Origin of the sequence: Streptomyces sp. NPDC050315, from assembly GCF_040655775.1 — a bacterium.
In the GTDB taxonomy this organism is placed as follows: Bacteria; Actinomycetota; Actinomycetes; order Streptomycetales; family Streptomycetaceae; genus Streptomyces.
In genome coordinates, this window is record NZ_JBFAKN010000004.1 from 115344 (window position 1) to 172139 (window position 56796).

The following is a 56796-nucleotide window of genomic DNA, read 5'->3' on the forward strand; positions in this document are numbered from 1 at the left end:
GCTGCTCTTCCTGCCCACCGACATTCTCGGCATCCTCTCGCCGAAGAAGTGGCTGGCGCCGATCCTCGGGGCCGCCTGGGGCACGGTCGTCGTCTTCGGGCTGAACGGTGCCAACAGCCTGGCGCACGACCTGCCGGTCGACTTCCTCACCGCGATGCAGCAGATGTCGACGCCGATCCTCTTCCTCTTCACGCTCTTTCCGGTACTGGCGATCAGCAAGCAGTTCGGCAAGCTGCGCGGCGGTATCGCGGGCGTGATCGAACTGGCGTTGGTCGTCGCCACGATGAAGCTCTGGCCGGGCGTCTTCCCCGGAGCCGTCGCCATGGCGGTGGGCGTGCTGATGCTGATCGCGTTCGCCGTGGCCAAGGATCTGCGGCAGCGCAGGACGGAGCGGGCCGAGCAGGCCGGAAGAGCCGACGGCCCGGCGGAGGACGCGTCGGGCGACGACGACCCCATGGCCTCGTTGTTCAGTGCGAGCGCGACCCGGCTGCGCAAGCATCTGCCGCTGTTCATGGTGCTGGGTGCGGGGGTCTGCCTGCTGGCCCAGATGCACATCTTCGGCGGTGGCGAGGCGACCAGCTTCCTGATCGCCAAGGGTGACTACAGCGGCGCGGCCCAAGTGGACTTCTATCGCGTCTTCGGCTTCATCCCGCTGATCGCCACCACGGCACTGGCCTCGGGCGCCTACGCCATCGCCGGCTTCACGCTGGTCTACCCGATCGGCTATCTCCTGCCGAACCCCTGGCTGGCACTGATATGCGGAGCCCTGGTCTTCGCCGTCGAGGTGCTGGCGCTCTCGTGGATCGGCCAGATACTCGGGCGGCTGCCGTCCGTACGGGACTCCTCCGAGCACCTGCGCGGTGCGATCAGCGATTCGCTGCGACTGGCCATCCTCTTCGGCTCCCTGATGGCGGCCAACGCCATGGGCGGCGGCCTCGGCATCCTCATCGTCGGCGGGCTCTACCTGGTGAACGAGGCGATGGGCCGGGTCGTGGTCCGCATGGCCGCGGCGCCCGCCGCCGTGATCGTCGGCGGCATCATCCTCAACTTCCTCTACTGGCTGGACCTGTTCACCCCCGTCAAGGGCTGACGCGGTCCGTACGCAGGCCCGACCGGCGGCGTACGGGAACGGGGCGAGCCACCTACCTCATTCAAGGACCGGCCCTCCGGCAGGAAGAAAGCAAGGCAGCACCATGCAGGACATCCGGACCGTCAACGGTCCCCTCGCCCCCGCCGCCGTACGGGGCCCCGCGCTCGCGCACGAGCACCTGGCACTCGATCTGCGCCGGGGCACCGACCGGGCAGCGGTGCTCGACAACCGGCACGCCGACGCGGTCGCCGGCGAACTCGCCGCGCTGCGCGAGGAGTCCGGGCTGTCGCTGCTCATCGAGCTGAGCTGCCGGGGCATGGGCCGCGATGTGGCGGCACTGACCCGGATCTCGAAGGACTCCGGCGTCCCGGTCGTCGCGGCCACCGGCTGGTACTACGAGCCGTTCCACCCCGCCGAGGTCGGCGACGCCTGCGTCGAGGAGCTGACCGGCATGCTGCTGCGGGAGATCACCGAAGGCATCGGCCCGGAGGGCATACTCCCCGGCGTCATCGGAGAGGTCGGCAGCCACGGTGACCGCCCCAGCGAGCCGGAGGTCCGTGCGCTGAAGGCGGCCGCGCGGGCCGCTGTGGCCACCGGCCTCTCCGTGGCCACCCATGCCCAGCTCGGCCGGGGTGGCCCCGCGCAACTGGCGCTGCTCACCGCGGAGGGGCTGCCGCCGCACCGGATCTGCATCGGCCATCAGGACCTGCTGGACGACTCGGGTGTGCACCGGGAGCTGGCGGGCCGCGGGGCGTACGTCGCCTTCGACACGGTCGGCAAGGAGCATTACCAGAGCGACGCGGCCCGGCTGCGGTTGCTGCTGGAGCTGGTGGCAGCCGGGCATGCGGACCGGGTGCTGTTGAGTGGCGACATCTCCCGGCACGGCTATCTGCGGGACGAGGGCGGACAGGGGTACGGCCATCTGTTCCGGTCCTTCCTGCCGCGGCTGCGGGCGGCGGGGGTGGACGACGGCCTGATCGACCTCATGACCCGCCGCAATCCGATCCGTTTCCTCACCGGAGCGCACCCAGAGGAGGCGGTCTGAGATGTCCGCACAGGAACGGATCGCCGGGCAGCGGCCGGGGGCCGGGCTCGACTCTCCAGTGGCCTCGTTGCCGCAGACCTTTCCCTTGCCGACCGTGCCGCTGGCGGACGCCGTCGCGCGGCAGCACCGGCTGCTGGATTGCGTTGCGCGGCGCTTCGAAGGAGAGCAGCTCTTCGAGGCGGACGCCGGAGTCGTCCCCGGGCTCGGCCGGCCGCGTACGACCGCCCGAGTGGAGACCGTACTCGCCGATTTCTTCGGGGCCGAGGATGCCGCCCTGGTCCAGGGAGCGGGTACCGGCGCGATCCGCGCCGCGCTCTCCGCGGTGCTCGGCGCGGGTGATCCGCTCCTCACCCACCGCGCACCGGTCTACCGCACCACCGCTGTCACCTTGCGCGGCCTGGGCGTGGCGGTGACGGAGGTGGACTTCAACGACCGTTCGGCGCTGGCGGAGGCGCTGGACAGCGGGCGGTTCTCCTGGGCGTACGTACAGCACACCCGGCAGCGGCTTGCCGACTCCTACGAGCCGGGTGAGGTGCTGGCGGCGTGCCGTGCGGCCGGGGTGCGCACGGTCGTCGACGACAACTACGCGGTCATGCGGGTCCCGGAGAGCGGGGTCGAACTGGGCGCCGACGCCTCCTGTTTCTCGCTCTTCAAGCTGCACGGTCCGGAAGGCGTCGGGGCCGTGGTGGGCTCGGCCGACCTGGTGTCGCGCGTGCACGCGGACAACTACTCGGGAGGCGGCCAGGTTCAGGGGCATCAGGCGCTGGACGCGTTGCGCGCTCTCACGCACGTACCGGTGATGTGGTCGCTGCAGTCAGCGGTGGGCACGGAGGTGGCCGAACGGCTGGCGGCGGGTGAGGTGCCGGGCGTCGCCGAGGTCCGTATCGCCAATGCCCAGGACCGCTGTCTGCTGGTGCGGCTGGACCGGCCGGTGGCCCGCGAACTGCCCACCGTGGCCGCGCGGTACGGCGCCGCGCCCTACCCCGTCGGCTCCAATTCCCGTTACGAGATCGCCCCGTTGTTCTACCGCATGTCGAGCTCGTTCCTGGAAGACGCGCCTGAGCTCGCCGAATGGACCGTGCGGATCAATCCCATGCGGGCCGGCGCGGACCTCGTGCTCGACATCCTGCGCCGATCGCTGCGCGACCTGCGTGAGACACGCGACCTTCGCGAGACAGGGGGGTGACCGTGTTCCTCGACGCCGTCCTCCACCGCAATCCGGAACTGGTCGCGTGCGCAGCCGAGTTGCATGACTCCGGGGCCATTCCGCCGGACACGTACGTCATGGACCTGGATGCCATCGAGTCCAATGCCGAACTGCTGGCCCGGGAGGCGGACCGGCTCGGTCTGTCGCTCTGGTTCGTGGTCAAGCAGATCGGCCGCAATCCGGAGCTGATCGAGGCCATCGCGCGGCACATCCCGCAGTTCGCGGCCATCGATCCGCCCGAGGCCCGCATCCTGAACGCCGCGGGCGCGCAGCCCGGCAACCTCGGCCACCTCGTCCAGATCCCGGCCCGAGTACTGCCCGAGATGCTCGCCTGGCGTCCGGAGACCGTCACCGTCTACGACCTGGCGAACGCCCGAGCCGTCTCGGACGCCGCCACCCGGCTCGGATTCGTCCAGGACGTACTGATCCGGCTGGAGGGGGCGGCCGGTGCGGTGTATCCGGGACAGGAGGGCGGAGTACGGCTCGGTGGGGCTGACGACGGCCCGGAATGTGCGGCCGGCCTGGACGGTCTGGACGGCCCGGACGGTCTGGACGCCTTCGTCGCGGAGGCCGAGCGGCTGCCGGGGATTCGAGTGGCCGGCGTCACGGCGTTTCCGTGTGTGCTGTGTGATCCGGAGACGGGAGAGCCGCGGCCCACGGCCAACTTCGCGCTGGCCCGTACCGCCGTGGAGCGGCTCACCGCCCGTGGTTACACGGACCTCAAGCTGAGCGCGCCGAGCGCCACATCGATGGCCACCCTGCCGCTGCTGGCGCGGCTGGGCGCGACACACGGGGAGCCCGGCCACGCCCTCACCGGCACCACCCCGCTGCACGCGGTGGACCACACACAGCCGGAGCAGCCCGCGTACGTGTACGTGAGCGAGGTCGCCCATACGCTCGCCGACGGCAGGCCCGCGTTGCACGGGGGCGGGTTCTACGCCCGGGGCGACGCCAGGGAGGCGCTGATCCCGCGTACCGGGGCGCGGTTGCGGGTCGAGGAGGCGCCCGCCGCGAACATCGATTACTACCGGCTGCTCGCTCCCGGGGACGCGCGGGTGGGTGATACCGCCGTGCTGGCCTTCCGTACCCAGATCTTCGTCACCCGCAGCAGCGTGGCCGTCGTCTCCGGGCTGTCCTCGGGCACGCCGAAGCTCAGCGGCCTCTACGACCCGCTCGGGAGGCCCTACTGACCGGACTGACCAGCCACCGCCGCCCGGCAGGCGGCCCCGCTCCCCCGTCGTCCCCCGTAACCCATGCCTACTTCGACCACCCGACTCGGACGCCAGGAACCGCCATGAGCAAGATCGTCATCCTCGTCGTCGACGGCTTCGGCATCGGCGCGATGCCCGATGCCGGTGCGCTGCGCCCCGGCGACGTGCGGGCCGACACCCTCGGCCATCTCCTCGACCACCACCGCGCGACGACCGACCGCCCCCTGGAGCTGCCCGCGCTCGGCGCGCTCGGGTTGGGCTCCGTGCATCCGCATCCGGATCTCGCGACGCGCCCCTCGCTGCCGGTCGCCGCCGGCCGGGCGGCGCTGGGCTATCCGGGCGCGGACACGTACGCGGGGCACCAGACGATGATGGGCGCCGACTTCAGCCGGGTGACGGTGGCCCGGCTCGCCGAGCACCTCCAGAAGGTGACCGCGGCGCTGCGGGCGGCCGGGCACCGTACGGAACTGCTCGACGGCAAGCCGCTGCTGACGGTCGACGGGCGGGTGCTGGTGCACGACAGTCTGGAGGCCGATCCGGGTATCAACTGGAACGCCTCGGCGCGGCTGGGTGAGGCACCGTTCGCACAGGTGCTGGCCGTGGCGCGGGTGGTCAGATCGGTCGCTCCGGTGGCCCGGGTGATCGCAGTGGGCGGCCACGCCGACGGGCCGCTTCCCGGGTTCGTACGGCACGGGGAGGCCGGCACGGTCGGGCTGGACACCCCAGCCAGTGGCTTCTACCGCAACGGCGGGCTGGAGGTGCGGCATCTGGGGGCGCCGCTGGACCACACGCGGCAGTTGCCCGAGGCCGCCGCCCGGGCGGGCGTGCCCGTCACGCTCGTCGGCAAGGCGGCCGACATCCTGGCCTGCGATGCGGCGGTGCGCCGGCCGGCGGTGGACACCGGGGAGGTGCTGGAGCACACGCTGGACGCGGTACGGGCATTCGGGCAGGGCGAGGGCGCGGGGCCGGAAGGGTCGGTGCTGGTGGTCAGCAATGTGCAGGAGACCGATCTGGCCGGGCATGAGCAGGATCCGGAGCGGTACGCGGCCGTGCTGCGGCGGGTGGACGCGGGGATCGCGGCGCTGCTGCCGCTGCTCACCGGGCCCGGGGACCGCCTGATCGTCACCGGCGATCACGGCAACGACCCGACGATCGGGCACGCCTTCCACACCAGGGAGTTCGTGCCAGTACTGATCCACCGTCCCGGCGCTGCGGCCGCCGAGCGGCTGCCGGACGCGGCGTCGCTGTCGGATGTGGGCGCCACCGCGGCCGTCGCACTGGGCCTGAGCCCGGCCGACCTCGCCAGCGGAACTCCGCTGCCGACCGACCTCTGCAGCGGCACTCCACTCGCGGCCGGCCTCGCCCGCGGCACTACGCTCCCCCTGGAGTGCCCTATACGCGGCGCAGAGCCCGCACACCCCTCGCACCTGGCCTGTGCCACGGAGGCCGCGGACCCCGAAGGCTGCACGCACTGACGGAGACGAGGGCCGAGCATGTACACGTCTCCCCGCGTGCCCACGAGGGCGGCGGCCGGACGGCGTACGCGTACGGCCCCGGCCGGAAGGGTCCGGGCGGGGCCGTAGGGGCGGGATGCGACTGGCGGTCGCGCGTCAGCCCATGAACTTCTTGAACTCCTCGGGGAGTTCGAAGTTCTGCGGGTCGTTCTGGCCGCCCTGCGGGAGGCCGAGCGGGTTGCCGTTCTGGGCCGCCTCGCGGCGGGCCGCGGCGGCCTCTTCCTCGGCCTTGCGCTTCATGGGGTTGCCGCTGCGCTGCTTGCCCTTGGCCTTCTTCTGCTGCTTCTTCTTCTTGGCGCCGCCGCCCATGCCCGGCATCCCCGGCATGCCCGGCATCCCCGGCATGCCGCCGCCCTGGGCCATCTTCGACATCATCTTGCGGGCGTCGAAGAAGCGCTCGACCAGGCTCTTCACGGCACTGACGTCGACACCCGAACCGCGCGCGATACGGGCGCGGCGCGAGCCGTTGATGATCGTCGGGTCCTGGCGCTCGCCCGGGGTCATCGACTTGATGATCGCGGCGGTGCGGTCCACGTCCCGCTCGTCGAGATTGTTGATCTGGTCCTTCATCTGCGCCATGCCGGGCAGCATGCCGAGCAGCTTGGAGATGGAGCCCATCTTGCGGACCTGCTCCATCTGGGCCAGGAAGTCGTCGAGCGTGAACTCCTTCGGGCCCTTCTGCAGCTTGGCCGCCATCTTCTCGGCCTCGGCCTGGCTGAAGGTCTGCTCGGCCTTCTCGATGAGCGACAGCATGTCGCCCATGCCCAGGATGCGGGACGCCATGCGATCCGGGTGGAACGCGTCGAAGTCGTCCAGCTTCTCGCCGTTGGAGGCGAACATGATCTGCTTGCCGGTGACGTGCGCGATGGAGAGCGCGGCACCACCGCGGGCGTCGCCGTCGAGTTTGGAGAGCACCACGCCGTCGAAGCCGACGCCGTCGCGGAACGCCTCGGCGGTGTTGACCGCGTCCTGGCCGATCATGGCGTCGACGACGAAGAGGACCTCGTCCGGCTTGACCGCGTCACGGATGTCCGCGGCCTGCTGCATCAGCTCCTGGTCGATGCCCAGGCGGCCGGCGGTGTCGACGATCACGACGTCGTGCTGCTTGTCGCGGGCGTACTCGATGGAGTCCTGGGCGACCTTGACCGGGTCGCCGACGCCGTTGCCCGGCTCGGGGGCGAAGATCGCCACGTCGGCGCGCTCGGCGACGACGGAGAGCTGGTTCACGGCGTTCGGGCGCTGGAGGTCGCAGGCGACCAGCATCGGGGTGTGGCCCTGCGCCTTGAGCCAGCGGCCCAGCTTGCCGGCCAGGGTGGTCTTACCGGCGCCCTGGAGGCCGGCGAGCATGATGACCGTCGGCGGCTGCTTGGCGAAGCGGAGGCGACGGGTCTCGCCGCCGAGGATGCCGATGAGCTCCTCGTTGACGATCTTGATGACCTGCTGGGCGGGGTTCAGCGCCTGGGAGACCTCGGAGCCGAGCGCGCGCTCCTTGACCTGCTTGATGAAGGCCCGGACGACGGGCAGCGCGACGTCCGCTTCGAGCAGGGCGATCCGGATCTCGCGCGCGGTGGCGTCGATGTCCGCCTCGGAGAGGCGCCCCTTGCCCCGGAGATTTTTGAAAGTACTCGCCAGGCGGTCGGAAAGCGTATCGAACACGGCGGTCGTCGATCCTCGGGGTCGGGGGTGGAGTCAATCGGCTTCTAGAGTATCCGCCCCACGGTACAGAACGTCCGGGCCTACCCGAAGAGACGGAGAGGGACGGGCTCACCTCGTGCGCCGGGCGCAGAACGGTGCTCCTCCGGGCCGCCCGCAAGCGCCGGGAGCACGGACCACGCCGGGGGCACCGGTGCTCGGAGCCCCCCGAGTACCGCGAGCGTCTGATGGTCCTGCGTGGTGGCGGCGGTGCTGGGGATCACTTCGGGGCTGTGGGTCACTTCAGCGCTCGCTCCACGGCCTGGGCCACTTCCGTCGCGGTGCCGGACGGAAGGGGGGAGCCGTCGGGGTCCGTGACGTAGAAGGCGTCCACCGCGTTGGCGCCGAGAGTGCTGATGTGGGCGCTGCGGACCGTGACGCCCGCGTCCTCCAGGGCGCGGCCGATCCGGTACAGCAGGCCCTGGGCGTCCTGGGCCCGTACCTCGATGACGGTGGCGGAGCGGGAGCCGCCTGGCGCCACCGTCACCCGGGGCGGCGGCGCCTGGAGCCGACGCGAGCGCCGTGCGTAGGCGCGTTCGCGCTCGGCGAGGCGGGCCGGGATGTCGAGCGTGCCGTCCAGGGCCCGTACGAGGTCGGCACGGAGCCGGACCGCCTGCGGCAGCGATCCGTACTCGGCCGCCACCCGCCAGCTGAGGAGCAGCAGCGGGCTGCGGGCGGCATCGGAGCCCGTGCCCGTCGCGGACCGGGTCTCGGTTTCGGAGCGCGGGTCCGCCTCGCCGTCCTTCCCCTCGGCCGTTCCGGACAGCTCCTCCGGCAGGGGCATGACGCGGAGGTCGGCGGCGCGGACGGTGAGGCGGTGCACGGCGAGTACGCCGGCGGTGGCGGGGAGGATGCCCGGCCGGTCCGGTACGGCGATGAGAAGTTCGACGCCGACCGGTTCCTGGGGGCCGGCGGACTCGTGCGCCCCAGCGGATCCCTGGAGCCCAGTGGACTCGCTGGTCGGCCTGGGTGCTGTGCCGTTCGACGGGGGCTCCGGCGCCATCATGGGCGGCTCGGCCCGGGTGTGGAGGGCGAGTACCGGTTCGCCCGTGCGCCACGCCTCGATGGCGAGGCGTTCCTGTTCCGCTGTGGGCTCCCACGGGGTGGGCGTGGTGGCGTCCGGTTCGCCCGCCAGCAGTCCGCCGACCCGCCGGACCAGGTCGGCGACCAGTCCCTCGCGCCAGCGGCTCCAGGCCGCGGGCCCGGTGGCCAGCGCGTCGGCCTCCGTGAGGGCGTGCAGCAGCTCCAGCGTGCCGGCCGAGCGGACCACCTGGGCGACCGCGCCGACCGTGGCCGGGTCGTCCAGGTCACGGCGGGTGGCGGTCTCGATGAGGAGGAGGTGATGGCGTACGAGGGTGGCGATGACGTCCGTGTCCTTGGCATCGAAGCCGAGCCGGGTGGCCACGTCGCGGGCGATGGTCTCGCCGGACACCGAGTGATCGCCGGGCCAGCCCTTGCCGATGTCGTGCAGGAGGGCCGCCATGAGAAGCAGGTCGGGGCGGTGGACGCGGCGGGTCAGGGCGGAGGCCCGTACGGCCGTCTCGACGAGGTGCCGGTCGACGGTCCAGCGGTGCACGGCGTTGCGCTGCGGGCGGCAGCGCACGCGCTCCCAGTCCGGCAGCAGCCGCGTGATGATCCCCTCGGCCTCCAGCGCCTCCCATACGGGCACGGTGTGCGCGCCCGCGCCCAGCAGGGTCAGCAGCTCCTCGCGGGCCTCGGCGGGCCACGGCACCGGCAGCGGGCGGGCCGCCACGGCCAGCCGGCGCACGGCGTGCGGGGACAGCGACAGGCCCGCCTGGGCGGCGGCGGCCGCGGCGCGCAGCGGCAGCACGGCGTCGCGTTCGGGGCGGGCCGTGCGGGCCAGTACGACCTCGCCGTCGTGCTCGACGACGCCCTCGGCCAGCGGCGACCGCTCGCCCTTGGCCGCCGTCCGCCCGCCCCTGCCGCTGATCAGTCCGCGCAGCGAGGGCCGTACGGAGCGGGAGCGCAGGACCCGGCCGACCTCGCGCCAGGTGACGTCGCCGGCGTACGAGATCGTGCGCGCCGACTCGTACACCTGGCGGAGCAGGGTGTCCGCGTCGAGCAGGCCGAGGGCCGCCGCGACCTGGTCCTGCTCCTGGAGCGCGAGCCGGTCGGTGGCCCGGCCGGTGACCAGGTGGAGGGCGTCGCGTACGTCCAGCAGGCGGCCGCGGGCGGCCTCCAGGCCGGCCCGGGGAGCGTCGGCGAGCCAGGAGGCGGCCACCGCGCGCAGGGCGGTGACGTCGCGCAGGCCGCCTCTGGCCTCCTTCAGGTCGGGTTCGAGGAGGTACTGGAGTTCGCCCTGGCGGTCGGCCCGGTCGAGGCAGAGGGCGTGGAGCTCCGGGAGGCGCTTGGGGGCGGCCTCGCGCCAGTCGGCGAAGCTCGCGGTGCGCAGGGCGGTGGTGAGGTCGGGGGTGCCGGCGAGGTGGCGGGCGTCGAGCAGGCCGAGCTGGGCCTTGAGGTCGTCGCGTGCGGTGCGGCGGGCTTCGGCGAGCGTGCGGACGGAGTGGTCCAGGTCCAGGCCGAGGTCCCAGAGCGGATACCAGAGGTGGTCGGCGAGGGCCGCGACCTCTTGGGGCGATGCCTTGCCGTCGTGGAGGAGGAGCAGGTCGAGGTCGCTGCGGGGGGAGAGCTCGCCGCGGCCGTAGCCGCCCACGGCGACGAGGGCCGCGCCGGTCACGCCGCTTTGGGCGGCGGCGCGCTCGAAGAGTCCGGCCAGCCAGTGGTCGGTGAGGCGGGCGAGGGCGGCGCGGCGGTCGGGGCCGGTCGTGGTCTCGTCCTGAAGGAGCTGCAGGCGGGCGGCGGGGTATTCGGGGGCGGGGGTGTGGTGGTCAGCGGTGCGCTGGTCAGCGGTGGGGTGGTCCGTGCCGCCGGGGCCGGCCGCGGCGGGGCGGCCCGTGCCGCCCGGGCCGGCCGAGGCGGGATGGTCCGCGGCGGGGCTGTTCGGGGTCCCGGCTGCGGGCGTGTTCGTGCCGGGGCCGATGCCGGCCGTCCGGTCGACGCCTGCTGTCTCCTCGACGCTGTCGGTCACCTCGCGCGCTCCTTGTTCGTTCTGGTGTGGCATCGGCTGCCGGGGGTTGCGGCGTGCGATGCGTTGTCCGGCCAGTGCCGTTGGCGGCCGGTGGCCGTGGGGTGGTGTGCCCCGGACCCACCCCTTCCCGAAACCGGGGCAGCAGCCCCGGCCCCCGCAAAGGTGTCCTCAAACGCCGGACGGGCTGGGAGTACGGCGGCAGACCGGCGCCGCGGCAGTGCCGGGGCGGGACCGCCGCAACGGGCTGGGAGTACCGCCTGGTGGGGCGGCACCCCGGCGCTGCGGCAGTACCGGGGCGGGCTGGGGATACCGCGGCAGAGCGGCCCGGCACCCCGGCGCCGCGGCAGCACCGGAGCGGGCCCGACTGGGCGCCCCCACAAGACCGCACCGGAGCCGACCCGCCGGGGGACGCCCCCACACGATCGCGCCCGCCACACCGAATGCGTCCCCCCGCCGGGCGCCTCCCCTCGCCAACAAGCTGAAGAGGCACCCTCTCCCACGAAGCGCACCGGCCGGTCGCAACCAAGCGACCGGCCGGCACGCGCCCCGCGCTCAGAGCGCGTCCGGGCCCCGTTCGCCCGTGCGGACGCGGACCGCCTCGTCGACCGGGACGCTCCAGACCTTGCCGTCGCCGATCTTGCCGGTGCGGGCGGCCTTGACGACGACCTCGACCAGTTGCTCGGCGTCGGCGTCCTCGACCAGGACCTCGATGCGGATCTTGGGGACGAGGTCCACGGTGTACTCGGCGCCGCGGTACACCTCCGTGTGGCCGCGCTGCCGGCCGTATCCGCTGGCCTCGGTGACGGTCAGGCCGTGCACGCCGAACGACTGCAGGGCCTCCTTCACCTCGTCCAGCCGGTGCGGCTTGATTACTGCCGTGATGAGCTTCACACGTCCACCTTCTTCGCCTTGCCCGGAGTCCCGCCCTGGGCCTGAGCCGATGATCCTGCCTGCGAGGCCGGAGCCGTGCCGTCCTCGGCTCCCTGGGCCGGAGTGTCACCGGAGCCCGGAGCCGAACCGGCAGCCGAACCCGGAGCCGACGCCGCCGTGCGGGGCAGGGCCGTGCCGCCGCCGGTGCCGCCGTAGTCGTACGCCGTCTCCGCGTGGGCGACCTGGTCCACGCCCGCCAGCTCCTCGTCCTCGCTGACCCGGAAGCCCATCACCAGGTCGACGACCTTGGCAAGGACAAAGCTGATCACGAGGGAGTAGAGCAGGACGCAGACCACGCCGACGGACTGCTTGCCGAGCTGGGCCAGGCCGCCGCCGTAGAAGAGGCCCTTGGCGTCGCTCTGCACGCCACCGGTGGCGAAGAAGCCGATGAGGAGGGAGCCGACGACACCGCCGACGAGGTGGACGCCGACGACGTCGAGGGAGTCGTCGTAGCCGAACCGGTACTTCAGGCCGACGGCCATGGCGCAGAGGACACCGGCGATGATGCCGATCGCGATGGAGCCGAGGGGGCTGACCGAACCGCAGGCCGGGGTGATCGCGACCAGGCCGGCCACCGCGCCGGACGCGGCGCCGAGCGTCGTGAACGAGCCGTGCCGCAGCTTCTCGTACGCGAGCCAGCCGAGCATCGCCGCGCCCGTGGCGACCTGGGTGTTCAGGAAGGCGACCGCGCCCACGCCGTCGTCGTTGCCGAGCCAGGAGCCGGCGTTGAAGCCGAACCAGCCGAACCACAGCAGGCCCGCGCCGAGCATGACCAGCGGCAGGCTGTGCGGCCGCATCGGGTCCTTCTTGAAGCCGATCCGCTTGCCGACGACGAAGATGACGCCCAGCGCCGCGGCGCCGGCGTTGATGTGGACGGCCGTACCGCCCGCGAAGTCGATCACGCCGAGCTCGAAGAGCCAGCCGCCGGCACCCCACACCCAGTGGGCAACCGGGAAGTACACGATCGTCACCCACAGGACGATGAAGAGGGCCCAGGCGGAGAACTTCACGCGGTCCGCGAGGGCACCGCTGATCAGCGCGGGGGTGAGGATCGCAAACATCAGCTGGAAGGCCGCGAAGACGTAGACCGGGATGCTGTAGCCGTCCCAGAGCTCGGTGAGGCCGATGCCGCTGAGGCCGACGTAGTCACCGGACCAGCCGATGACCGAGCCGTGATCGGTGCCGAAGGCGAGGCTGAAGCCGTACAGCACCCATAGGACGGTCACCAGGCCGAGGCTGATGAAACTCATCATCAGCATGTTCAGGACGCTCTTCACGCGGACCATGCCGCCGTAGAAGAACGCGAGCGCGGGGGTCATCACCATCACCAGGGCGGTGGCGATCAGCATGAATCCGGTGTTGGCCGGGCTCAGCTCGACCTTGTCTGCGGCGAGCGTGACATGGTCCGCCGCGAGCGTCGTCAGGATGCCTGGGGGCATCGGCGTCTCCTCGTCGTCGATGCGGCCCGTGCGGGTGTGGGGATGGGCCGACTTACGCCACGAGCGTGACGCAGCGCCGTTTCCGGTGAAGCGCCCCGGTGTTTCACGGCAGTGACGAAGGCGACATCGGTGTTACGCCCGGATGAACGCTTGCGGGGGCCACCGATGTCGCCGTGGCCGTGTTTTCCACCGAACGCATCAGCCCTGAATTGAGGAACCACGACGGCGAGCAACCAGCTCCGCGAGAGCGGCGGCGGCTCAGCCGCAAAAGCAGACCGGCCGCGATCACGGCCCTGGACCTGGCGATGGGGGAGCCGAGTCGGGCTGTACGGGGTGTGATCGCGGCCGGGGTTTTCGGGGGGCTGCCCGCTAGACCGCCTCCGCGGCGGACTCCGGCAGGTGGTGCTGCAGTTCTTCGGTCAGCTGGATCACCTCGGCGACGTCGGAGAAGTCCCGCGCCGCGGTGTCCACGGTCTTGCGCAGCCGGGTGTTCACCCGCTCCGAGCGCACCTGCTTGGCGAACGGTATGGCCTGGTGGGCGAGGTCCGCGCACTGCTCGGGCTCGCGCTGCAGCAGGTGGACCGTGGCCATGCCGATGAGGTTGAGCGCGTACGAGCGCTGGTGCTCGGGGTCCTTGCCGAACAGCTCGACGGCGCGCTCCATGACCGGGTGCGCCAGCGAGGCGTACGTGGGGCTCCGGCCCGCTACGTAGGCGAGGTCGCGGTACGAGTGGGCGTTCTCGGCGTTCAGCTCGGCCTCGGAGAAGAAGCGGATCCAGTCCGGTTCCAGCCGCGCGCCGGGCTCCACGTCGGCGAAGGTGTCCTCCGCCATCCGGACGGCCCGCTTGACCTTGCTGGGCTGGCCCATACCGGCGTACGCACGGGCCTCCATCGCATACAGCATGGCCTGCGTGCGCGGCGTGGCCATTTCCCGGCTGCCGTACTGGGCGAGATGGACCAGCTCCAGGGCGTCCTCGGGGCGCCCCAGGTGGATCATCTGGCGGCTCATGCTGGAGAGGATGTACGAGCCGAGCGGCTTGTCGCCGGCCTCCTTGGACGCGTGCAGGGCGAGGACGAAGTACTTCTGGGCCGTGGGCTGCAGACCGATGTCGTAGCTCATCCAGCCCGCCAGCTCGGCGAGCTCGGCGGCGACCTTGAACAGCCGCTTGGAGACCGCCTCGGGGTGCGACTCCTGGAGCAGGTCGGTGACCTCGTGGAGCTGCCCGACGACGGCCTTGCGGCGCAGTCCGCCGCCGCACTGGGCGTCCCACTGCCGGAACATCATGGTCGTGGACTCCAGCAGCTCCAGCTCGGGCTGCGAGAGCCGGCCGCCGCGGCGGCGCCCGGCCTCGGGCGCCTCGTCGGCCGCCCCGGCGGGCGTGGGCACCAGCCAGCGCTGCATCGGCTCGATGAGGGCGGGCCCGGCGGACAGCGCCAGCGAGGTCCCGAGGAAGCCGCGCCGCGCCAGCATGAGGTCGCTGCGCGAGAACTCGCTGATGAGGGAGACCGTCTGGGGCCCGGCCCAGGGGAGGTCCACGCCGGAGACCGACGGGGACTGGTGTGCCGTGCGCAGGCCGAGGTCCTCGATGGACACGACGCAGCCGAAGCGCTCGGAGAACAGCTCCGAGAGGATGCGCGGGATCGGCTCCCGGGGCTGCTCGCCGTCCAGCCAGCGGCGGACCCGCGAGGTGTCGGTACTGATGTGGTGTGCGCCCAGCTGCCGGGCGCGGCGGTTGACCTGGCGGGCGAGCTCGCCCTTGGACCAGCCGCTGCGCACGAACCACGAACCCAACTGCTCGTTCGGGCGCTTGTCAGCGCACGTGCCGCCGTTGCCGCCCAACTCGAACGCCCCCATCCGGATCTGTCGTCCCGTCACGAACCTCCGACAGGATGCCGCTCCTTCGCGACGCCTGTCCTGGAGTGACCCCAGCCGACCACGGATTCCGGCCGCCGGAAAGCCACCAAGCGGTCACTCTGCTTGCCTTTGGCATACCCATGTGGCGGATACCCCTCCCGGTTCGTGCACCGAAAGTAATCCTACGATCACGTCTCCCGCGAGGCCGATCCATGAAACGCCACCATTCGCCACCCCTTCGAATGAACTCCTCCGCGGCTCCGCGCGATTGACTTGACACAGGTCGAGAAGGGTTGGGCGGAGAGGAGCACTCAAGGGCGCGCGTGTCACGCCGCACAACCCACAGCACTACGTCACACCGTCGATGACCACGACTGGCGACGGAGCGTCACGGCAACACTCCGGCACGTAACCACTGACCTGCGGGACCCGTTGGAGGGGGCATGGGCTTCACGATCGGCGGCATCCGGGAGTTTCGCGACATTCGCCACGGCGCCAGGCGGCGGGTCCGCTCCGCCGAGACCACGGCGGTGGCGGAGTACACCGAGCTGTGGGGATGGGACGTCGTGCCCGGTGCCCGCGCGGTGCGGGGCGGCGACGGCCGGACCGCCTGCTCGTGCGGAGCGGCGCGCTGCGCCCGCCCCGGGGCCCACCCCCTGCCCTTCGCCGACGTGCTGCCCGCCGGCGCGACGCTGGAGAAGGCGGCGGCGGTCTGGGCGGAGACGCCGGGCGCCTCGGTACTGCTGCCGGTCGGCCGCAGCTTCGACATTCTGGACGTACCGGCCGCCGCGGGGCGCACGGCGCTGGTGCGCCTCGAACGGATGGGGCTTCCCCTGGGGCCGGTGGCCGTCACCCCGACCGGACGGGCGCTGTTCTTCGTGGCGCCGGGCGCCGCCGCCGGGATGCCGACGCTGCTGTACCGCATGGGCTGGGACGACGCCTCGCTGGACCTGCGGCCGCTGGGCCCGGGCGACCACATCGTCGCGCCGCCGTGCGACCTCGCGGGGCTGGGCCCGATGCGGTGGCTGCGGCCGCCGACGCTGGACGGGGTGGGGCATCCCCCCGAAGCAAAACTGCTGCTCGGAACATTGGCCTATGTATGTCACCGGGTGAGCGCCTGACCCGCGGCGTCCACAGGCACATACACGTACACGCAGAACAGGCACGTACGCATACGAGTACGGACCGCGCGCCCGCGTGCTCCCCGCCCGACCCGCCTCCGCTCCGATCCAGCCGCCCACCGCCCCCGCCCCCGTCGCACACCCGCCCGAAAACCATCGCCCCGCGTCCGGCCGTCGGGCGCGTCATCCCCGCGCCGTACCGCCGGGCGCAAGCACCGAGCCCCGCCGCACTCCGTGTGCGGCGGGGCTCGATGTATCCGTAGCGGTTCCCGATGCGGGCCTAACCCGTCCACGCGCCGATCAGTCGCCGATCAGCGCGTCGACGAACGCCTCGGGCTCGAACGGCGCGAGGTCGTCCGCGCCCTCGCCCAGGCCGACCAGCTTCACCGGCACGCCCAGCTCGCGCTGGACGGCGACGATGATGCCGCCCTTGGCCGTGCCGTCCAGCTTGGTCAGCACGACGCCGGTGATGTCCACGACCTCGGCGAAGACCCGGGCCTGGACCAGGCCGTTCTGCCCGGTGGTGGCGTCCAGGACGAGCAGTACCTCGCCTACCGGGCCGTGCTTCTCCACGACCCGCTTGACCTTGCCCAGCTCGTCCATCAGGCCGGTCTTGGTGTGCAGCCGGCCCGCGGTGTCGATCAGTACGACGTCCGCGCCCTCGGAGATACCTTCCTTCACCGAGTCGAAGGCGACCGAGGCGGGGTCGCCCTCCTCGGGGCCGCGCACGGTGCGGGCGCCGACCCGGTCGCCCCAGGTCTGCAGCTGGTCGACCGCGGCGGCACGGAACGTGTCGGCCGCGCCCAGCACGACGGACTTGCCGTCGGCGACCAGGACGCGGGCGAGCTTGCCGGTCGTGGTGGTCTTGCCGGTGCCATTGACGCCGACGACCATGACGATGCCGGGGATCTCCTGGCCGGTGGGGCCCAGGCCGTTCGCGGTGTTCACGGAGCGGTCGGCCTCGGTGCCGATGAGGGCGAGCAGCTCCTCGCGGAGCAGGCCGCGGAGCTCGTCGGGGGTACGCGTACCGAGCACCTTCACGCGCTCGCGCAGCCGCTCGACCAGCTCCTGAGTGGGCTGCACACCGACGTCCGCGGTGAGCAGCGTGTCCTCGATCTCCTCCCAGGTGTCCTCGTCGAGGTGCTCGCGGGAGAGCAGCGTGAGCAGGCCCTTGCCCAGGGTGTTCTGCGAGCGGGAGAGCCGGGCGCGCAGCCGGACGAGCCGGCCGGCGGTCGGCTCCGGCACCTCGACCGGGGGCGCGGCGGGCGCCTCCGGCTCGGCGACCGGCGCTTCCTCGACGAGCGTGGCGCCGGAGTCCGGCAGGCCCACTTCTTCGATGGTGCGACGTTCCTCGTCGCGGGGGGTCTCGGCGTCCTCACCGACCTGCGGTTCCGCAGGGGGCGCGGTGACGGACGGGGTGGTCGGCGGGGGCGGCGGCAGCTTCTTCTTCTTGCGGCTGCTGACGACGAGCCCGCTGATCGCGCCGAGCGCGACCACAGCGATGACTACAGCAAGGATGACGATTTCCATAACTCCCTCAGTATCGGGCACGCACCGCCGCCGGGGCCGCACGCCACAGATTCGGGACGCGCACGGTCCGGTAACCGAATCCGGATGCGCACTGTCCAGGATCGAATCTGGATGTGTAGTATCCGGATTCATCCCCGCGGAACGAGCCGCGGGGCACTGGAAGGAGAATCTGGATGCCGGACATCCTGATTGTGGGCGGCGGCTTCGCCGGGATGTGGGCCGCCGCGGGCGCCGCCCGCCTGCTGCGCAGCCACGACGCCTCCCCCACGGTCGCGCTGCTCACCCCGGACCCCGACCTCACGATCCGCCCCCGCCTGTACGAGGCGGACCCGGCCGCGTACCGCGTCCCGCTCGACCGGATCCTGGGCCCCATCGGCGTGCAGCGCATCGCCGCGACCGCGACCGGCATCGACACCGCCCGCCGGGTGGTCACCGCCGACGGCCCCGAGGGGCCCGCGGAGGTCCCGTACCGGCGACTGGTACTGGCCACGGGCAGCGCGCTGGTCCGCCCGGACTTCCCCGGCGCCGGACTGCTGCACGACATCGACACGATGGACGCGGCCGTCGCCCTGGAGAAGCATCTTCAGGCGCTGCCGGACGCGCCCGCGAGCCCCGGGCGGTTCACGGTGGTGGTGGCCGGAGCCGGGTTCACGGGCGTGGAGGCCGCGACCGAGCTGGTCGGACGACTGCGGGCGATCGCGGCGCCGCACGGCCTCGCGGACGAGGTCGAGGTCGTTCTGGTGGAGCGGGACACGGTCGTCGGGCGCGGGCTCGGCGAGCCGGCCCGGCCGGTGATCGAGCGGGCGCTGGACGAGCTGGGCGTGGTGCGCCGGCTCGGCGTCGCGATCGAGCGCGTCGACGAGCGGGCCGTCCACCTCTCCGACGGCAGCACCATCCCGTCCCGTACGACCGTATGGACGGCGGGGGTGCGGGCGAGCGGCCTCACCGCACAGCTGCCCGCCGAGCGCGACGGGCTGGGGCGGCTGGCGGTGGACGAGTCGCTGCGGGTGCGCGGAGTACCGGGGGTGTACGCCGCCGGGGACACCGCGGCCGCGCCCGCCGAGGACGGTCACACCGTGACGCAGAGCTGCCAGCACGCGACGCCGCAGGGGAAATTCGCGGGGCACAATGCGGCGGCCGACCTACTGGGTCTGGACATAGCGCCGTTTACCACCGATCCTTATACAACTTGCCTCGATCTGGGCGAAGCGGGCGCGGTGCTCACCACCGGCTGGGACCGGGCGCTGCGCGAGGTTCCCGTCGCGTACGCGAAGGCACGCAAACGCGCCATCAACGAGAGCTGGATCCTTCCGCCGGTCGACGACGCCGAGGAGATCCTCCGCCGGGCCGACTTCCGCGTGGGCCAGCGCGGACCGGTGCCGGAGCCCACCGGCTGACCAGGGCCTCCGGCCCGGCGCTGGACCCTCCGACGAAGAGTGTGACGCGAGTGACTCGTCGGAGGGTCCAACGACTCTTACGGGAGGAAGTTGGTGCAAAGTACGATGGGAAAGGCCGCGCAACGCGCGTAGAGTCCTCGACGGCCACCGCGCCCCGCAGCCAGGCATCACCGCCGCTGCCGACTGCCCCCTGTGGGGGTGCCCTGCCCCAGCGCAAGAGAGACACCTGCACCATGGACACCACGGCCTCCCCCGAGACCCAAGGAACCGTAGAGACCCGCGGAATCGAACCCGTACCGGACAACGAACGCCACGGACGGGTCCGCGAACTCTTCTCGACCTACGTCGCCGCCAACATCAGCGTGCTGCTGCTGACCATGGGCGCCTCCCTCGTGGTCTTCAACCACCTCAACTTCTGGCAGGTGCTGGTCGTCGCGGTGATCGCCGCGGCGGTCTCCTTCGGCCTCACCGGCCTGCTGTCGGTCTCCGGCAAGTGGGGCGGCGCGCCCGGCCTGATGCTCTCGCGCGCCACCTTCGGCGTCCGCGGCAACTACTTCCCCGGCATGATCCTGTGGGTCGCCCGCTTCGGCTGGGAGACGATCAACGCCGTGACCGGCGCGTTCGCCCTGCTGACGATCCTGAAGCTGCTCTTCGGCATCCAGGCCAACAACTTCCTCACCGTCCTCACGCTGCTCGTCTTCGTCGCGGTCACGTTCCTGGTGAGCGGCATGGGCCGCAAGGTCCTCAACGTCTGCAACAAGTGGTCGACGTACCTCTTCGGTATCTTCAGCGTGCTGGTGCTGGTCTACCTGATCGCGAAGATGGACTGGCACGAGGTCTTCGCGCAGAAGGCCGGTACGACGGCGATGGTGATCGCGGGCGTCGGCACCATCGCGGCCGGCGGCCTCAGCTGGGTCCCCTCGGGCCCGGACTTCACCCGCTACCTCCCCGGCTCGGCCTCGGGCAAGAAGATCGTCGGCGCCACCGTCTCCGGTGCGGGCCTGGTCATGGTGCCGATGGTCCTCATGGGCGCGGTCATGACGTCCAAGACCCCGGACCTGGCCAAGGCCAGCGACCCGGTCGCCTTCCTCGGTGACATCCTGCCGCCCTGGCTGGCCGTCCCGTACCTGCTCACCGCCGTGGTCGGCATGCTGCTGATCAACAGCCTGTCGATGTACTCGGCCGGCTTCACCGCGCAGACCATGGGCGTCAAGCTGCCCCGGCCGCTCGCGGTCAGCGTCAACGCGATCATCAGCCTGGTCGGCGGCGGCTTCATGATGCTGGTCGCGACCAGCTTCATCAGCCAGTTCATCGCCTTCCTGACCCTGCTCGGCGTCTCCTTCTCGGCCTGGATCGGCGTGTACGCGATCGACATGGTGCGCCGCGCCAAGCGCACGGTGAAGTACGACGCCGAGGCGCTGATGGACACCTCCCGTACCAGCCGGTACTGGTACAAGGCGGGCTTCTGCTGGCAGGCGATGACCGCGTGGACGGTCGCGCTGACGCTCGGCCTGTGCCTGACCAAGGTCGACTGGTTCACCGGTCCGCTGGCCGGCACCTGGCTCGGCACGCACGGCCTGGGCTGGGCCGTCACCATCGCCGTCGCGGCCGTGATCTTCGCGGTGCTCCCCGCGCCGCGCGAGAGCGTCCCCGCGGAGGGCGACACGAAGCCGGAGCCGGTACCGGCCGGGCGGTAGCCGCGTCCGCCCCCTCCACATCTGACACAGCATCAGCTAACGTCCCCTTCGCCACCTCAGCGGCGAAGGGGACGTTGTCATGCCCGTCACGGTCCTGCGCTTCAATCTGGTCGACCCGGCCCCCACGCCGGAGGGCCTCGCGGCGCGCTATCAGGCGGCCGTCGCGATGGCGAAGTACGCCGACGACCTGGGCATCACGACGGTGCAGACCGAGGAGCACCACGCCACCGACAACGGTTGGATGCCCTCGCCGCTCACCTTCGCCGGCGCGGTGCTCGGCGCCACCCGCCGGGTCGCCGTCACGGTCTCCGCGCTGATCACCCCGCTGCACGACCCGCTGCGGCTGGCCGAGGACCTGGCCGTACTGGATCTCCTCGGCGGCGGCCGGCTGGTGACCGTCGCGGGCCTGGGCTACCGGCCCGAGGAGTACGCGGCGCACGGCGTGGACTGGCGGCGGCGCGGCGCGCTCCAGGACGAGGTACTGGAGACGCTGCTCAGCGCTTGGACGGGCGAGCCGTTCACGTACCGGGGGCGCACGGTCCGCGTCACGCCGCGCCCGGCCACGCAGCCGCACCCGCTCCTTCTGGTGGGCGGCGGCTCGCGCCCCGCGGCACGGCGCGCGGCCCGCCTCGGGCTGCCGTTCTTCCCCAGCGCGCACCTGCCGGAGCTCACCGCGTACTACCACCAGCAGTGCGCCGAGCACGGCCACGAGGGCTGGGTCATGGAGCCACCGGCGACCACGGCGCTGCTGCACGTCGCGGAGGACCCGGACCGGGCCTGGGCGCGCTACGGGGAGCACTTCCTGTACGAGGCACGGACGTACGCGGGCTGGCAGGGCGTCGGCATCCGCTCGGCCGTACGGTCGGCGGCCACGGACGTGGCGGCGCTGCGCGAGGAAGGCGTGTACCGGGTGCTGACGCCCGAGGAGTGCGTGACGTACGCGGACAAGGCGGAGGCGTCGGACCCACTGATCCTGCATCCGCTGTGCGGCGGAATGCCGATCGACGAGGGCTGGCGGTCGCTGCACCTCTTTGCGGAGCGGGTGCTGCCGCGGGTGACGGGTTGAGGACGCGCCCCTCAAGCCCTGAGGACGCGCCTCTCAAGCCCTGAGGGCGCGCGTCGGGCCCGGCGGGATTGTCAGTGGCCCCCAGTACGGTGTTGAGCAGGGGGTTCGCGTCCCCTCATGGGGGAAGGACGGGGCGAAACGGTACGCCCGGGGGAAGGGCCGAGCGGGCCCGGACATGCGGCTGCCCCGGCTCCATCCGGGAGCCGGGGCAGATCCGTGGTGAGGAGAAAGGCTGGCGGGGGGGTTAGCCCATCTCCTCCAACGCCTTGCCCTTCGTCTCCTTCACGAACTTGAGCACGAAGGGGATCGAGAGCAGGGCGAAGATCATGTAGATCACGTACGTACCGGAGAGGTTCCACTCCGACAGGCTCGGGAAGGTCGCCGTGATCGCCCAGTTGGCGATCCACTGGGCCGAGGCGGCGACGCCCAGGGCCGCGGCACGGATCTTGTTCGGGAACATCTCGCCGAGGAAGACCCAGACCACCACGCCCCAGGACAGGGCGAAGAAGAGCACGAAGAAGTGGGCCGCGATCAGGGCCACGATGCCTTCGGTGGCGGGCAGCGCACCGCTCGCGGTCTTCGCGGAGAAGGCCCACGCCTCCAGCGCGAGGGCGACCGCCATACCGGCGGAGCCGACCAGCGCCAGCGGACGGCGGCCGATCCGGTCGACGAAGAGCATCGCGATCACGGTGCCGAGGATGTTGATGATCGACGTGGTGAAGCTGTAGAAGAACGAGCTGCTCGGGTCGATGCCGACGGACTGCCACAGCGTCGAGGAGTAGTAGAACGCGACGTTGATGCCGACCAGCTGCTGGAAGACCGAGAGGCCGATGCCGATCCAGACGATCGGCAGGAAGCCGCCCTTGCCGCCGAGCAGGTCCTTGAACGTCGACTTGTGCTCGCTGCGCATCGCCAGCTCGATCTCCTCGACCCGCAGGTCCAGGTCCACCGCGCTGCCCTCGACCTCGGAGAGCACCTCCTTGGCCTTGTCGTGCCGGCCGACGCTGATCAGGAAGCGGGGCGACTCGGGGATCGCGAAGGAGAGCAGGCCGTAGACCACGGCCGGGACGACCATGACGCCGAGCATCCACTGCCAGGCCTCCAGGCCGGCGATCTGGCCGCGCTGGTTGCCGTCGGCGAGGTTCAGGACGCCCCAGTTGACCAGCTGGGAGACGGCGATGCCGATGACGATCGCGGCCTGCTGGAAGGAGGCGAGCCGGCCGCGGTACGCGGGCGGCGCGACCTCGGCGATGTAGGCGGGGCCGATCACCGAGGCCATACCGATGCCGAAGCCGCCGACGACCCGCCAGAGGGCCAGGTCCCAGATCGCGAACGGCAGCGCCGAACCGACGGCGCTGACCGTGAACAGCAGTGCGGCGATCTGCATGACGCGGATGCGGCCGATGCGGTCGGCGATGCGGCCCGCGGTGGCGGCACCGACGGCGCAGCCGATCAGCGCGATCGCGATGACCTGGGCGAGCCCGGCGGAGCCGACGTGGTAACGGTCCCGGATGGCCTCGACGGCACCGTTGATCACGGAGCTGTCGTAACCGAACAGGAAGCCGCCCATCGCGGCAGCCGCGGTGATGAAGATGACATGGCCGAGGTGGTCGGGCTTGGCCTTGCGGCCTTCCGCCATCGTCGGCTGCGCGGTGCTGGTCAACGTGTACTCCAGTGGCCCGGCTGCGCTGCCGGGCATCGGGGGCTGGCCCTCCAGTGGCGGCTGCGAACACGGGCACGCACCACTTGAAGGTAAAAGCAACGTTGCAGAGACTATGCCTTCAAGTTTCGAAGTCAATAGGGGGTACAGAATTCATTGACCTCGTTACTGTCGGCAAGCAACGCCACCTTGAGTTCATGTTGTGAACACTGCCGCGAACGCTGCAGGTCGGCGGCCCGCACCCGCGTTCCCAGCCGGGGTCTCGCCCATGCGCGGCACCTCAGTGCAGTCGCTGGCTGATGACCTTCGATACACCGTCGCCCTGCATGGACACGCCATAGAGCGCGTCCGCGACCTCCATGGTCCGCTTCTGGTGCGTGATCACGATCAGCTGGGAGCTCTCCTGCAGCTCCTCCATGATCCTGATCAGCCGCTGCAGATTGGTGTCGTCCAGCGCCGCCTCGACCTCGTCCATCACGTAGAACGGGCTCGGCCGCGCCTTGAAGATCGACACCAGCAGCGCCACCGCGGTCAGCGACCGCTCGCCGCCCGAGAGCAGCGAGAGCCGCTTGACCTTCTTGCCCGGCGGCCGCGCCTCCACGTCCACGCCGGTCGTCAGCATGTTGTCCGGGTCGGTCAGTACGAGCCGGCCCTCGCCGCCCGGGAAGAGCCGCGCGAAGACGCCCTCGAACTCGCGCGCCGTGTCCCAGAACGCCTCCGTGAACACCTGCTCCACGCGCTCGTCGACCTCCTTGACGACCTGCAGCAGGTCGGCACGGGTCTTCTTGAGGTCCTCCAGCTGCTCGCTGAGGAACTGGTGGCGCTCCTCCAGCGCCGCGAACTCCTCCAGCGCCAGCGGGTTGACCTTCCCGAGCTGCTGGTACGCGCGCTCGGCGGCCTTCAGCCGCTTCTCCTGCTCGGCCCGCACGAACGGCACCGGCTGGTTCCGCGGGTGCTCCGGGTCGGCCGGCAGCTCCTCGCCCTCGGCGGCCGGTGACGGCGGTACGAGCTGGTCGGGGCCGTACTCGGCGACCAGCCCGGCCGGTTCGACGCCCAGCTCCTCCAGCGCCTTGGTCTCCAGCTGCTCGATCTTCATGCGCTTCTCGGCGCCCAGCACCTCGCCCCGGTGCACCGAGTCGGTCAGCTTGTCCAGCGCATCCTTCAGCTCGCGGCCCTGGTTGCGCTCGGCGACCAGCGCCTGCTCCCGCTCGGCCTTCGCCCGCTCGGCGGCGGCCCGCTCCTCCTCGGCCCGCACGAGCGAGACCTCGACATGCGCGAGCAGCTGCCGCGCGCCGTCGGCGACCGCCGAGGCGACCCGCGCCTCGTGGCGCAGCCGGGCGCGCCGCTGCTCGGCCCGCGCCCGCGCGTCGCGTTCGGCGCGCGCCGCCCGGTCCAGCCCGTCCGCCCGGCCCGCGAGTCCCTTCACACGCTCCTCGTGCGTACGGACCTGGAGGCGCGCCTCCATCTCGGTCTGCCGGGCGTTGGCCCCGTCGGCGGCGAGCCGGTCCCGTACGGCGGTGTCCGGCTCCTCCTCCCCCGGGTCCTCCTCGGCGACGGCGAGACGTTCCGCCAGCTCCTCGGCCTCCTCGGTGGCCCGGGCCAGCGCCTCCTCGGCCTTGGCGACCGCGGCCGCCGACCGCTCGGCCTCGCCCGCGGCGCCCCTGGCCTGTCCGCCGAGCCGCCCGAGCGACTGGGCGACCTGCGACTTCTCGCGGTCGGCCACCCGGCGCCGCTCCGCCAGTTCCTCGACCAGCGCGGCCCGTTCGGCCCGCCGCTCGGTGGCCAGCCGCTGCTCCTCCGCGAGCTCCTCGCAGCGCGCGGCCAGCTCGGCCAGCTCCGCCACCGCCTCGTCGACGGAGGCCTGCACCTCCAGCAGGCTCGGCGCCCCGGCCGACCCGCCCTGCGCGAAGTGCGCCCCGAGCAGGTCGCCTTCGGCGGTCACGGCGGTCACGCCGGGCCGCGCGGCGACCAGGTCCTCGGCGTCCTCCAGCGTGCTCACGACGACGACATCGCGCAGCAGCCGCCGCACGGCGGGCAGCAACTCGGCGGGCCCGTCCACCAGTTCGGCGGCAGCGGGCGGCCCGTCGGGCGTCCGGGCGGCCGGCACGGAGGCGAATTCCGCGCCGCCGTCGGGAACTTCGGCGGCATCCTGGCCGGTGCGCGCACCGGGAATCGCGGGGTTCTCGGTGTCGGTGGGCGCCTGGTCGTACGGGGTGCCCTCGGGCGCTCCGGTGGTCCGCTCGCCGCCCGACGAGCCGTCAGCTCCATCCGGTACGGCTTCCCCTGTCGCCCCGTCATGCAGAGACGTATCACCCGGCGCCCCCACCAGGGACCGCTCCCCCGCCGCCCCGGTCAGCGGCCGGTCCGCCGCCGTCGCCGGGAGCAGGACCGCGCGTCCCGCGTCCTGCTTGCGCAGCAGCCGGATGGCCTCCGCGGCGGTCGCCGGGTCCGCGACGGCGATCGCGTCGGCCGCCGCGCCGAGCGCCGCCGCGACCGGGATCTCGTACCCCGGCCGTACGGTCAGCAGCTCGGCCGCCGGGCCGAGCAGCCCGCCCAGCCGGTCGGCGGCGGCCAGCAGCGCGCCCGTACCGTCCTTGCGGCGCAGCCCCAGCGCCAGCGCGTCGTGCCGCGCCGCCGTCGCGGCGCGCTTGCGCTCCACCGTGGTCAGCGCCTCGCGGGCCGCGGTCAGCGCGCGCTCCGCCTCGGCCAGCTCCTCCTTGGCCCGCTCGTGCTGCCCCGCAAGCTCCTCGTCGCCCGCGTCCAGCCCGTCGACCTCGGCCTGGAGCTGCTCGTACTCCTGCTGTGCCGCCGCCGCGCGGGCCTGCGCCGCGTCCCGCGACTCGGTCAGGCGGTCGATCTCGGCCTGGGCGGAGGCGGCCCGGCCGCGGGCCGCGGTGGCCTGGCCGTGCAGCCGGGCCAGGCCCTCGCGGCGGTCGGCGATGGCCCGCGCGGCGTCCCGCAGCCGGCGCTCCTCGTCCTGCAGCTGCCGTTCCAGCTCGGCGCGGTGCTCGACCATGTCGTCCAGCGCCCGGGTCGCCGCCTCCAGCGCGGCCTCCAGCTCCGCCTCCTGCTCCCGGATGCGGGCCGCCTCGCGCTCCATCTCCTCCGGGTCGCGGCCGCGGCGCTCCTCGGGGGGCGCGGTCTGCGCGCTCTTCACGCGCGCGTCGGCGAGCGAGATCGTGCCGCGTACCCGCTCGGCGAGCTGCGACAGCTCGTACCAGGTCTGCTGGGCCCGCTGCAGCCGCGGCGTCAGCGTCCGTACCTCTTCCTCCAGGGCCGCCTCGCGCCGCAGCGCCTCCTTCAGCTCGGCCTCGGTGGCCTCCCGGCGCTGCTTGAGCGCGGCCTCGTCGGCGATCTCCGTACGGAGCGCCTCGCTCAGCGTGACCAGGTCGTCGGCGAGCAGCCGCAGCCGGGCGTCGCGCAGGTCGGCCTGGATGACGGCGGCGCGGCGGGCGACGGCGGCCTGCCGCCCGAGCGGCTTCAGCTGCCGCCGCAGTTCGTCCGTCAGGTCCTGGACACGGGCGAGGTTCGCCTGCATCGCGTCCAGCTTGCGCAGCGCCTTCTCCTTGCGCTTGCGGTGCTTCAGTACGCCCGCCGCCTCCTCGATGAAGGCGCGGCGGCCCATCGGGTCGGCGTGCAGTACGCCGTCGAGCTGCCCTTGCCCGACGATCACGTGCATCTCGCGGCCGATACCGGAGTCGCTGAGCAGCTCCTGGATGTCGAGCAGGCGGCACGTATCGCCGTTGAGCTGGTACTCGCTGCCGCCGTTGCGGAACATGATCCGCGTGATGGTGACCTCGGCGTAGTCGATGGGCAGCGCGCCGTCGGAGTTGTCGATCGTGAGGGAGACCTCGGCGCGGCCCAGCGGCGGGCGGCCCGTGGTCCCGGCGAAGATGACGTCCTCCATCTTGCCGCCGCGCAGCGACTTCGCGCCCTGCTCGCCCATGACCCAGGAGAGGGCGTCCACCACGTTCGACTTGCCGGAGCCGTTGGGGCCCACGACGCAGGTGATGCCGGGCTCGAAGCGCAGCGTGGTGGCGGACGCGAAGGACTTGAATCCTCGCAGGGTCAGGCTCTTGAGGTGCACGCCGTTGGACTCTACCTTTCGCGCGCCTATGACCGTGGTCGTCCCGACCGGCCCTGGCGCGCCGCGGCGACCGCGCTCGTACGAGCGGTCCGTGGCAGGGGCTTCCCGCTGTGCTCGGACCTTTTCGGTTTCGCCACGGAACGTGCAGGGCACATCATGCGGTAAGAGGTCACCGGGAAGCGGGGGCGTGAACGACGAAGGGACGCCGAAGCGTCCCTTGAATCTTCCTAGAGCGGTGCCTCAAGTGGCTGTCGTTTCAGCCCGACCGTCCCTTGGGGCGTGGGTCAGGTGAGCGCCGGCTCCGCCTGGGGTACGTCGATGCTGTCGAGCAGCCGGTCGCCGTGACGTGCGGCAGCGGACAGCGCGTCGTTCTCCGCCTGGATCCTGACAAGCTCGGATTCCAGATCCTGTACGCGCTGCTGAAGCCGTCGCATCTCGGCGAGGACTCGGGGGTCGGAGCCGCCGACGTAACCGAGAAGCGCCTTTGCCATGATGGATGGTCCTCCACACTGAGTGACCGACCGAAGCGGTGGTGGGTCGTGAGGGAATCGCACCCGCGGTGTCTGTCATTCTTTGGTCTACGCAATGCCAAACAGCTAAGGTGCGCGGGGATTCCAGAGTCTCACCAAATGGATTGACGGTCAACACGATCACGCCCCGTATCCGAGGGCTCGTGAGCGCGCACGCCTGCTGAGGACTCGCGGCGGCGCTCCGGAAAACGGCCCCGGGGCGTAGAGATCATCCTTACTGCCGCAGCTTTCCACGGGTCGGCGGAATTGGCAACCACCAGGCGGTTTCTGCCTCCAGCAGGTGCCGGCCGCACGTCATGGAACGGGTCGCGGAGGGGACGGGCGACCGTTCGGCGCCCCTCCTTCAGCGAATCGCGAAGCCGTCGTACCCGCCTCGCGGCGTGTCCCAAATCTCACTCACCCCGTCGACCCGGCCGGGCGTGTCTCCGGTACGCAGCCACTCCAGCAACTCCTCGCACCGCTCCCGGGGACCCTCGGCCACGACCTGGACGCGGCCGTCCTCCCGGTTTATGGCGAAGCCGACGAGCCCTCCGATGCGCAGCGCGTTGGCCCGGGTGAACCATCGGAAGCCGACACCTTGCACACGACCGCGCACCCAGGCCGTCAGACGGACATCTTCGTTCATGTGTGCACGCTAACCGGCCAATTGCCCAGCAAGCACTTCGGCCCCATACGTCGTGCCGTACTGTCACTCGGCATCACCCGTCACTCGTACGGGTGATTCAGATTCGACGTTCATGGATGGAAGGAAGTCACGGGATGGGCCGCCACCGACGCACCGCTCCCGTACCCGGAGCGCCGGCCGCCGAACCCGCCTCGGGCCGCCACCGCGGCGGCCCCGGCTTTGCCGGTCCCGCCCCCCTCTTCCGCCCCACCGGCCCCTTCCGCCCTGGTGGCCCTTTCCGCCCCGGTGGCCCCCTCCGTACCGCTCCTGTACGGACCGGCCTGCTGGGCGTGTCGGCGGCGCTGGCGATGGGGGCCGTGGCCGTCTCGGCGGGGCTGCTGCCGGGCGGCGACCCTTACGAGCCGGGGCGCGCGGCCGGCCCCGGCGGCCCGGTCCGGACCGGCGCGCTGCCGGAGGTGACCGCCACCCAGGGGGCGCGCTCCCCGCTCCCCGCCGACCGCGGCGCCACCCGCCCGGACACCCCCGGCACCCGCCCCTCCCCCAGCGCATCGTCCTCGCCGGGCGCCTCCTCCGGCACAGCGGCGGACACCTCCGACGAGCGCGCCTCCCGGGACGGCACATCCGGACGCGGCCCCTCCCGCGACGGCGACGGCACGCCGGGCAGCAGCCGCGACGGCGACAGCGGCGACCGCGCCAAGACCACCCGCCCCGGCGCCGCCGCCCCCGCCAAGCCCCGCGCGACGGACTCGCCCGCCGCCTCCTCCTCCGCCGCCGCCCGGGTCCTCTCCCTGGTCAACAAGGAACGCGACAGGGCGGGCTGCGCCCCGCTCACCACGAGCCCCGCCCTCACCGACCTCGCGCAGGACTTCAGCGAGGACATGGCCCGCCGCGGCTTCTTCGCCCACACCGACCCGGACGGCGCGACCCCCTGGGACCGCGCGAAGACCGCCGGCGTCCCCGGCCTCGGCGGCGAGAACATCGCCCGCGGCCAGACCACCCCCGAGGCCGTCATGGACTCCTGGATGAACAGCCCCGGCCACCGCGCCAACATCCTGAACTGCGCCTACAAAACCCTCGGCGTAGGCACCCACCAGGCCCCCGGCGGCCCGTGGTGGACCCAGGACTTCGGCTTCTGAGCGCCTCGGGACTAGCGCACCCGCGGCACCCGCTGGCACTTGGGGCAGAAGTAGCTTGAGCGGTTCATCCAGGGGCGGCGGCGGATGGGGGTGGTGCAGCGGCGGCAGGGTTCGTCCTCGCGGCCGTAGGCGTCCAGGGAGCGTTCGAAGTAGCCGGATTCGCCGTTGATGTTGACGTAGAGGCTGTCGAAGCTGGTGCCGCCCACGGCGAGGGCCGCGGTCATGACGTCGCGGATGTGGCCGAGGAGTTCGGTGGTGCGGGGGCGGGTGAAGGTGGCCGTGGGGCGGTCGTAGTGGAGCCGGCTGCGCCACAGCGCCTCGTCGGCGTAGATGTTGCCGACGCCGCTGATCAGGGACTGGTCCAGGAGCGCGCGCTTGATCGTCGTACGGCGGCGGCGCAGCGCTTCGTGGAACGCGGCGTCGTCGAAGGCCGCGTCGAGGGGGTCGCGCGCGATGTGGGCGATCACGTCGGGGAGGCCGTCGGGGTCGCCGGGGACGGTGGGGTGGAGGGAGAGGCCGCCGAAGGTGCGCTGGTCGACGAAGCGGAGTTCGGTGTCGATCGTGTCCGCCGGGAGGTCGTCGGCAGGGGCGACACCGGGGACCCCGGCGGTGTCGTCCGGAACGTGTACCGCGTCCGTGAAGCGGATGCGGATGCGGAGGTGCTTCTCGTCGGGCGCGTCCTGCGGCTGGACCAGGAGCTGGCCGCTCATGCCCAGGTGGGCCAGTACGGAGAGGTCGCCGGCGAGCGGCAGCCACAGGTACTTGCCGCGGCGGCGGGCCTCGCCGACGCGGTGACCGGCCAGCTGGGCGGCGAAGTCCGCGCCGCCCGCCGTGTGGCGGCGCACCGCCCGCGGGTGCAGGACCTCCACCGTGTCGATCGTGCGGCCGCTGACCCAGCGCTCCAGACCACGCCGTACGACCTCGACCTCGGGCAGCTCGGGCAAGGGATCTCCTCGTAAGGGCGATGTGTCCGATGGGGGCGGTGTGTCCGGTGAGGCGCTGTGACCGGGCGGGTTCCAGGCGCCGGGAAAAGGAAACCCCGCCCATCCTGCCCTGTGAAGGGTGGTCGGGCGGGGACCCGCGTGCGCGAGGCACGCGGCGCGCATTCAGCTCGCGGGACCGCCGGTGGCGGCTTCCGCGGTGGCTTCCGTGGCGGCCTTGGCCGTCGCGTCCGCCGCCGCGCGGATCTCCCGCCAGGCGGACTCCGCCGCCTGCTGCTCGGCTTCCTTCTTGCTGCGGCCGGTGCCGGTGCCGTACGAGACACCACCGACGCGGGCGGCAGCAGTGAAGGTCTTCTCGTGGTCCGGGCCGGTCTCCGTGACCAGGTATTCCGGGACCCCGAGTCCTTCGGTTGCGGTCAGTTCCTGGAGGCTGGTCTTCCAGTCCAGGCCGGCGCCGAGGCTGGAGGACTTCTCGATCAGCGGGTCGAACAGGCGGTGCACCAGTTCGGAGGCCGCGTCGAGGCCCTGGTCCAGATAGACCGCGCCGATGACCGCTTCGAGTGTGTCGGCGAGGATGGATGCCTTGTCCCGGCCGCCGGTACCTTCTTCACCCCGGCCGAGCCGGATGAAGGCACCGAGGTCCAGGCCGCGGCCCACCTCGGCGAGCGCACGGGAGTTGACCACCGCGGCCCGCAGCTTGGCCAGCTGGCCTTCGGGCAGGTCGGGGTGGATGCGGTACAGCGTGTCGGTGACCACCAGGCCCAGGACGGAGTCCCCGAGGAACTCCAGCCGTTCGTTGGTGGGCAGCCCGCCGTTCTCGTATGCGTAACTGCGGTGCGTCAGCGCACGCGCCAGAAGGGCGGACTCGAGCTTGTACCCGAGCCGCCCTTCCAGAAGCGTGTGGGACGAGGCCGTGTCCGCAGACGGAGTCTTCGAGGAGTTCTTCGACGAATCAGCGTCTGACATAGAGCCCGTCACCAGCCGCTCAGACCTCGAGGACCTGGCGCTTGTTGTAGGTGCCGCAAGCGGGGCACGCGATGTGCTGCTGCTTCGGCTCGTGGCAGCTGCTGCATGCCACCAGGGTGGGGACCGCAGCCTTCCACTGCGACCGGCGGTGGCGCGTGTTGCTGCGCGACATCTTCCGCTTCGGAACAGCCACGGCTACTTCTCCTGCTTCTCGTCGACGCCCGCATCGGCGCCGCCCATGTTGTCCTTCTCGCCGTCCTGGATGGATCCGGCGAGTCCCTGCAGTGCCGCCCAACGGATGTCGACGGCATCGTGATGGTGGTCCGGGTCGTCCGCGAGCCGGGCTCCGCAGTCGGAGCACAGGCCCGGACAGTCGTCCTGGCACACCGGCTGCATCGGCAGTGCGAGCACCACCGCATCGCGCAGCACGGGTTCGAGGTCGAACAGGTCGTCCTCGAGGAAGAGGGTGTCCTCCTCGTCCTCGGCGTCGTCGCCTGCGTCCGCTTCGCGGACCCGGGCATCGGCGTCGGGGTAGGAGAACATCTCCTGGAAGTCCGCGCCGAGCTCACGCTCGAGCGGCTCCAGACACCTTACGCACTCCCCTGTCACGGATGCACGGGCGGTGCCTGTGACAAGCACCCCGTCCATGACCGACTCCAGGCGGAGGTCGAGCTCCACCGGCGCGCCCTCGGGCACTCCGATGACCTCGTTGCCGAGGTCCGAGGGGGCCTCGACGGAGCGGGACACCTTCTTCATCGCACCGGGACGCCGACCCAGCTCGCGTGTATCGAACACGAGCGGAGAACGGTGGTCGAGGCGGGCGTTGATGGCTTCCTGCTTTCTACGGCGGTACTGCCACCCGATTCCGCGCGGGGCGGTCGACGGGCAGCACAGATCGCGGACGTATGCGCGACCGAACAGCCAGGATACTGGACGGGTCGCGATTGACCCAATCCGCGCCCCCTGCCCCCGGCTCCGCCGACCCGCGCGCGGTCGGCGCCCCCGGCGCTGCGCGCGTCAGTGCCCCTGCTCGTACTGCCGCAGCTGGTCGAGGTCGATCATGCTGGTGTCGAAGAGGCTGGTCTCGTCCAGCGCTGCGGGCTGCTGTCCCTGGTGCTGCGGCTGCTGCGGCTGCTCGCCGGGCGGGAACTGCTGGGCCTGCTGCGGTACGTACGCGGCGGGGTCGTAGCCCTGCTGCGCGGCCTGCTGCTGCCAGCCGTAGCCGTAGGGGTCCTGCTGCTGGGCGTACTGCTGCGGCTGCTGGTAGCCGTACGCGTCCTGACCGTAGCCCGCCGTGGCGTAGTAGTCCTGCTGCGGGGCGGCCGCCGCGGGGTCCATGCCGGGCTGTGCGAAGGGCTGCCCGGCCGGCCGGTCGCCGGGCGGGGCCGCGGGCGGCGCGGCAGGCATCGGGGGCGTGGCGGGCATCTGGGGCGCGGCGGGCTGCTGGGGTCCGGCGGGCTGCTGGGCGGCGGCGAGGTCGGCGAGGTACTCGGCGTCGCCGGACTGCGGCAGGCCCGTCGCGGGGTCCGTGTGCGCGGCGAAGGCCGCGGCGAGCTCGTCGCTGGGCTGCGCCCCGAGCAGCTTCTGGCGGCCGCGCCCGACCGCCTCCAGGGTCTTGGTCAGTACGGCCTCGAAGGCGCCGAACTTGGCGTCCACGTACGCGTCGGCCCGCTGCCGCAGCGTCTCCGGGTCGGCACTGCGCTCGGGCGCCTCGGCGTCCGCGTACCCCGCCTCGTCCAGGCCCGGGCCGCGGCCGAGCAGCTTCTCGCGGCCCCGGTCCACGGACCCGATGGTCTTGGTCAGGACGACCTCGAAGTTGGCGAGCTTGCTGTCGACGTAGTCGTCGGCCTCGGCGCGGATCTCCTCGGCCTCCCGGCGGGCCTCCGCGAGGATGCGGTCGGCCTCCTCCTGGGACTGCCGGGCGAGCTCGGTCTCGGAGAGCAGCGAGCCGCGCTGGGCGTGCGCGCTCTCGATGATCCGCTCGGCCTCGGCGCGGGCGTCCTCGACCATCTGCTCGCGCCCGCCGAGCAGCTCCTGCGCCTGCGCGAGGGACCCCGGGAGCGCGGCCCGCACCTCTTCGAGCATCGCCAGCAGCTCCGCGCGGTTGAGCACGCAGGAGGCCGACATGGGCATGGACCGGGCATGGCCGACGGTCTCGACGATCTCGTCGAGCTTCTTCTGCACGTCCACTGGGGGCTCGCCACTCTCTGGGGGATGAAACGACGGAACGGGGACGACTGTACGGCCACCCGCCCACGCGCCGACACCCACTGACGCACCGTCAGCCGGACGGCCCTCCGCCGCTTCCCGCGTCACTTCTCCCCGAGGCGCTCCGTGAGGGCTTCGAAGACGAAGTCCGGTACCAGGTGGGAGACGTCGCCGCCCCAGGCCGCGACCTCCTTGACCAGGCTGGACGACAGGAAGCTGTAGGTCGGGTTGGTCGGGACGAAGAGGGTCTCCACGCCCGAGAGGCCGTTGTTCATCTGGGCCATCTGCAGCTCGTAGTCGAAGTCGCTGACCGCGCGCAGGCCCTTCACGATGGCCGGAATGTCACGCTGCTTGCAGAAGTCGACGAGGAGGCCGTGGAAGGCCTCGACCTCGACGTTGCCGTACTCGGCGGTGGCCCGGCGGATCAGGTCGATCCGCTCCTCGACCGTGAACAGGCCCTGCTTGGACTTGTTGATCATCACGGCGACGTGGACCACGTCGTAGAGCTTGGAGGCCCGGGCGATGATGTCCAGGTGCCCATTCGTAATGGGGTCGAACGACCCCGGACAGACGGCACGGCGCACTTGAGGTTCCTCGCTCTCCGATCCGGTCATGACTCGCTTGCCGACGTGGCGCTCCCGTCAGGGCGGTCGCCGGCGTCCCCACCGGCGTCCTCGCACGTCGAAGCGGCGCGACCGTACCAAAGCGTGGCCTCGCCGTAGCGGCGGGAGCGCAGGCCCGTGAATCCGTCGGGCCAGCGGAATTCTCCGCCCCTGGTGCTGCGCTCCACGGTGGCGAGCGCATCGCCCGTGATCCAGCCCTGGGCGCGGAGTGTGAGGAGGATCTCGCGAAGATCGTCGTCGGTGACGGCGTACGGCGGGTCCAGGAAGACGAGGTCGTACGGCTCGCCGGCGACCGGCCCCGCGACGACCTGCTCGGCCTTCGCGGCGCGGAATTCGGCGCCCGGAAGGCCGAGGCTGCGGATGTTCTCGCGGATCGTGCGGGCGGCCTTCGGGTCGGCCTCGGCCAGCAGTACGGCCGCGGCGCCCCGGGAGAGCGCCTCCAGGCCGACCGCGCCGGAGCCGCCGTACAGATCCAGCACCCTGGCCCCGGTCAGCGGGCCGTCCAGCGCCTCCCAGGTGGAGAACAGGCCCTCGCGCGCCCGGTCGGAGGTCGGGCGGGTGCCCGTGCCGGGCGGCACGGCCAGGCGCCGGCCGCCGGCCACGCCGGCGATCACGCGGGTCATACGATTCTCGTCCTCAGCTGTGCGGCCCATGCGGCCCATGGGCGGGGCGGGGCCGGGAACGGTCCCGCACCTCCACGATATGGCGTCCGGCCGCGCGCTCTGCCGCGGGCAGCGGGCGCGCCGTCGCCGGTGCGGCCGGGCCCGCTCCTGCGCAGGGCGCGCGCGGCGAGCAGCGCCGGCTGCGGCCCGGCGGCCGCGCAGGGCCTACCTCCCCTCCGCCTCCTCCGCGCCGCCCACCAGTGCCGGTGAGGCGTACCGCGACCAGGACAGGCAGCCGTCCGGCGGGCAGTACTCCGGGCGGCGCGGGTCGTGGCCGAGCTCGCGCAGCTTCGTCCGTACCGAATCGGGCGTGCGGCCGAAGCGGGCGGCTATCCGCGCGATGGTCTCGCCCGCGTGGAACCGGCGCGTCAGGTCCTCCTCGTGCTGCGGCACCCAGGGCGCGCCGTGCCCGGGGAACAGCTCGCGCAGCACATCGCGGTCCGGTATCGGCTCGGCCACGTCGGCGACCAGCGCGAGGGCGCGCAGGGCGCGGTTCAGCGCGATCCGCAGGGCCGGGACCTCGGTCAGGGGCAGGGTGAGGGCGCCGGAGGCGAGGAGGGTCTCGGGGGCGTCCTCGTGCCAGCCCGTGAGGGTGAGCGTGACGGTCGCGTCGTCGTCGCTGGCGAGCTCGATGCGGAAGATCTTGTCGCCGAGCGGGAGTTCGTTCAGATGCCGGAATGCCATGAAACGGTCCCCCTGGTCCGTCCGCGCACGGCCGGCCGCCGAGAAGCGCCGCGGAGAGCGGCATGGGCCGGCTCGTACGGAATTCAGTCTCCCAGGGGGGTCCGACAATGACCCCGGACCGCGCTGTTGCGGCGCCGCCCGGAGCCGGTCCGGGCGCCGCTCACCCCTTGTCCAGATAGCTCTCCCGCTCGGTGTCCAGCAGGGCGTCCAACGCGACCCGCAGCTCGGGCAGTCCGGCCAGCTCCGGGTCGCGCGCCACGATCGCCGTCGCCTCCTCCCGGGCCGCCTCGATCACGTCCTCGTCCTCGATGACCGCGAGCATCCGGAGGCTGGAGCGCACCCCGGACTGCGCCTGCCCCAGGACGTCGCCCTCGCGCCGCTGCTCCAGGTCGATCCGGGACAGCTCGAAGCCGTCCAGCGTGCTCGCCACCGCGCCCAGCCGGGCCCGCGCCGGGCTCGCCTCGGACATCTCCGTCACCAACAGGCACAGGCCGGGCGCCGAGCCGCGGCCCACCCGCCCGCGCAGCTGATGCAGCTGCGAGACCCCGAACCGGTCGGCGTCCATGATCACCATCGCGGTGGCGTTCGGTACGTTCACCCCCACCTCGATGACGGTCGTCGCCACCAGCACATCCACGTCGCCGGCGGCGAACCGGCGCATCACGTCGTCCTTGTCGTCCGGCTGCATCCGCCCGTGCAGCACCTCCACGCGCAGCCCCGCGAGCGGCCCCTTGGCCAGCTGCTCGGCGACGTCCAGCACGGCCAGCGGCGGCCGCTTCTCCGCCTCGTCCTCGGGCGACTTCGCGGCCTTCTTCTTCGGATCGTCCTCCTCGTCCCCGATCCGCGGGCACACGACGTACGCCTGATGCCCGCCCTCGACCTCCTCGCGCACCCGGTCCCAGGCGCGCGCCAGGAAGTGCGGCTTGTCCTTGGCCGGTACGACATGACTCGCGATCGGCGACCGACCGGCCGGCAACTGGTCCAGTACGGACGTCTCCAGATCGCCGAACACGGTCATCGCGACCGTCCGCGGAATCGGCGTCGCGGTCATCACCAGGAGGTGCGGCGGCTGCTTCCCCTTGGAGCGCAGCGCGTCCCGCTGCTCCACGCCGAACCGGTGCTGCTCGTCCACCACGACCAGCCCCAGGTCGTGGAACTGCACCTTGTCCTCGATCAGCGCATGCGTGCCGATCACCAGCCCGGCCTCGCCCGTCACGAGGTCCAGCAGCGCCTGCTTCCGCGCGGCCGTGCCCATCGAGCCGGTCAGCAGCACGACCTTCGTACCGTGCTCCGCCCCACCGAGCATGCCGCCCTCGGCCAGCTCCCCCATCATCTCCGTGATCGACCGGTGATGCTGCTGCGCGAGCACCTCGGTGGGCGCGAGCATCGCCGCCTGCCCACCGGTATCGACCACGGCGAGCATGGCCCGCAGAGCCACCATCGTCTTCCCGCTGCCCACTTCCCCCTGGAGCAGCCGGTGCATCGGGTGGTCCGTGGCCAGGTCGTCGAAGATCTCGCGGCTGACCTTCTGCTGGCCGTCGGTGAGGGTGAAGGGGAGGCGGGCGTCGAAGGCGTCCAGGAGGCCGTTCTCCGTCAACGGGCGGGGGACGGCGGGGAGCTGGGTCTCGGCGAAGCGGCGGCGGGCCAGGGCGACCTGGAGGACGAACGCCTCGTCCCACTTCAGGCGGGCCCGGGCGTCGGCGATGTCGGCCTTGGTGGCGGGCCGGTGGACCTTCAGCAGGGCCTCGGGGAGCGGGACGAGGCCTCGGCCCTCCCGGAGCGCGGGCGGCAGCGGGTCGACCGCCTCCCGAGCGCTGGGCAGCACCGCGTCCACCGCCTTCGCGACCTTCCAGGACGGCATCTTCTGGGCCGCCGGGTAGATCGGCAGGAGCTGATTGGCGAAGGCGTCCACGGCGTCGTCGCCGCCCTCACCCGCGAGGAGTTCGTACTCGGGGTGGGCGAGCTGGAGCTTGCGGTTGAAGACCGAGACCTTGCCCGCGAACATCGCGCGGCGGCCGGGGAGGAGGTCGTGCCGCGGCTTGTGGATGCCCTTGCCGAAGAAGACCAGCTGGAGGCGGCCGCTGCCGTCGGTGAGCGTGACCTCCAGGCGCTGGCCGCGGCCGTGGTTGAAGGTGTGCACCCGGGCGTCGGCGACCCGGGCGACGACCGTGACGTGCTCGTCGAGCGGGAGGTCGGCGAGGGTGGTCAGCTCGCCGCGCTCGGCGTACCGCCGCGGGTAGTGGTGCAGCAGATCGCCGACCGTGTGCAGGCCGAGGTGCTCGGCCAGCACCTTCGCGGTGGTGCCGCCGAGGATCTTCTTCAGTGGTTCATCCAGCACGGGTCCATTGCACACCACGCCACTGACAACCGGCGGGAGGACCGGCGAACGGGCCTCCCCGGGCGGCTGTTCCACGCCGATCGGACAGCTACTCCACACCGATCAGCAGCAGCGACGACTGCTGGCCCCCGGCGTACACCACCGTGTCCACGGCCAGATGGCGCTCGCGTACGTGGCGTTCGAGGCGGTCGGCGAGCGCCCGGGGGAAGCCTTCGCCGCACACGAGGGTGACCATCTCGCCGCCCGCCGAGAGCATCCGGTCCAGTACGTCGAGGGCGGTGGCCGCCGGGTCCGTACCGATCACCGCGACGTCGCCGTCCACCAGCCCCAGTACGTCCCCGGCCTGGCAGACCCCGGCCATGGTCCAGGACTGCCGCTCGGCGACCGTCAGCTCGCCGTACCGGGTGGCGCCCGCCGCCGAGGTCATCGCCACCACGTCCTCGTCGAACGTGCGGCCGGCCTCGTGGACGGCCAGCGCCGCGATGCCCTGGACCGCGGCCCGGGTGGGGATCACTGCGACGCGCACGCCTTCGGTACGGGCCTGGCCGGCCGCGGCGGCGGCCGTGTGCCGCAGGTCGGCGTCGTTCGGCAGCAGCACCACCTCGCGGGCGTGCGCCTGCCGGATCGCCTGGACCAGCTCGCCGCTGGCGGGCGGCTCCCCAGGGCGTACGGAGACCACGGTCGCGCCGGCCGCGGCGCACAGCCCGGCCAGCCCGTCTCCCGGTACCACCGCGACCACGGCCCGTTCCGCGCGCTCCGGAGCCGCGCCGCGGGCGGCCTCGGCGCCCGCGAAGTGCGTGATGCGGATCCGGTACGGGCGGCCCGCCTCGATGCCCGCCTCGACGGCCGCGCCCGCGTCGTCCACATGCACATGGACGTTCCACAGGCCGTCCCCGCCGACCACCACCAGGGAGTCGCCGAGCCCGTCGAGCCGGGTGCGCAGCCGGGCCACGGCCTCGTCGTCGGCCTCCAGGAGGTAGATCACCTCGAAGGCGGGGCCGTCGGCGGTGGCGTGCTCGTCGGCGCCGCAGCCGCCGGCCTCGGTGACGACCATGGCGGGGTCCGTGCCGCCCCTGGAGGCGGGGGCGCCCACGGCGATCCGTACGCCGCCGGCCGCTGCCGTGCGCTCCCCGGACAGCGCGTCCGCGAGCGCGCCCAGGACAGCGACCAGGCCGCAGCCGCCCGCGTCGACCACGCCCGCCCTGCCGAGAACCGCGAGCTGCCCCGGAGTGGCGTCCAGCGCCTTCCTGGCGCCCTCGTGGGCCGCGCGGGCCACCGCCACCACGTCACCGCCCAGCACGGCGCCCTCGGCGGCGTCGGCGGCCGCCGTCGCCACGGTGAGGACCGTGCCCTCCACGGGGTGCGCCACCGCCTCGTACGCCGATGCGGCCGCGCGCCGCAGGGCCGACGCGAGCTCCGGGGCGGGGCCGGATGCAGCCGGCGCCCCCGCCAGTACCTCCGTCATCCCCCGCAGCAGCTGCGCCAGGATCGTGCCGGAGTTGCCGCGGGCGCCGATGAGCGCGCCGTGGGCCATGGCGCGGACGGCGTCGGCGGGGCAGGGCGCCGTCCCGGAGGCGGCGTGCCCGTCGAAGGCGGCCTCCACGGCACGGGCCGCGGACTCCATGGTCAGGTAGAGGTTGGTGCCGGTGTCACCGTCGGCGACGGGGTAGACGTTGATCGCGTCGATCCGCTCGCGGTTCCGGCCGAGCGCCTCCAGGGCCAGCTCACACCATGCGCGTACCGCGGTGGCGTCGAGCACCGTGTGTCCTCCTCGGTCGGGGCAGTGCACCGCAGGGTAGCCGCGTACGGGACCGGTGCTCGGCCGGGGGCCCCGGGCGGTCATGGTAGTTTCGTAGGGCGGGAGCGGTCGTTGTATGCTGCTCCGGTTGCCCGATGCGAATCGGGCTTTTCCCTCCCGGCACCGCTTGTCGTTCAATGCACTCGGCGCGCTGGGAATTACCGTAAGTGCATCTGAAGTCTTTGGAGTGACCCGTGGCTGCCAACTGCGACGTCTGCGGCAAGGGGCCGGGCTTCGGCAAGAGCGTTTCTCACTCGCACCGCCGCACCAACCGTCGTTGGAACCCCAACATCCAGACGGTGCGCGCTGTGATCGGGCGCACGCCGAAGCGGCTCAACGTCTGCACCTCGTGCATCAAGGCCGGCAAGGTCGCGCGCTGACGTTACGTCGTGGCGCAGCCTGCCGGTTGCCTTGAAGCCGGTCCACCTCCGGGTGGGCCGGCTTTTCTGTTGCCCGCGGGCGCCCGCATCTCTGTACAGACGCCCCCGCGGGTCTCCAGGGCTCAGCGCAGCCGCCACCCGTGATCGACGGGCCCGATCCCGCCGCCCAGCCGGAAGCCGGCCGCGATCGCGCCCGTGACGTACTCCTTCGCCGCCGCCACGGCCTCCGGAACGGAGTCACCGTGCGCCAGCCGGGCGGCGATCGCACTGGCGAGCGTGCAGCCCGTGCCGTGCGTGTGCCGGTTGTCGTGGCGCGGGGCGCGCAGCCAGTACTCCTGATCACCGTCGGTGAGGAGATCCACCGCCTCGTCCGAGGACGCCAGGTGACCGCCCTTGATCAGCGCCCAGCGCGGACCATGGGCCAGGACCGCCGCGGCCGCCCGCCGCATATCGGCCTCTTCCCGGACCTCTACGCCCGTGAGCTGGGCCACCTCGTCGAGGTTGGGGGTGGCGACGGTCGCGGTCGGCAGCAGCTTCGTACGGACCGCGTCCAGGGCCGTGGCGGCGAGCAGCGAGTCGCCGTGCTTGGAGACGCCCACGGGGTCGATCACGACGGGCGCGGAGAGCTCCGCGAGCAGCCCGGCCACCGTCTCCACCAGCTCGGGCGAGGAGAGCATGCCGGTCTTGACCGCCTGGACGCCGATGTCGTCCACGACGCTGCGGAACTGGGCCCGTACCGCCTCGACCGGCAGCTCCCAGGCGCCCTGGACGCCCAGGGAGTTCTGCGCAGTGACGGCGGTCAGCACGCTCATGCCGTGCGTGCCGAGCGCCAGCATCGTCTTCAGGTCGGCCTGGATGCCGGCGCCGCCGCCGGAGTCGGAGCCTGCGACGGTCAGGACGCGGGGTGGTGTGTGCATGCCCCGAATCTAATCGACGGCCGATTCCGGCCGACCACGTCACCCAGTCCTAGCCGACCACGTCGTCGTCGCCGAAGTGGTCCCAGCCGCCCTTGGTCCAGGGCGCGCCGTCCACCGTCACCTGGGGCAGCGCGGAGGGGTTGAGGACCTCGCCGATGACCTTCCAGCGGGCGGGGAGCTTCACGTCCGGCGGGAAGGTCGCCACGATCGCGTGGTCCTCGCCGCCGGAGAGCACCCACTGCAGCGGGTCCACGCCGCACGCCGTACCGATGTCGGCCATCTGCGAGGGCACGTCGATCTTCTGGGACTGCAGGTCGATGCGGACCTTGCTGGCCTCGGCGATGTGCCCGAGGTCGGCGACCAGGCCGTCGCTGACGTCCGTCATGGCAGTGGCGCCGAGCCCGGCGGCCGCGGGTCCGGCGTGGTACGGCGGCTCCGGCCTGCGGTGCGCCTCCACGAAGGCGCGCGGGGAGCGGAAGCCGCGGGTGAGCACGGCGTGGCCCGCCGCCGACCAGCCGAGCCAGCCGGTGACCGCGACGACGTCGCCGGGCTGGGCGCCGCCCCGGGTGACCGGCTCGGCGTTGCGCAGGTCGCCGAGGGCGGTGATGGCGACGGTGATGATCTCGCCGCGTACGACGTCACCGCCGACCACGGCGGCGCCCGCCACCTGGCACTCGTCCCGCAGCCCGTCCATCAGCTCCGTCGCCCACGTGGCGGGGAGTTCGGCGGGGACGACGAGGCCGAGCAGGATGGCGGTGGGGACCGCGCCCATGGCGGCGATGTCGGCGAGGTTCTGGGCGGCGGCCTTGCGGCCGACGTCGTAGGCGGTGGACCAGTCGCGGCGGAAGTGCCGCCCTTCGAGGAGTACGTCCGTACTGGCCACGACCCGGCGGTCCGGCGCGGTGACCACGGCGGCGTCGTCGCCCGGTCCGATGCGTACGGCCGGGGTGGAGGTGAGCCGCGAGGTCAGCTCTCTGATGAGGCCGAACTCCCCCAACTCGCCGACGGTGCCCTTCATGCTGTTGCCCTTCCCATGCGTACGGACGTTCCGTACTCCACTGACGCGTCGCGCACGGCCTGCGCCGCCTTCCCGGACGGCCGCGCTCCGGGTGACGCGTTCCGCGCCGGCGGCCGCGAACTGTTCGCCGCGTCCGCCGCGCGGGTCTCCCCGCTCCGCTCGGCGACGCGGTACCGTGGCGTCCCTTCTTCCCACATGATCCTCGAAGCCGCCCTGGAGGTCCCGTGGTACAGGCGTACATCCTGATCCAGACCGAGGTCGGCAAGGCATCCGCGGTCGCCGAAGTCATCGCCAAACTGCCCGGCGTGATCCAGGCCGAGGACGTGACCGGTCCCTACGACGTGATCGTGCGTGCCCAGGCTGACACGGTCGATGATCTGGGCCGCATGGTGGTCGCCAAAGTCCAGCAAGTGGACGGCATCACGCGCACCCTGACCTGCCCGGTGGTTCATATCTAGTCCCCCGTATGCTCGGCCGGGTGAAATGCTCGCCAGGCCGGTCGCTCGCTCCGCCGCTGCTCGCCGTACTGATCGCGGTGGCGGGCTGTGCCCCGTCCGACGATTCGGCGAGCGTGGCGGTTCCCGCCCCGAAGGGGGAGCAGGCCCGGCTCTGCCGGGCGCTGCACGGGAAACTGCCCGACACCGTGGACGGTCTGAAGCGGCGGACCGCCGATCCCGTCTCCGACTTCACCGCCGTGTGGGGCGAGCCCGCCGTACAGCTGCGCTGCGGCGTGCCGGAGCCCGACGTGCTGAAGCCTGGTAATGAACATTACAACCCGCTGCAGGACGCCGCGGAAATCAACGGCGTCGAGTGGCTCTTCGAGAAGCAGGACGACGGCTATCGCTTCACGACCGTGCTGCGCCGCGCGAACGTCGAGGTGACGGTACCGGGGAAGTACGCGCCCGAGGTCGATGTACTCACCGACCTGGCGTCGGCCGTGAAGAAGACCGTGCCGGTCGGAGTCGTGTAGGCCCCGACCGGCCGCCGCCGCGAAGGGTCAGCGCAGGCCCGTGGAGCGCCGCAGCGCCGCCTGGATGAGCCGGTCCACCAGCTCGGCGTAGCTCACCCCGGACTCCTGCCACATCCGCGGGTACATCGAAATGGGCGTGAAGCCCGGCAGGGTGTTGATCTCGTTGATGACGAACTCGCCGTTGTCCTGCAGGAAGAAGTCGGCGCGCACCAGGCCCTCGCAGGACGCCGCCTCGAACGCCTCGACGGCCAGCTCCTGGACGCGCGCGGTCTGCTCCTCGGTGAGCGGCGCGGGCACCAGTCCGGTGGCGGAGTCGATGTACTTGGCCTCGAAGTCGTAGAAGTCGTGCGCGGTGACCGGCGGGATCTCGGCCGGGACGCTGGCCCGCGGGCCGTCCTCGAACTCCAGCACGCCGCACTCGATCTCCCGGCCGCTCAGCAGCGACTCGACCAGGATCTTCGGGTCGTGGGCGCGGGCCTCCTCGATGGCCTCGTCCAGCCCGGCGAGGTCGTCCACCTTGGAGATGCCCATGGAGGAGCCGGCCCGGGCGGGCTTCACGAACAGCGGCCAGCCGTGCTCGCCGGCGAAGTCCACGATCTTCTTGCGCGCCGCCGCGGGGTCCTGCTCCCACTCGCGGGGGCGGATGACCTCGTACGGACCGACCGGCAGCCCGAAGGAGGCGAAGACCCGCTTCATGTAGTCCTTGTCCTGGCCGACGGCCGAGGAGAGCACTCCCGAACCCACGTAGGGCACGCCGGACAGCTCCAGGAGGCCCTGGAGGGTGCCGTCCTCGCCGTACGGGCCGTGCAGGACGGGGAAGACCACGTCGACGTCGCCGAGCGCCTTGGGGACCTGCCCGGGCTCGCTGTAGACGACCTCACGGCTGGTGGGGTCGACCGGCAGGACCACGGCGCCGTCGGCGGACTCGGCGAGCTCCGCGACGCTCGGCAGCTTCCGGTCCGTGATGGCCATCCGCTCCGGCTCGTCGGCGGTCAGCGCCCAGCGGCCGTCCGTCGTGATGCCGATCGGCAGCACGTCGTACTTCTCGCGGTCGATGGCGCTCAGTACGGCGCCCGCGGTGACCACCGAGATGGCGTGCTCGGAGCTGCGCCCACCGAACACGACGGCGACGCGGGGCTTCTGGGAGGAGGTCTCGCTGCTCATATCGGACCGAGACTACCTGTTGGTACGGCGGATGCGAATGTCTTGGGGGGTGTGGGGCGTCTCTATGGGCCAAGTCCCCCGTGTTCCTGGCAGGGGCCCCTCCCTCTCCCCAGACCAGCGGGAGAACTTCCGTACCGTGGCCAAGGCCCCTCCCCCACCTCCACCACACAAGCCGCCCAGAAGCGGCCTGCCGCGAAGGTAGCGCCAACGACTCATCCCCGTCGGGCCCTGTGGACAACGGAGGCTTAACGACTCGGACCGCCGGCGCCTGTGGACAACCGGCACCCCCCGTTCAGTGCCGCTCCGGCTTGGCCGACCGCGACATCAACTCCTTCAGGGCCACCAGCGGCGGCTTGGCGTCGTGGACGATGCTCACCACCGTCTCGGTGATCGGCATCTCGACGCCGTGCCGGCGGGCCAGGTCCAGCACCGACTCGCAGGACTTCACGCCCTCCGCGGTCTGTTTGGTGACGGCGATGGTCTCCTCGAGGCTCATGCCGCGGCCGAGGTTCTGGCCGAAGGTGTTGTTCCGGGAGAGCGGCGAGGAGCACGTGGCGACCAGGTCGCCCATGCCCGCCAGCCCCGCGAACGTGGCCGGGTCGGCCCCCAGCGCGATCCCCAACCGCATGGTCTCGGCGAGGCCGCGGGTGATGAGCGACGCCTTGGCGTTGTCGCCCAGGCCCATGCCGCCCGCGATGCCCACCGCGAGGCCGATGACGTTCTTCACCGCGCCGCCCAGCTCCGCGCCCACCACGTCGGTGGTGGTGTACGGGCGGAAGTACGGGGTGTGGCACGCGGCCTGCAGGCGGGTGGCGACGGCCTCGTCGGTGCAGGCGACGACCGCGGCGGCGGGCTGCCGGGCGGCGATCTCCTTGGCGAGGTTCGGGCCGGTCAGCACGGCCACCCGCTCGGCGGGCACCTTGGCGACCTCTTCGATGACCTCGCTCATCCGCTTGGCCGTACCGAGCTCGATGCCCTTCATCAGGGACACCAGGACGGTGTCGGAGGGCAGCAGCGGCGCCCAGTCGGCGAGGTTGGTACGCAGCGTCTGGGACGGCACGGCGAGGACGGTGAACTCCGCGCCGGCGGCGGCCTCGGCGGGGTCCGCGGTGGCCCGTACGGTCTGCGGCAGCTCCACGCCCGGGAGGTAGTCGGGGTTGGTGCGGCCGGTGTTGATGGCCTCGGCGAGCTCGGCGCGGCGGCCCCACAGGGTCACCTCGCAGCCCGCGTCGGCCAGCACCATCGCGAATGCGGTGCCCCACGACCCCGTGCCGTAGACGGCGCAGCGCGTCACTTGCCTTCATCCTCCTGAGTGGCGCCGGGCTTCGCGTCCCGCCGCCGCATCTGCTGGTTCTTCCGGCGCTGTTCGGCGCGGGCCTTGCGGTGGTCGTACGGCTCGGCCGGCGCGGGTTCGTCGCGGACCTCGGCCAGGATGTCGGTCACCGAGGCCATGATGCGGTCGGTGACGGCGCGGAGCACCTCGGCGGTGGGTTCCTGGCCGTAGAACTCGGCCAGGTCGACGGGCGGGCCCGCCTTCACGCGCAGCGTCTTGCGCGGGAAGAGCCGGAGCTTCTTCTCCTTGGCGTACGGCGGCATCGCCTCGTTGGCGCCCCACTGGGCGACCGGGATGACGGGCGCCTTGGTGAGCAGCGCGACGCGGGCGGCGCCGGTCTTGCCCTGCATGGGCCACATGTCGGGGTCGCGGGTGAGGGTGCCCTCGGGGTAGAAGGCGACGCACTCGCCCCGGTTGATGGCGTCCACGGCGGCGCGGAACGCGGTGGCCGCGTCGGTGGATTCGCGGTAGACCGGGATCTGTCCCGTGCCGCGCATGATCGCGCCGACGAAGCCGCCCTTGAAGAGGCCGCTCTTGGCGAGGAATCGCGGGACGCGTCCGCTGTTGTACTGATAGTGCGCGTAGGAGAGCGGGTCGAGATACGAGTTGTGGTTGACCGCGGTGATGAATCCGCCCTCGGCGGGAATGTGCTCCATTCCCTGCCAGTCCCGCTTGAACAGCACCACGAGCGGCGGTTTTGCGATGACCGCCGCGAGGCGGTACCAGAAGCCGATTCTGTGGCGGGACACTCGGACACCCTCCTAATGGGACCTGCTGAGCTGCGGCGACCCGGCAGCCGCACAAGTGTCGCCCCCGGTACCCGGTCTGTCGAGGACACCGTATCCCCGCGCCCTGCTGCGGGCGGCGGCAGCGGGTGACAATGCTGCCGATGCGAGAAGAAGGAGCGGATGCGGTGTGGAGCCTGGTGGTGCCCCTGAAACCGCTGGTGCGGGCCAAGAGCAGGCTGTCCGCCGCGGCGGACGCCCGCTTCCGGCCCCGGCTGGCGCTGGCGTTCGCCCTGGACACGGTGGTCGCGGCGCTGGAATGCCCGGCAGTACGCGATGTGGCGGTTGTCACGGACGATCAGCAGGCCGGTGAGGCGCTCGCGGCCATCGGGGCGCGCATCGTGGCCGATGTACCGGCGGCGGGGCTGAATCCCGCGCTCGCGTACGGCGCGCACACGGTACGGGCGTACCGTCCCGGTGCCCCGGTGGCGGCGCTCAATGCGGATCTTCCGGCGCTGCGCCCGGCGGAACTGGAACGGGTGCTCTCCGCTGCCGCGCAATTCCCGCGCGCATTTCTCGCGGATGCGGCGGAAATAGGGACGACGCTGCTGTCCGCGGCGCCGGGGGCGGAATTGGCTCCGGCATTCGGCGGCGCTTCACGGGCCCGGCACGCGGCTTCCGGCGCTCAGGAGATCACCTTGTCCGACGTGCGGTCCGTACGGCAGGACGTGGACACTCCGGAGGATCTGCGGGCGGCGCTGGAATTGGGCGTGGGGGCGCGGACGGCCCGCCATACGGCGGCCATCTCGGCTGGAATAGCGGCGCTGGGCGCTCCGGGGGCCTGAGCGGGCCGCCGGGGCCTTGCGGGCGGCTCTCAGAACGTCTGGAGCGTGATGAGGGTGATGCGGCGGTCCTCGCCCTCGCCCGTCACGTCGATGCGGACGCGCTGGCCGGGCCGGAGCAGCCGCAGATCGCCGGCGTCGAAGGCGGCGGTGTCGAAGGGCAGCGGGGTGCCGTCGTCGAGCAGCACGCTGCCCGTGCGGCTGTCGGCGTCGTAGGTGTATGCGGTGGCCTGCATGGTCAGAGCCTATGCGGAGGGGGCCGGGCAACGCACCGCGGGCCGGGCTCCTCAGGGGAGCCCGGCCCGTCGCGAGGTTCGCCGCCGGAGGGTCAGCGCTTGCGGGCGGTGGTCTTCTTGGCGGTGGTCTTGCGGGCGGTGGCCTTCTTGGCCGGGGCCTTCTTCGCCGTGGTCTTCTTGGCCGGGGCGGTCTTCTTGGCGGTGGCCTTCTTCGCCGTGGTGGCCTTCTTGGCCGGCGTGGCCTTCTTGGCGGTGGTCTTCTTGGCCGGCGTGGCCTTCTTGGCGGTGGTGGCCTTCTTGGCGGCGGTCGTCTTCTTCGCCGGCGTCGCCTTCTTGGCCGTGGTCTTCTTCGCCGCCGTGGTCTTCTTCGCCGTGGCCTTCTTGGCGGTGGCCTTCTTGGTCGCGGCCTTGGCGGTGGTCTTGGTACCGCCCGAAAGGCTGCCCTTCGGGGCCTTCTTGACGGCCACGTCGTTCTTCGGGAGCTTCTTCGAGCCGCTGACCAGGTCCTTGAAGCCCTGTCCGGCGCGGAAACGCGGCACGGAGGTCTTCTTCACCCGCACCCGCTCACCCGTCTGCGGGTTACGGGCGTAACGGGCCGGGCGGTCGACCTTCTCGAACGAACCGAATCCGGTGACCGAAACGCGGTCGCCGCCGACCACGGCACGGACGATGGCGTCCAGGACCGCGTCGACCGCGTCCGCGGCGTTCTGACGTCCGCCGAGCTTGTCGGCAATGGCTTCTACGAGCTGCGCCTTGTTCACGTCTTCCCCTTCGGAGACATTGCTGGAACGTATGTGTTCAAGCTTTTTCGCACGTTAGGCAGATATATACCGCAAATCAAACACGAAACGGGCTAATCACCCTTGTGCCGCAACGAACTCGACCGTCACGGAGTTCCGTCGGCATCCACGTCTTCGGGATAACGCCCTTCGTCGAGGTCGTTCATGAAGCGCTCCAGACGCCGTGCCGCGCCGGCCAGATCGTGTTTTGCCGCAGCCGTGATGACGAGCAGCTTCCGGGTCAGCGCCATCCGTACGCCCTCCGGGACTTGCAGTGTCCGCACTCGTGTGTGTGCGGCCTTGAGACGGTCGGCGACGAGACCGTAGAGCTCCAGTTGGCCGTCGCGTTCCATGCGCTAATTGTGCCATCTGCGGTGAGTTGTCGCTTCACGGGGCCTCAACACGCCACTCAACAAGACGATGCGCCCCTTGCCAAGTAGCAAGGAGCGCATCGTATGCAAGATGTCTTTCAGCCAGAAAACCCCGAGGTCAGGCCACTACTGTACGCGGCTTGAAGGACGGCCTGTTCGCCTCGTACGCGGCGATGGAGTCTTCCTCCCGGAGGGTGAGGCTGATGTCGTCCAGGCCCTCCAGCAGCCGCCAACGGGCGTTCTCGTCCAGCTCGAATGCGGCCTTGATGCCCTCGGCACGTACCTCGCGGTTGACCAGGTCGACGGTCACCTCGGCGGTGGGGTCGGCCTCGGCCAGCTGCTGCAGCGCCTCCACGGTCTCCTGCGGCAGGACCACCGTCAGCAGGCCGTTCTTGAGGGAGTTGCCGCGGAAGATGTCGGCGAAACGCGAGGAGATGACGGCCTTGAAGCCGTAGTTCTGCAGGGCCCAGACGGCGTGCTCACGGGAGGAGCCGGTGCCGAAGTCGGGGCCGGCGACCAGGACGGTGGCGCCCTGGTACGCCTCCTGGTTCAGCACGAAGTCGGGCTGCTTGCGCCAGGCCTCGAAGAGGCCGTCCTCGAAGCCGTCCCGGGTGACCTTCTTCAGCCAGTGGGCGGGGATGATCTGGTCGGTGTCGACGTTGCTGCGGCGCAGCGGGACGGCCCGGCCGGTGTGGGTGGTGAAAGCTTCCATCGTTCTCAGACTCCAGCGGGCTGCGGGGCGGCGGCGTCGGACAGGTCGGCGGGCGAGGCCAGGTGGCCGAGAACCGCCGTTGCGGCGGCGACCTGGGGCGAGACCAGGTGGGTGCGGCCGCCCTTGCCCTGCCGGCCCTCGAAGTTGCGGTTCGAGGTGGAGGCGGAGCGCTCGCCGGGGGCCAGCTGGTCGGGGTTCATGCCCAGGCACATCGAGCAGCCCGCGTGCCGCCATTCGGCGCCGGCCGCGGTGAAGACCTTGTCCAGGCCCTCCTCGACGGCCTGCAGGGCGACGCGCACCGAGCCGGGGACGATGAGCATCCGTACGCCGTCGGCGACCTTGCGGCCCTCCAGGAGCGCGGCGGCCGAGCGCAGGTCCTCGATGCGGCCGTTGGTGCACGAACCTACGAAGACGGTGTCCACCTTGATGTCGCGCAGCGGCTGACCGGCCGTCAACCCCATGTACTCCAGGGCCTTTTCGGCGGCGTACCGCTCCGAAGCGTCCTCGTAGGAGGCCGGGTCGGGCACGTTCTCGGACAGCGGCGCGCCCTGGCCGGGGTTGGTGCCCCAGGTGACGAACGGCGCCAGCTCGGCGGCGTCGATGACGACCTCGTGGTCGAAGACCGCGTCGTCGTCGGTGCGCAGCGTCTTCCAGTACTCGACGGCCGCGTCCCAGTCGGCGCCCTTGGGGGCGTGGTCGCGACCCTCGAGGTAGTCGAAGGTGGTCTGGTCGGGGGCGATCATGCCGGCCCGGGCGCCCGCCTCGATGGACATGTTGCAGATGGTCATCCGGGCCTCCATCGAGAGCTTCTCGATGGCCGAGCCGCGGTACTCGATGACATAGCCCTGGCCGCCGCCGGTGCCGATCTTCGCGATGATGGCGAGGATCAGGTCCTTGGCCGTGACGCTCTCCGGCAGCTCGCCCTCGACGGTGACGGCCATCGTCCTGAAGGGCGACAGCGGCAGCGTCTGGGTGGCCAGCACGTGCTCGACCTGGCTGGTGCCGATGCCGAAGGCCAGCGCGCCGAACGCGCCGTGGGTGGAGGTGTGGGAGTCACCGCAGACCACGGTGGTACCCGGCTGGGTCAGCCCCAACTGCGGGCCCACGACGTGTACGACGCCCTGCTCGACATCGCCCAGCGGGTGCAGCCGCACCCCGAATTCCGCGGCGTTCTTGCGCAGCGTCTCCAGCTGGGTGCGCGAGACCGGGTCGGCGATCGGCTTGTCGATGTCGAGGGTGGGGGTGTTGTGGTCCTCGGTGGCGATGGTGAGGTCCGTCCGACGCACCCGGCGGCCGGCCTTGCGCAGGCCGTCGAACGCCTGCGGGCTGGTCACCTCGTGCAGCAGATGCAGATCGATGAAGAGGAGGTCGGGCTCGCCTTCCGCGCGCCGGACGACGTGGTCGTCCCAGACCTTCTCCGCGAGTGTCCGTCCCATCGCTGTCCCTCCGGCCGGCCGACTTCGCCGGCCCAACTCGTCTGATTGCGCGCCGCTCGTACCCCTCGTACCGGGCGGTACACGGGCCCCGGTCCAGGGCCTCGCTTCAAGAGTGGCGACTTCCGCAGAAAATTGAACTTGCGTTTCACACTGTGAGACGTGAGTATCGTTGCATGGACAACTCTAGCGGCGTCGGCGTTCTCGACAAGGCGGCTCTGGTATTGAGCGCTCTGGAGTCCGGTCCGGCCACCCTCGCCGGGCTGGTCGGAGCGACCGGGCTCGCGCGCCCCACGGCGCACCGGCTTGCGGTAGCACTGGAACACCACCGGATGGTGGCGAGGGACATGCAGGGCCGGTTCATCCTCGGACCGCGGCTGGCGGAGCTCGCCGCCGCGGCCGGTGAGGACCGGCTCCTGGCCACGGCGGGGCCGGTGCTCACGCACCTGCGCGACGTGACAGGCGAGAGCGCCCAGCTCTATCGCCGGCAGGGCGACATGCGGATCTGCGTGGCCGCGGCCGAGCGGCTCTCCGGCCTGCGGGACACCGTCCCGGTGGGCTCCACGCTCCCGATGAAGGCCGGCTCGGCCGCCCAGATCCTGATGGCCTGGGAAGAGCCTGAGCGGCTGCACAGGGGCCTTCAGGGGGCACGTTTCACCGCGACCGCGCTCTCGGGCGTACGACGCCGTGGCTGGGCCCAGTCGATCGGCGAGCGGGAGCCGGGCGTGGCCTCGGTCTCCGCGCCCGTACGCGGCCCGTCGAACCGCGTGGTCGCCTCCGTGTCGGTCTCCGGGCCGATCGAGCGGCTGACCCGCCACCCGGGCCGGATGCACGCCCAGGCCGTCATCGACGCGGCGGCCCGCCTCAGCGAGGCCCTGCGCCGTACGAGCTGATCCACCGGCCCCACGCCTGCCGTCGCCAACGCCGCCGGCGGCGGGCAGGGGGCCTTTCCGCTCTTTTCTTCTCTCGCTTTCTTTTTATCGTGACCGCCGCTTCGCCATGACGAAAGCGGGCGCACGAAAAAGGCCCTCCACCTGAGTGGAGGGCCTTTTCTCTGTGTACCCCCGACCGGATTCGAACCGGCGCTACCGCCTTGAGAGGGCGGCGTGCTAGGCCGCTACACAACGGGGGCTCACCTGCGGTTTGAGCAGGAAGTTTGCAGTCCACCTGCTCAACTGCGCTGGGCTACCAGGACTCGAACCTAGACTAAATGAACCAGAATCACTCGTGCTGCCAATTACACCATAGCCCATGGTGGTTGAGACCAATCCAGGATTGGTCACCAGTACCCCCGACCGGATTCGAACCGGCGCTACCGCCTTGAGAGGGCGGCGTGCTAGGCCGCTACACAACGGGGGCCCTAGCGATCCTCATCATCACCGCATCCGGGGGCGACCCGAAGGTGGTGGAGTGCAAGGATCTGTACCCCCGACCGGATTCGAACCGGCGCTACCGCCTTGAGAGGGCGGCGTGCTAGGCCGCTACACAACGGGGGCTGGCACTGCGATCAAGAGACTGTACTCCGAGAAGCGATACTTCCGAAGAGACGATCTCTTGCTGGGCTACCAGGACTCGAACCTAGACTAACTGAACCAGAATCAGTCGTGCTGCCAATTACACCATAGCCCACCAAAACGCAACCCCTTGCGGGATTTTGTTCGGCTTGCGCTTCCCGCCGGGCCTGTCGGCCCTCTCGGGCGGCGCAGAAAGAACATTACCCGAAGGTGTCCGGCGCTCCAAAACGGGTATCGCCGCGCAGCAGGCCGGGCAGCTGGTTCAGGCCGGTGATCCGGATCAGCTCCGGCCGGCCGCCCAGTCCCCGGCGGTCCAGCCAGATGCCCGTGAGGCCCGCGGCCACGGCGCCACCGGCGTCGATGTCGGGCTGGTCCCCCACGTACGCCACCTCCGCGGGCGGCAGCCCCAGGGCCTCACAGGCGGCGTGGAAGGCCCCGGCAGCGGGCTTGGCGACCCCCAGCTCCGCCGCGCACACCAGCGCCTCGAAACGGTCCCGTACGCCCAGAACCCGCAGCTTGCGGTCCTGATTGCGAACGGAGGAGTTCGAGAGCACCGCGTGCCGGTACTCCGCCGCGAGCAGCTCCAGCACCGGCAAGGTGTCCGGGAAGAGTGCCCAGGCGGCCTCGTAATGCGCGAGGTACCGCCCGAACCACCCGTCGGCGTCCTCGTCGCTCATCGAGTCGCTGCCGAGGAAGTCCCGCACCCGGTCCCGCCGCTGCGCCTCGAAGGTGATCCCCCCGGCCTCGAACCGCCGCCAGTGGAGCGTGGTGAGCTCCTTCCAACGGGCAAGGGCCTGCTCGACGGACGGATATCCCTCGCTCAGGCCCTCGGCGAGAAGATGCGCCTGCATCCCCGCAAGATCGGCGCTCGCATAATCGAAGATCGTGTCATCGACGTCCCACAGGACCGCGCGTATGCCCATACCGCGCACGCTACCGGCCCACCGCCCTCAGGAGACCCAGTTCTTCAGGGGTTCGGTGTCGAGGGAGATGCCCACGGGGTCGGAGAGAGTGATCTCCTTGCCGAAGGGGACGATGGCCACCCGCTCGTAACGCGCGCCATCCGGCTCGGAGAAGACCGTGACCTCGCAGCTGTCCCGGTCGATGAGCAGGTAGACGGGGATGCCGGTCTCGGCATAGGCGCGGGGCTTGTCGATGCGGTCGCGACGGTGAGTATCCGAATCGTAGGAGGTCACCTCGACGACCATCAGGGCCGGCTCGGGATCGGCCCAGTCGCCGGCCTCCAGGAATGCGTCGTTCGGCGCAAGGACGCCATCAGGAATGGCATAGCCGGTGCGGTATGCCTCCACCTTCAACCCCTGACTGTGCATGAACAGCTCAGGCCGCTCCTGCAGGCAGCGGCGCAGGAGCCACTGCATGATCCTTCCGTGCGCCCCGTCCGTCACCGCTTTGACCCCCAGCTGCCCATTGATGAACTCAAGACGCAGCCCCTCGGTGGTTCGAGCGGCGGCCCGGGCCAGCTCCTCGAATTCGCCCGGCAGCATGTGCGGCCGATCGGCAGTCACCGACATGTTCGCCCTTCTCCTCGCGTCACCCTCAGTGTTCCGCGTCATGTCCGGCACCGCCCCTGCGTAGACGTTCCTGCACCCTCAGTCATACACGAAAGAGGGGCGGCGACCGATGTGGTCGCCGCCCCTCTCGGAGACGAGGTATCTCCGAACGCGTTACTCCGCGAGCTTCTTCAGTGCCGCGTCGATGCGGGCGAGGGTGCGGGCCTTGCCCAGGATTTCCAGGGACTCGAAGAGGGGGAGGCCGACCGTGCGGCCCGTCACCGCGACGCGGACCGGGGCCTGGGCCTTGCCGAGTTTGAGGCCGTGGGTCTCGCCGGCGGTCAGGACGGCCTGCTTGAGGGACTCGGGGTCGGACCAGTCCGCGGACTCCAGGTTGGCGCGGGCCGTGGTGAGGAGGGCCACCGGGTCGCCCTTGCCCATCGCCTTGGTCCAGGAGGCCTCGTCGAAGACCGGCTCCTTCAGGAACAGGAAGTCGACGTTGTCGGTGATCTCGGAGAGGACCTTCAGGCGGCTCTGGGCGTGCGGGGCGATCGCGTCGAAGAGGGACTGGTCGAAGTCGGCCTCGTCCCACGGCGCGAAGGGGGCGCGCAGCCAGGGGGCGCAGCGCTCGGTGAAGTCCTTCACGTCCAGCTGCCGGATGTGGTCGGCGTTGATCGCCTCGCACTTCTTGAGGTCGAAGCGCGCCGGGTTGGCGTTCACGTCCTCGATCTCGAACTTCGCCACCATGTCGGCGACGGAGAAGATGTCCTGGTCCTCGGAGAAGGACCAGCCGAGGAGGGAGAGGTAGTTGAGGAGGCCCTCCGGCAGGAAGCCGCGCTCGCGGTAAAGGTTGAGCGAGGACTGCGGGTCGCGCTTGGAGAGCTTCTTGTTGCCCTCGCCCATGACGTACGGGAGGTGGCCGAAGGCGGGGATCTGCTTGGCGATGCCGAGCTCGATCAGGGCCTTGTACAGGGCGATCTGGCGCGGGGTGGAGGAGAGCAGGTCCTCGCCGCGGAGGATGTGGGTGATCTCCATCAGCGCGTCGTCGACCGGGTTGACGAGCGTGTACAGCGGTGCGCCGTTGGCGCGGAGGATGCCGTAGTCGGTCACGTTCTCCGGCTGGAAGGTCAGCTCGCCGCGGACCAGGTCGGTGAAGGTGATCGTCTCGTCGGGCATCCGGAAGCGGACGATGGAGGTGCGGCCCTCGGCCTCGTACGCGGCCTTCTGCTCGGCGGAAACCTCGCGGCACTTGCCGTCGTACCCGGAGGGCTTGCCGGCCTTGCGGGCGGCCTCGCGGCGCTCGTCCAGCTCCTCGGCGGTGCAGTAGCAGTGGTAGGCGTAGCCGCCGTCCAGCAGCTTGCGCGCGATGTCCTGGTAGATGTCCATGCGCTGCGACTGGCGGTACGGGGCGTGCGGGCCGCCCTGGCCCTTGCCGCTGTCGTCGAACGCCGCGGGGCCCTCGTCCCAGTCGAAGCCCAGCCAGCGCATGGCGTCCAGGAGCTGGTCGTAGGACTCCTCGGAGTCGCGGGCGGCGTCGGTGTCCTCCACGCGGAAGACGAACGTGCCGCCGTGGTGCCGGGCGTACGCCCAGTTGAAGAGGGCGGTGCGGACCAGGCCCACGTGGGGGTTGCCGGTCGGCGAGGGACAGAAACGTACGCGGACGGGGGTCGCGTTAGCCACGCTTGATCACCTTGTTGGTGAGAGTGCCGATGCCTTCGATGGTGACGGCGACCTCGTCGCCGACATTGAGCGGGCCGACCCCCGCGGGGGTGCCCGTGAGGACGACGTCGCCGGGGAGCAGCGTCATCGCCTCGGTGAGGTGGACGATCAGGTCCTCGATCGAGCGGACCATCTCGCTCGTGCGGCCCAGCTGGCGTTGTTCGCCGTTGACCGTGCACTGGATGGTCAGATCGCTCGGGTCCAGCTCGGTCTCGATCCAGGGGCCGAGCGGGCAGGAGCTGTCGAAGCCCTTGGCCCGGGCCCACTGCGCCTCGCGCCGCTGGACGTCGCGCGCGGTGATGTCGTTGGCGCAGGTGTAGCCGAGGATGACGTCCTTCACGCGCTCGCGGGGGACCTCGCGGCACATGCGGCCGATGACGACGGCGAGCTCGGCCTCGTGGTGCACCTCCTGCGAGAAGGAGGGGTACACGACGGGGTCGCCGGGGCCCACCACCGAGGTGGAGGGCTTGAAGAAGGCGACCGGCACGTCGTCGACCTCGTGGCCGAGCTCCTTGGCGTGCTCGGCGTAGTTGCGGCCGATGGCCACGACCTTGTTCGGGAGGACGGGCGGCAGCAGCCGCACCTTGTCCAGGGGGACCTTCTGGCCCGAGCGCTCGAACTCGGCGAAGGGGTGTCCCTTGATGACGTCGAGGTCATTGCCCTCGACGACGCCGAAGCCGACGTTGCCGTCGATGGAAAATCTGGCGATGCGCACGGAAGCCGCTGCCCCTCTTGATCTCTTGCCGGGAGTGGACACCCCAGGCTATCGCGGGAGCAGCGCCCGTCCTCTGTCCTTTTTGTGCGACGCGTCCTACTCGGGCGCGTCCATCAGGACGGTGCGGCGGGGGTTGGCGGTCTGGGTGGGCAGCTCGACGGCGTGCTCCGGCTGTGCGGCGTCCTGGACCGGTGCGGCCTGCAGTTCCTCGGCGTCCTTCAGGTGCATCAGGGTCGTGCGCCGCGGGTTGGCTATGGAGCGGAACATCATCGTCGTCTTCACTGCGGAATGCCTCGCGTATCTCGCGTGTGGTGGTCACTGCCCGTGCAGGTGCCGCTGGGCGATTGCGGCACCTGT

50 protein-coding genes and 5 tRNA genes (1 of these 55 cut by a window edge) are annotated in these 56796 nt (G+C 71.6%); 15 read left to right on the plus strand and 40 right to left on the minus strand.

From position 1 onward, the window contains the following. The 5 genes from AB0I82_RS15835 to AB0I82_RS15855 form a co-directional block, all read left to right on the plus strand. Positions 1–1090: the 3' portion of a YhfT family protein gene (locus AB0I82_RS15835; protein ID WP_363257835.1), read on the plus strand. 278 nt of this gene lie to the left of the window's left edge; 1090 of the gene's 1368 nt are visible here — the last part of the coding sequence; its start codon lies beyond the left edge, outside the window; the stop codon is at positions 1088–1090. Between the two features lie 103 nt (positions 1091–1193). Beyond that, the gene (locus AB0I82_RS15840; protein ID WP_363257836.1) at positions 1194–2135 is read left to right on the plus strand and encodes a phosphotriesterase; all 942 of its coding nucleotides are present in this window, start codon (positions 1194–1196) and stop codon (positions 2133–2135) included. A gap of 1 nt (position 2136) precedes the next feature. After that, positions 2137–3321 carry an aminotransferase class V-fold PLP-dependent enzyme gene (locus tag AB0I82_RS15845; protein WP_363257837.1) on the plus strand — a complete coding sequence of 395 codons (1185 nt, stop codon included), beginning with the start codon at positions 2137–2139 and terminating at the stop codon, positions 3319–3321. A 2-nt stretch (positions 3322–3323) separates the two neighbouring features. Continuing rightward, on the plus strand, positions 3324–4532 hold the full coding sequence (locus AB0I82_RS15850) for an alanine racemase (protein ID WP_363257838.1): 1209 nt from the start codon (positions 3324–3326) through the stop codon (positions 4530–4532). 104 nt (positions 4533–4636) lie between these two features. After that, a complete protein-coding gene (locus AB0I82_RS15855; RefSeq protein WP_363257839.1) occupies positions 4637–6028 on the plus strand; it encodes a phosphopentomutase in 1392 nt (463 codons plus the stop codon). A gap of 135 nt (positions 6029–6163) precedes the next feature. On the opposite strand, the gene ffh is transcribed toward AB0I82_RS15855, so the two are convergent. The 5 genes from ffh to AB0I82_RS15880 all read right to left on the minus strand — a co-directional run bounded on the left by ffh (position 6164) and on the right by AB0I82_RS15880 (position 15016). Next, positions 6164–7723: a signal recognition particle protein gene (ffh, locus tag AB0I82_RS15860; RefSeq protein WP_363257840.1), complete on the minus strand. Its 1560-nt coding sequence runs from the start codon at positions 7721–7723 to the stop codon at positions 6164–6166. Between the two features lie 274 nt (positions 7724–7997). Beyond that, positions 7998–10808 carry a [protein-PII] uridylyltransferase gene (locus tag AB0I82_RS15865; RefSeq protein ID WP_363257841.1) on the minus strand — a complete coding sequence of 937 codons (2811 nt, stop codon included), beginning with the start codon at positions 10806–10808 and terminating at the stop codon, positions 7998–8000. Between the two features lie 552 nt (positions 10809–11360). Then, on the minus strand, positions 11361–11699 hold the full coding sequence (locus AB0I82_RS15870; protein WP_031065450.1) for a P-II family nitrogen regulator: 339 nt from the start codon (positions 11697–11699) through the stop codon (positions 11361–11363). Beyond that, positions 11696–13177: an ammonium transporter gene (locus tag AB0I82_RS15875; RefSeq protein ID WP_363257842.1), complete on the minus strand. Its 1482-nt coding sequence runs from the start codon at positions 13175–13177 to the stop codon at positions 11696–11698. The genes AB0I82_RS15870 and AB0I82_RS15875 overlap by 4 nt, the downstream gene beginning before the upstream one ends. A gap of 369 nt (positions 13178–13546) precedes the next feature. Continuing rightward, positions 13547–15016 (minus strand): hypothetical protein, encoded by a 1470-nt coding sequence (locus AB0I82_RS15880; RefSeq protein ID WP_363258385.1) that lies wholly within the window; start codon positions 15014–15016, stop codon positions 13547–13549. Between the two features lie 458 nt (positions 15017–15474). Between AB0I82_RS15880 and AB0I82_RS15885 the strand changes: the two genes are divergently transcribed. Then, positions 15475–16152 (plus strand): bifunctional DNA primase/polymerase, encoded by a 678-nt coding sequence (locus AB0I82_RS15885; protein ID WP_363257843.1) that lies wholly within the window; start codon positions 15475–15477, stop codon positions 16150–16152. A gap of 300 nt (positions 16153–16452) precedes the next feature. Here the strand turns inward: AB0I82_RS15885 and ftsY are convergent, their stop codons facing one another. Further along, complete coding sequence (ftsY, locus tag AB0I82_RS15890) at positions 16453–17682, minus strand: signal recognition particle-docking protein FtsY (protein ID WP_363257844.1); 1230 nt, start codon at positions 17680–17682, stop codon at positions 16453–16455. A 173-nt stretch (positions 17683–17855) separates the two neighbouring features. Between ftsY and AB0I82_RS15895 the strand changes: the two genes are divergently transcribed. The 3 genes from AB0I82_RS15895 to AB0I82_RS15905 all read left to right on the plus strand — a co-directional run bounded on the left by AB0I82_RS15895 (position 17856) and on the right by AB0I82_RS15905 (position 21842). Beyond that, positions 17856–19079 carry an FAD-dependent oxidoreductase gene (locus AB0I82_RS15895; protein ID WP_363257845.1) on the plus strand — a complete coding sequence of 408 codons (1224 nt, stop codon included), beginning with the start codon at positions 17856–17858 and terminating at the stop codon, positions 19077–19079. Positions 19080–19312: 233 nt separating this feature from the next. After that, a complete protein-coding gene (locus AB0I82_RS15900; RefSeq protein ID WP_363257846.1) occupies positions 19313–20776 on the plus strand; it encodes a cytosine permease in 1464 nt (487 codons plus the stop codon). Between the two features lie 79 nt (positions 20777–20855). After that, the gene (locus AB0I82_RS15905; RefSeq protein WP_363257847.1) at positions 20856–21842 is read left to right on the plus strand and encodes an LLM class flavin-dependent oxidoreductase; all 987 of its coding nucleotides are present in this window, start codon (positions 20856–20858) and stop codon (positions 21840–21842) included. 244 nt (positions 21843–22086) lie between these two features. Here the strand turns inward: AB0I82_RS15905 and AB0I82_RS15910 are convergent, their stop codons facing one another. From AB0I82_RS15910 to AB0I82_RS15925, 4 genes are all read right to left on the minus strand, one after another. Further along, positions 22087–23505 (minus strand): sugar porter family MFS transporter, encoded by a 1419-nt coding sequence (locus AB0I82_RS15910; RefSeq protein WP_363257848.1) that lies wholly within the window; start codon positions 23503–23505, stop codon positions 22087–22089. A 277-nt stretch (positions 23506–23782) separates the two neighbouring features. Further along, a complete protein-coding gene (locus AB0I82_RS15915) occupies positions 23783–27589 on the minus strand; it encodes an AAA family ATPase (protein WP_363257849.1) in 3807 nt (1268 codons plus the stop codon). A gap of 284 nt (positions 27590–27873) precedes the next feature. Next, entirely contained in the window at positions 27874–28080 is a 207-nt protein-coding gene (locus tag AB0I82_RS15920; RefSeq protein WP_030267089.1) for a hypothetical protein, read from the minus strand. Between the two features lie 382 nt (positions 28081–28462). Then, positions 28463–28744: an acylphosphatase gene (locus AB0I82_RS15925; RefSeq protein ID WP_030267085.1), complete on the minus strand. Its 282-nt coding sequence runs from the start codon at positions 28742–28744 to the stop codon at positions 28463–28465. A 134-nt stretch (positions 28745–28878) separates the two neighbouring features. On the opposite strand from AB0I82_RS15925, the gene AB0I82_RS15930 reads away from it, so the two are divergent. After that, the gene (locus AB0I82_RS15930) at positions 28879–29880 is read left to right on the plus strand and encodes a CAP domain-containing protein (RefSeq protein ID WP_363257850.1); all 1002 of its coding nucleotides are present in this window, start codon (positions 28879–28881) and stop codon (positions 29878–29880) included. An 11-nt stretch (positions 29881–29891) separates the two neighbouring features. Here AB0I82_RS15930 and mutM read toward each other — a convergent pair whose 3' ends face one another. From mutM to AB0I82_RS15980, 10 genes are all read right to left on the minus strand, one after another. Then, positions 29892–30824, minus strand: coding sequence for a bifunctional DNA-formamidopyrimidine glycosylase/DNA-(apurinic or apyrimidinic site) lyase (gene mutM / locus AB0I82_RS15935; RefSeq protein WP_363257851.1), 933 nt, complete (start codon positions 30822–30824; stop codon positions 29892–29894). Between the two features lie 162 nt (positions 30825–30986). Then, positions 30987–31787 carry a ribonuclease III gene (gene rnc / locus AB0I82_RS15940; RefSeq protein WP_363257852.1) on the minus strand — a complete coding sequence of 267 codons (801 nt, stop codon included), beginning with the start codon at positions 31785–31787 and terminating at the stop codon, positions 30987–30989. A gap of 19 nt (positions 31788–31806) precedes the next feature. Continuing rightward, the gene (gene rpmF / locus AB0I82_RS15945) at positions 31807–31980 is read right to left on the minus strand and encodes a 50S ribosomal protein L32 (protein ID WP_030267069.1); all 174 of its coding nucleotides are present in this window, start codon (positions 31978–31980) and stop codon (positions 31807–31809) included. Between the two features lie 2 nt (positions 31981–31982). Beyond that, positions 31983–32582, minus strand: a complete 600-nt coding sequence (locus AB0I82_RS15950; RefSeq protein WP_363257853.1) for a YceD family protein — start codon at positions 32580–32582, stop codon at positions 31983–31985. A gap of 222 nt (positions 32583–32804) precedes the next feature. Beyond that, positions 32805–33977 carry an ATP synthase F0 subunit B gene (locus AB0I82_RS15955; RefSeq protein WP_363257854.1) on the minus strand — a complete coding sequence of 391 codons (1173 nt, stop codon included), beginning with the start codon at positions 33975–33977 and terminating at the stop codon, positions 32805–32807. A gap of 122 nt (positions 33978–34099) precedes the next feature. Beyond that, positions 34100–34609, minus strand: a complete 510-nt coding sequence (coaD, locus tag AB0I82_RS15960; RefSeq protein ID WP_363257855.1) for a pantetheine-phosphate adenylyltransferase — start codon at positions 34607–34609, stop codon at positions 34100–34102. Next, positions 34606–35271, minus strand: coding sequence for a 16S rRNA (guanine(966)-N(2))-methyltransferase RsmD (gene rsmD, locus AB0I82_RS15965; protein WP_363257856.1), 666 nt, complete (start codon positions 35269–35271; stop codon positions 34606–34608). The genes coaD and rsmD overlap by 4 nt, the downstream gene beginning before the upstream one ends. 174 nt (positions 35272–35445) lie before the next feature. Further along, positions 35446–35964 carry a hypothetical protein gene (locus AB0I82_RS15970; protein WP_363257857.1) on the minus strand — a complete coding sequence of 173 codons (519 nt, stop codon included), beginning with the start codon at positions 35962–35964 and terminating at the stop codon, positions 35446–35448. Between the two features lie 160 nt (positions 35965–36124). Beyond that, the gene (gene recG / locus AB0I82_RS15975) at positions 36125–38302 is read right to left on the minus strand and encodes an ATP-dependent DNA helicase RecG (protein ID WP_363257858.1); all 2178 of its coding nucleotides are present in this window, start codon (positions 38300–38302) and stop codon (positions 36125–36127) included. Between the two features lie 88 nt (positions 38303–38390). Continuing rightward, positions 38391–40061, minus strand: coding sequence for a DAK2 domain-containing protein (locus tag AB0I82_RS15980; protein WP_363257859.1), 1671 nt, complete (start codon positions 40059–40061; stop codon positions 38391–38393). 233 nt (positions 40062–40294) lie between these two features. On the opposite strand from AB0I82_RS15980, the gene rpmB reads away from it, so the two are divergent. Next, complete coding sequence (gene rpmB / locus AB0I82_RS15985; RefSeq protein ID WP_030267048.1) at positions 40295–40480, plus strand: 50S ribosomal protein L28; 186 nt, start codon at positions 40295–40297, stop codon at positions 40478–40480. Positions 40481–40602: 122 nt separating this feature from the next. Here the strand turns inward: rpmB and thiD are convergent, their stop codons facing one another. Next, positions 40603–41397, minus strand: a complete 795-nt coding sequence (gene thiD / locus AB0I82_RS15990; RefSeq protein WP_363257860.1) for a bifunctional hydroxymethylpyrimidine kinase/phosphomethylpyrimidine kinase — start codon at positions 41395–41397, stop codon at positions 40603–40605. A 49-nt stretch (positions 41398–41446) separates the two neighbouring features. Beyond that, positions 41447–42415, minus strand: a complete 969-nt coding sequence (locus AB0I82_RS15995) for a thiamine-phosphate kinase (RefSeq protein ID WP_030267042.1) — start codon at positions 42413–42415, stop codon at positions 41447–41449. A 224-nt stretch (positions 42416–42639) separates the two neighbouring features. On the opposite strand from AB0I82_RS15995, the gene AB0I82_RS16000 reads away from it, so the two are divergent. Together AB0I82_RS16000 and AB0I82_RS16005 are read left to right on the plus strand one after the other, a co-directional pair. Further along, positions 42640–42873 carry an Lrp/AsnC ligand binding domain-containing protein gene (locus AB0I82_RS16000; RefSeq protein ID WP_030267036.1) on the plus strand — a complete coding sequence of 78 codons (234 nt, stop codon included), beginning with the start codon at positions 42640–42642 and terminating at the stop codon, positions 42871–42873. 8 nt (positions 42874–42881) lie between these two features. Then, positions 42882–43385, plus strand: coding sequence for a DUF3515 domain-containing protein (locus AB0I82_RS16005; RefSeq protein ID WP_363257861.1), 504 nt, complete (start codon positions 42882–42884; stop codon positions 43383–43385). A gap of 27 nt (positions 43386–43412) precedes the next feature. On the opposite strand, the gene AB0I82_RS16010 is transcribed toward AB0I82_RS16005, so the two are convergent. The 3 genes from AB0I82_RS16010 to AB0I82_RS16020 form a co-directional block, all read right to left on the minus strand. Beyond that, positions 43413–44549 carry a D-alanine--D-alanine ligase family protein gene (locus AB0I82_RS16010; RefSeq protein ID WP_363257862.1) on the minus strand — a complete coding sequence of 379 codons (1137 nt, stop codon included), beginning with the start codon at positions 44547–44549 and terminating at the stop codon, positions 43413–43415. A gap of 292 nt (positions 44550–44841) precedes the next feature. Beyond that, positions 44842–45843, minus strand: coding sequence for an NAD(P)H-dependent glycerol-3-phosphate dehydrogenase (locus AB0I82_RS16015; protein ID WP_363257863.1), 1002 nt, complete (start codon positions 45841–45843; stop codon positions 44842–44844). Continuing rightward, positions 45840–46631, minus strand: coding sequence for a lysophospholipid acyltransferase family protein (locus AB0I82_RS16020; RefSeq protein ID WP_363257864.1), 792 nt, complete (start codon positions 46629–46631; stop codon positions 45840–45842). The genes AB0I82_RS16015 and AB0I82_RS16020 overlap by 4 nt, the downstream gene beginning before the upstream one ends. 140 nt (positions 46632–46771) lie before the next feature. Between AB0I82_RS16020 and cofC the strand changes: the two genes are divergently transcribed. Further along, positions 46772–47452 carry a 2-phospho-L-lactate guanylyltransferase gene (gene cofC, locus AB0I82_RS16025; RefSeq protein WP_363257865.1) on the plus strand — a complete coding sequence of 227 codons (681 nt, stop codon included), beginning with the start codon at positions 46772–46774 and terminating at the stop codon, positions 47450–47452. Positions 47453–47481: 29 nt separating this feature from the next. Here the strand turns inward: cofC and AB0I82_RS16030 are convergent, their stop codons facing one another. From AB0I82_RS16030 to leuC, 5 genes are all read right to left on the minus strand, one after another. Next, complete coding sequence (locus AB0I82_RS16030; protein ID WP_363257866.1) at positions 47482–47685, minus strand: hypothetical protein; 204 nt, start codon at positions 47683–47685, stop codon at positions 47482–47484. A gap of 92 nt (positions 47686–47777) precedes the next feature. After that, positions 47778–48446: an HU family DNA-binding protein gene (locus AB0I82_RS16035; RefSeq protein ID WP_363257867.1), complete on the minus strand. Its 669-nt coding sequence runs from the start codon at positions 48444–48446 to the stop codon at positions 47778–47780. A 125-nt stretch (positions 48447–48571) separates the two neighbouring features. Further along, complete coding sequence (locus AB0I82_RS16040; protein ID WP_030267010.1) at positions 48572–48817, minus strand: hypothetical protein; 246 nt, start codon at positions 48815–48817, stop codon at positions 48572–48574. Positions 48818–48953: 136 nt separating this feature from the next. Beyond that, positions 48954–49547 carry a 3-isopropylmalate dehydratase small subunit gene (leuD, locus tag AB0I82_RS16045; protein WP_363257868.1) on the minus strand — a complete coding sequence of 198 codons (594 nt, stop codon included), beginning with the start codon at positions 49545–49547 and terminating at the stop codon, positions 48954–48956. 5 nt (positions 49548–49552) lie between these two features. Further along, a complete protein-coding gene (leuC, locus tag AB0I82_RS16050) occupies positions 49553–50983 on the minus strand; it encodes a 3-isopropylmalate dehydratase large subunit (protein WP_363257869.1) in 1431 nt (476 codons plus the stop codon). Positions 50984–51156: 173 nt separating this feature from the next. On the opposite strand from leuC, the gene ndgR reads away from it, so the two are divergent. Further along, entirely contained in the window at positions 51157–51873 is a 717-nt protein-coding gene (ndgR, locus tag AB0I82_RS16055) for an IclR family transcriptional regulator NdgR (protein ID WP_030257960.1), read from the plus strand. Positions 51874–52039: 166 nt separating this feature from the next. On the opposite strand, the gene AB0I82_RS16060 is transcribed toward ndgR, so the two are convergent. The 10 genes from AB0I82_RS16060 to AB0I82_RS16105 all read right to left on the minus strand — a co-directional run bounded on the left by AB0I82_RS16060 (position 52040) and on the right by AB0I82_RS16105 (position 56721). Beyond that, positions 52040–52112 (minus strand) — tRNA-Glu (locus AB0I82_RS16060). 48 nt (positions 52113–52160) lie between these two features. After that, positions 52161–52232, minus strand: a tRNA-Gln gene (locus tag AB0I82_RS16065). Positions 52233–52266: 34 nt separating this feature from the next. Further along, positions 52267–52339, minus strand: a tRNA-Glu gene (locus AB0I82_RS16070). A gap of 64 nt (positions 52340–52403) precedes the next feature. Next, a tRNA-Glu gene (locus AB0I82_RS16075) sits at positions 52404–52476 on the minus strand. A 61-nt stretch (positions 52477–52537) separates the two neighbouring features. Next, positions 52538–52609, minus strand: a tRNA-Gln gene (locus AB0I82_RS16080). Between the two features lie 85 nt (positions 52610–52694). Next, positions 52695–53417, minus strand: coding sequence for an HAD family hydrolase (locus AB0I82_RS16085; protein ID WP_363257870.1), 723 nt, complete (start codon positions 53415–53417; stop codon positions 52695–52697). Between the two features lie 27 nt (positions 53418–53444). Next, the gene (locus AB0I82_RS16090; RefSeq protein WP_363257871.1) at positions 53445–54026 is read right to left on the minus strand and encodes a Uma2 family endonuclease; all 582 of its coding nucleotides are present in this window, start codon (positions 54024–54026) and stop codon (positions 53445–53447) included. A 153-nt stretch (positions 54027–54179) separates the two neighbouring features. Continuing rightward, a complete protein-coding gene (gene gltX / locus AB0I82_RS16095) occupies positions 54180–55685 on the minus strand; it encodes a glutamate--tRNA ligase (RefSeq protein WP_363257872.1) in 1506 nt (501 codons plus the stop codon). After that, complete coding sequence (locus AB0I82_RS16100; protein ID WP_363257873.1) at positions 55678–56439, minus strand: fumarylacetoacetate hydrolase family protein; 762 nt, start codon at positions 56437–56439, stop codon at positions 55678–55680. The genes gltX and AB0I82_RS16100 overlap by 8 nt, the downstream gene beginning before the upstream one ends. Positions 56440–56535: 96 nt before the next feature. Beyond that, on the minus strand, positions 56536–56721 hold the full coding sequence (locus AB0I82_RS16105) for a hypothetical protein (RefSeq protein ID WP_363257874.1): 186 nt from the start codon (positions 56719–56721) through the stop codon (positions 56536–56538). Between the last annotated feature and the right edge of the window lie 75 nt (positions 56722–56796).

What these genes read in the sequence shown, in the direction of transcription:
- AB0I82_RS15840 (WP_363257836.1), top strand. Translation starts at nt 1,194, where the DNA reads ATGCAGGACATCCGGACCGTCAACGGTCCCCTCGCCCCCGCCGCCGTA.
- AB0I82_RS15845 (WP_363257837.1), top strand. Translation starts at nt 2,137, where the DNA reads ATGTCCGCACAGGAACGGATCGCCGGGCAGCGGCCGGGGGCCGGGCTC.
- AB0I82_RS15855 (WP_363257839.1), top strand. Translation starts at nt 4,637, where the DNA reads ATGAGCAAGATCGTCATCCTCGTCGTCGACGGCTTCGGCATCGGCGCG.
- AB0I82_RS15875 (WP_363257842.1), bottom strand. Translation starts at nt 13,177, where the DNA reads ATGCCCCCAGGCATCCTGACGACGCTCGCGGCGGACCATGTCACGCTC.
- AB0I82_RS15885 (WP_363257843.1), top strand. Translation starts at nt 15,475, where the DNA reads ATGGGCTTCACGATCGGCGGCATCCGGGAGTTTCGCGACATTCGCCAC.
- ftsY (WP_363257844.1), bottom strand. Translation starts at nt 17,682, where the DNA reads ATGGAAATCGTCATCCTTGCTGTAGTCATCGCTGTGGTCGCGCTCGGC.
- AB0I82_RS15895 (WP_363257845.1), top strand. Translation starts at nt 17,856, where the DNA reads ATGCCGGACATCCTGATTGTGGGCGGCGGCTTCGCCGGGATGTGGGCC.
- AB0I82_RS15900 (WP_363257846.1), top strand. Translation starts at nt 19,313, where the DNA reads ATGGACACCACGGCCTCCCCCGAGACCCAAGGAACCGTAGAGACCCGC.
- AB0I82_RS15905 (WP_363257847.1), top strand. Translation starts at nt 20,856, where the DNA reads ATGCCCGTCACGGTCCTGCGCTTCAATCTGGTCGACCCGGCCCCCACG.
- AB0I82_RS15920 (WP_030267089.1), bottom strand. Translation starts at nt 28,080, where the DNA reads ATGGCAAAGGCGCTTCTCGGTTACGTCGGCGGCTCCGACCCCCGAGTC.
- AB0I82_RS15925 (WP_030267085.1), bottom strand. Translation starts at nt 28,744, where the DNA reads ATGAACGAAGATGTCCGTCTGACGGCCTGGGTGCGCGGTCGTGTGCAA.
- AB0I82_RS15930 (WP_363257850.1), top strand. Translation starts at nt 28,879, where the DNA reads ATGGGCCGCCACCGACGCACCGCTCCCGTACCCGGAGCGCCGGCCGCC.
- rnc (WP_363257852.1), bottom strand. Translation starts at nt 31,787, where the DNA reads ATGTCAGACGCTGATTCGTCGAAGAACTCCTCGAAGACTCCGTCTGCG.
- coaD (WP_363257855.1), bottom strand. Translation starts at nt 34,609, where the DNA reads ATGACCGGATCGGAGAGCGAGGAACCTCAAGTGCGCCGTGCCGTCTGT.
- rsmD (WP_363257856.1), bottom strand. Translation starts at nt 35,271, where the DNA reads ATGGGCCGCACAGCTGAGGACGAGAATCGTATGACCCGCGTGATCGCC.
- AB0I82_RS15970 (WP_363257857.1), bottom strand. Translation starts at nt 35,964, where the DNA reads ATGGCATTCCGGCATCTGAACGAACTCCCGCTCGGCGACAAGATCTTC.
- thiD (WP_363257860.1), bottom strand. Translation starts at nt 41,397, where the DNA reads ATGCACACACCACCCCGCGTCCTGACCGTCGCAGGCTCCGACTCCGGC.
- AB0I82_RS15995 (WP_030267042.1), bottom strand. Translation starts at nt 42,415, where the DNA reads ATGAAGGGCACCGTCGGCGAGTTGGGGGAGTTCGGCCTCATCAGAGAG.
- AB0I82_RS16005 (WP_363257861.1), top strand. Translation starts at nt 42,882, where the DNA reads ATGCTCGGCCGGGTGAAATGCTCGCCAGGCCGGTCGCTCGCTCCGCCG.
- AB0I82_RS16010 (WP_363257862.1), bottom strand. Translation starts at nt 44,549, where the DNA reads ATGAGCAGCGAGACCTCCTCCCAGAAGCCCCGCGTCGCCGTCGTGTTC.
- cofC (WP_363257865.1), top strand. Translation starts at nt 46,772, where the DNA reads ATGCGAGAAGAAGGAGCGGATGCGGTGTGGAGCCTGGTGGTGCCCCTG.
- AB0I82_RS16030 (WP_363257866.1), bottom strand. Translation starts at nt 47,685, where the DNA reads ATGCAGGCCACCGCATACACCTACGACGCCGACAGCCGCACGGGCAGC.
- AB0I82_RS16040 (WP_030267010.1), bottom strand. Translation starts at nt 48,817, where the DNA reads ATGGAACGCGACGGCCAACTGGAGCTCTACGGTCTCGTCGCCGACCGT.
- leuD (WP_363257868.1), bottom strand. Translation starts at nt 49,547, where the DNA reads ATGGAAGCTTTCACCACCCACACCGGCCGGGCCGTCCCGCTGCGCCGC.
- leuC (WP_363257869.1), bottom strand. Translation starts at nt 50,983, where the DNA reads ATGGGACGGACACTCGCGGAGAAGGTCTGGGACGACCACGTCGTCCGG.
- ndgR (WP_030257960.1), top strand. Translation starts at nt 51,157, where the DNA reads ATGGACAACTCTAGCGGCGTCGGCGTTCTCGACAAGGCGGCTCTGGTA.
- AB0I82_RS16085 (WP_363257870.1), bottom strand. Translation starts at nt 53,417, where the DNA reads ATGGGCATACGCGCGGTCCTGTGGGACGTCGATGACACGATCTTCGAT.
- AB0I82_RS16090 (WP_363257871.1), bottom strand. Translation starts at nt 54,026, where the DNA reads ATGTCGGTGACTGCCGATCGGCCGCACATGCTGCCGGGCGAATTCGAG.